At 61.7% G+C, this 55,727-nt stretch carries 57 protein-coding genes and 3 pseudogenes (2 of these 60 cut by a window edge); 35 read left to right on the top strand and 25 right to left on the bottom strand.

All coding sequences use genetic code 11. The annotated features are described in order from the left end of the window. The 5 genes from NL123_RS02075 to NL123_RS02055 all read right to left on the bottom strand — a co-directional run. Window positions 1-466, bottom strand: partial view of a hypothetical protein gene (locus tag NL123_RS02075; RefSeq protein WP_248485052.1) — the 5' portion only. 257 nt of this gene lie to the left of the window's left edge; the window shows 466 of its 723 coding nt (coding positions 1-466); its start codon is at window positions 464-466; its stop codon lies off the left edge, out of view. A 133-nt stretch (window positions 467-599) separates the two neighbouring features. Next, the gene (locus tag NL123_RS02070) at window positions 600-887 is read right to left on the bottom strand and encodes a hypothetical protein (protein WP_248485053.1); all 288 of its coding nucleotides are present in this window, start codon (window positions 885-887) and stop codon (window positions 600-602) included. Further along, on the bottom strand, window positions 850-1,479 hold the full coding sequence (locus tag NL123_RS02065; RefSeq protein ID WP_248485054.1) for a nucleotidyltransferase domain-containing protein: 630 nt from the start codon (window positions 1,477-1,479) through the stop codon (window positions 850-852). The genes NL123_RS02070 and NL123_RS02065 overlap by 38 nt, the downstream gene beginning before the upstream one ends. 61 nt (window positions 1,480-1,540) lie before the next feature. Beyond that, a complete protein-coding gene (locus NL123_RS02060) occupies window positions 1,541-1,780 on the bottom strand; it encodes a DUF6124 family protein (RefSeq protein ID WP_248485055.1) in 240 nt (79 codons plus the stop codon). Between the two features lie 728 nt (window positions 1,781-2,508). Further along, window positions 2,509-2,892: a polymorphic toxin type 44 domain-containing protein gene (locus NL123_RS02055; RefSeq protein ID WP_248485056.1), complete on the bottom strand. Its 384-nt coding sequence runs from the start codon at window positions 2,890-2,892 to the stop codon at window positions 2,509-2,511. A gap of 295 nt (window positions 2,893-3,187) precedes the next feature. Between NL123_RS02055 and NL123_RS02050 the strand changes: the two genes are divergently transcribed. Further along, a complete protein-coding gene (locus tag NL123_RS02050) occupies window positions 3,188-3,466 on the top strand; it encodes a type II toxin-antitoxin system RelE/ParE family toxin (RefSeq protein ID WP_248485057.1) in 279 nt (92 codons plus the stop codon). Between the two features lie 14 nt (window positions 3,467-3,480). Further along, window positions 3,481-3,768, top strand: coding sequence for a HigA family addiction module antitoxin (locus NL123_RS02045; protein WP_025857702.1), 288 nt, complete (start codon window positions 3,481-3,483; stop codon window positions 3,766-3,768). A 40-nt stretch (window positions 3,769-3,808) separates the two neighbouring features. On the opposite strand, the gene NL123_RS02040 is transcribed toward NL123_RS02045, so the two are convergent. The 6 genes from NL123_RS02040 to pilG form a co-directional block, all read right to left on the bottom strand. Beyond that, on the bottom strand, window positions 3,809-4,264 hold the full coding sequence (locus NL123_RS02040; RefSeq protein ID WP_248485058.1) for a chemotaxis protein CheW: 456 nt from the start codon (window positions 4,262-4,264) through the stop codon (window positions 3,809-3,811). Beyond that, on the bottom strand, window positions 4,257-10,061 hold the full coding sequence (locus tag NL123_RS02035) for an Hpt domain-containing protein (RefSeq protein ID WP_248485059.1): 5,805 nt from the start codon (window positions 10,059-10,061) through the stop codon (window positions 4,257-4,259). The genes NL123_RS02040 and NL123_RS02035 overlap by 8 nt, the downstream gene beginning before the upstream one ends. A 167-nt stretch (window positions 10,062-10,228) precedes the next feature. Next, window positions 10,229-12,280, bottom strand: a complete 2,052-nt coding sequence (locus tag NL123_RS02030; RefSeq protein ID WP_494357127.1) for a methyl-accepting chemotaxis protein — start codon at window positions 12,278-12,280, stop codon at window positions 10,229-10,231. Further along, window positions 12,277-12,801 carry a chemotaxis protein CheW gene (locus NL123_RS02025; protein ID WP_494357126.1) on the bottom strand — a complete coding sequence of 175 codons (525 nt, stop codon included), beginning with the start codon at window positions 12,799-12,801 and terminating at the stop codon, window positions 12,277-12,279. The genes NL123_RS02030 and NL123_RS02025 overlap by 4 nt, the downstream gene beginning before the upstream one ends. 12 nt (window positions 12,802-12,813) lie before the next feature. Further along, window positions 12,814-13,179: a twitching motility response regulator PilH gene (gene pilH / locus NL123_RS02020; RefSeq protein WP_014720320.1), complete on the bottom strand. Its 366-nt coding sequence runs from the start codon at window positions 13,177-13,179 to the stop codon at window positions 12,814-12,816. Between the two features lie 46 nt (window positions 13,180-13,225). Beyond that, window positions 13,226-13,633 carry a twitching motility response regulator PilG gene (gene pilG, locus NL123_RS02015; protein WP_071490365.1) on the bottom strand — a complete coding sequence of 136 codons (408 nt, stop codon included), beginning with the start codon at window positions 13,631-13,633 and terminating at the stop codon, window positions 13,226-13,228. 239 nt (window positions 13,634-13,872) lie between these two features. Here pilG and gshB point away from each other — a divergent pair, with 239 nt between their 5' ends. From gshB to NL123_RS01980, 7 genes are all read left to right on the top strand, one after another. Further along, the gene (gshB, locus tag NL123_RS02010; protein WP_248485064.1) at window positions 13,873-14,826 is read left to right on the top strand and encodes a glutathione synthase; all 954 of its coding nucleotides are present in this window, start codon (window positions 13,873-13,875) and stop codon (window positions 14,824-14,826) included. Window positions 14,827-14,903: 77 nt separating this feature from the next. Continuing rightward, window positions 14,904-15,809, top strand: a complete 906-nt coding sequence (locus tag NL123_RS02005) for an energy transducer TonB (RefSeq protein WP_248485066.1) — start codon at window positions 14,904-14,906, stop codon at window positions 15,807-15,809. 67 nt (window positions 15,810-15,876) lie between these two features. Further along, window positions 15,877-16,446 carry a YqgE/AlgH family protein gene (locus tag NL123_RS02000; RefSeq protein ID WP_494357125.1) on the top strand — a complete coding sequence of 190 codons (570 nt, stop codon included), beginning with the start codon at window positions 15,877-15,879 and terminating at the stop codon, window positions 16,444-16,446. Then, window positions 16,446-16,883: a Holliday junction resolvase RuvX gene (gene ruvX / locus NL123_RS01995; protein WP_003195067.1), complete on the top strand. Its 438-nt coding sequence runs from the start codon at window positions 16,446-16,448 to the stop codon at window positions 16,881-16,883. Before NL123_RS02000 ends, ruvX begins: the two co-directional genes overlap by 1 nt. A 72-nt stretch (window positions 16,884-16,955) precedes the next feature. Beyond that, complete coding sequence (gene pyrR / locus NL123_RS01990; protein WP_248485069.1) at window positions 16,956-17,462, top strand: bifunctional pyr operon transcriptional regulator/uracil phosphoribosyltransferase PyrR; 507 nt, start codon at window positions 16,956-16,958, stop codon at window positions 17,460-17,462. Between the two features lie 24 nt (window positions 17,463-17,486). Then, window positions 17,487-18,491 (top strand): aspartate carbamoyltransferase catalytic subunit, encoded by a 1,005-nt coding sequence (locus NL123_RS01985; RefSeq protein WP_248485071.1) that lies wholly within the window; start codon window positions 17,487-17,489, stop codon window positions 18,489-18,491. Continuing rightward, window positions 18,488-19,759, top strand: coding sequence for a dihydroorotase (locus NL123_RS01980; RefSeq protein WP_494357124.1), 1,272 nt, complete (start codon window positions 18,488-18,490; stop codon window positions 19,757-19,759). Before NL123_RS01985 ends, NL123_RS01980 begins: the two co-directional genes overlap by 4 nt. Before the next feature lie 126 nt (window positions 19,760-19,885). On the opposite strand, the gene NL123_RS01975 is transcribed toward NL123_RS01980, so the two are convergent. After that, window positions 19,886-20,296: an NINE protein gene (locus tag NL123_RS01975; RefSeq protein WP_248488270.1), complete on the bottom strand. Its 411-nt coding sequence runs from the start codon at window positions 20,294-20,296 to the stop codon at window positions 19,886-19,888. 268 nt (window positions 20,297-20,564) lie between these two features. Between NL123_RS01975 and NL123_RS01970 the strand changes: the two genes are divergently transcribed. Beyond that, window positions 20,565-21,200: a C40 family peptidase gene (locus NL123_RS01970; RefSeq protein ID WP_058426558.1), complete on the top strand. Its 636-nt coding sequence runs from the start codon at window positions 20,565-20,567 to the stop codon at window positions 21,198-21,200. A gap of 123 nt (window positions 21,201-21,323) precedes the next feature. Here the strand turns inward: NL123_RS01970 and NL123_RS01965 are convergent, their stop codons facing one another. Then, window positions 21,324-22,358, bottom strand: a complete 1,035-nt coding sequence (locus tag NL123_RS01965; protein WP_494357123.1) for a type IV pilus twitching motility protein PilT — start codon at window positions 22,356-22,358, stop codon at window positions 21,324-21,326. 57 nt (window positions 22,359-22,415) lie between these two features. Here NL123_RS01965 and NL123_RS01960 point away from each other — a divergent pair, with 57 nt between their 5' ends. The 9 genes from NL123_RS01960 (at window position 22,416) to NL123_RS01920 (ending at window position 29,031) form a co-directional block, all read left to right on the top strand. Next, window positions 22,416-23,102: a YggS family pyridoxal phosphate-dependent enzyme gene (locus NL123_RS01960; RefSeq protein ID WP_248485087.1), complete on the top strand. Its 687-nt coding sequence runs from the start codon at window positions 22,416-22,418 to the stop codon at window positions 23,100-23,102. Between the two features lie 33 nt (window positions 23,103-23,135). Continuing rightward, window positions 23,136-23,954, top strand: coding sequence for a pyrroline-5-carboxylate reductase (gene proC / locus NL123_RS01955; protein ID WP_494357122.1), 819 nt, complete (start codon window positions 23,136-23,138; stop codon window positions 23,952-23,954). Between the two features lie 9 nt (window positions 23,955-23,963). After that, on the top strand, window positions 23,964-24,554 hold the full coding sequence (locus tag NL123_RS01950) for a YggT family protein (RefSeq protein ID WP_025859579.1): 591 nt from the start codon (window positions 23,964-23,966) through the stop codon (window positions 24,552-24,554). Between the two features lie 119 nt (window positions 24,555-24,673). Next, window positions 24,674-25,813, top strand: a complete 1,140-nt coding sequence (gene metX / locus NL123_RS01945) for a homoserine O-succinyltransferase MetX (protein ID WP_494357121.1) — start codon at window positions 24,674-24,676, stop codon at window positions 25,811-25,813. A gap of 7 nt (window positions 25,814-25,820) precedes the next feature. Further along, window positions 25,821-26,441, top strand: coding sequence for a methionine biosynthesis protein MetW (gene metW / locus NL123_RS01940; protein WP_034109956.1), 621 nt, complete (start codon window positions 25,821-25,823; stop codon window positions 26,439-26,441). A gap of 21 nt (window positions 26,442-26,462) precedes the next feature. After that, window positions 26,463-26,897: a DUF4426 domain-containing protein gene (locus tag NL123_RS01935; RefSeq protein ID WP_058426552.1), complete on the top strand. Its 435-nt coding sequence runs from the start codon at window positions 26,463-26,465 to the stop codon at window positions 26,895-26,897. Beyond that, the gene (gene rdgB, locus NL123_RS01930) at window positions 26,894-27,490 is read left to right on the top strand and encodes an RdgB/HAM1 family non-canonical purine NTP pyrophosphatase (RefSeq protein ID WP_025859581.1); all 597 of its coding nucleotides are present in this window, start codon (window positions 26,894-26,896) and stop codon (window positions 27,488-27,490) included. Before NL123_RS01935 ends, rdgB begins: the two co-directional genes overlap by 4 nt. Further along, window positions 27,487-28,689, top strand: coding sequence for a radical SAM family heme chaperone HemW (gene hemW / locus NL123_RS01925; protein ID WP_494357120.1), 1,203 nt, complete (start codon window positions 27,487-27,489; stop codon window positions 28,687-28,689). The genes rdgB and hemW overlap by 4 nt, the downstream gene beginning before the upstream one ends. 18 nt (window positions 28,690-28,707) lie before the next feature. Then, entirely contained in the window at window positions 28,708-29,031 is a 324-nt protein-coding gene (locus NL123_RS01920) for a DUF3392 domain-containing protein (protein WP_058426549.1), read from the top strand. A 142-nt stretch (window positions 29,032-29,173) separates the two neighbouring features. On the opposite strand, the gene trmB is transcribed toward NL123_RS01920, so the two are convergent. The 4 genes from trmB to NL123_RS01900 all read right to left on the bottom strand — a co-directional run bounded on the left by trmB (window position 29,174) and on the right by NL123_RS01900 (window position 31,405). Then, window positions 29,174-29,899, bottom strand: a complete 726-nt coding sequence (trmB, locus tag NL123_RS01915) for a tRNA (guanosine(46)-N7)-methyltransferase TrmB (protein WP_092241969.1) — start codon at window positions 29,897-29,899, stop codon at window positions 29,174-29,176. Window positions 29,900-29,908: 9 nt separating this feature from the next. Then, window positions 29,909-30,703 (bottom strand): thiazole synthase, encoded by a 795-nt coding sequence (locus NL123_RS01910; RefSeq protein ID WP_248485094.1) that lies wholly within the window; start codon window positions 30,701-30,703, stop codon window positions 29,909-29,911. Window positions 30,704-30,755: 52 nt separating this feature from the next. Further along, window positions 30,756-30,956, bottom strand: coding sequence for a sulfur carrier protein ThiS (thiS, locus tag NL123_RS01905; RefSeq protein WP_058426546.1), 201 nt, complete (start codon window positions 30,954-30,956; stop codon window positions 30,756-30,758). A gap of 71 nt (window positions 30,957-31,027) precedes the next feature. After that, entirely contained in the window at window positions 31,028-31,405 is a 378-nt protein-coding gene (locus NL123_RS01900; protein ID WP_058426545.1) for a DUF423 domain-containing protein, read from the bottom strand. Between the two features lie 74 nt (window positions 31,406-31,479). Between NL123_RS01900 and mtgA the strand changes: the two genes are divergently transcribed. Beyond that, window positions 31,480-32,202, top strand: coding sequence for a monofunctional biosynthetic peptidoglycan transglycosylase (gene mtgA, locus NL123_RS01895; protein WP_248485096.1), 723 nt, complete (start codon window positions 31,480-31,482; stop codon window positions 32,200-32,202). Window positions 32,203-32,309: 107 nt separating this feature from the next. On the opposite strand, the gene rpoH is transcribed toward mtgA, so the two are convergent. The 4 genes from rpoH to ftsY all read right to left on the bottom strand — a co-directional run bounded on the left by rpoH (window position 32,310) and on the right by ftsY (window position 36,324). Then, entirely contained in the window at window positions 32,310-33,164 is an 855-nt protein-coding gene (gene rpoH, locus NL123_RS01890; protein ID WP_016972967.1) for an RNA polymerase sigma factor RpoH, read from the bottom strand. A gap of 129 nt (window positions 33,165-33,293) precedes the next feature. Further along, window positions 33,294-34,319 carry a permease-like cell division protein FtsX gene (gene ftsX / locus NL123_RS01885; RefSeq protein ID WP_248485097.1) on the bottom strand — a complete coding sequence of 342 codons (1,026 nt, stop codon included), beginning with the start codon at window positions 34,317-34,319 and terminating at the stop codon, window positions 33,294-33,296. Next, a complete protein-coding gene (gene ftsE, locus NL123_RS01880; RefSeq protein ID WP_003234627.1) occupies window positions 34,316-34,987 on the bottom strand; it encodes a cell division ATP-binding protein FtsE in 672 nt (223 codons plus the stop codon). The genes ftsX and ftsE overlap by 4 nt, the downstream gene beginning before the upstream one ends. Continuing rightward, window positions 34,984-36,324: a signal recognition particle-docking protein FtsY gene (ftsY, locus tag NL123_RS01875; protein ID WP_494357119.1), complete on the bottom strand. Its 1,341-nt coding sequence runs from the start codon at window positions 36,322-36,324 to the stop codon at window positions 34,984-34,986. The genes ftsE and ftsY overlap by 4 nt, the downstream gene beginning before the upstream one ends. 232 nt (window positions 36,325-36,556) lie before the next feature. On the opposite strand from ftsY, the gene NL123_RS01870 reads away from it, so the two are divergent. From NL123_RS01870 to NL123_RS01855, 4 genes are all read left to right on the top strand, one after another. Continuing rightward, window positions 36,557-37,912 (top strand): M16 family metallopeptidase, encoded by a 1,356-nt coding sequence (locus NL123_RS01870; protein ID WP_494357118.1) that lies wholly within the window; start codon window positions 36,557-36,559, stop codon window positions 37,910-37,912. Next, window positions 37,905-39,395, top strand: a complete 1,491-nt coding sequence (locus NL123_RS01865) for a M16 family metallopeptidase (RefSeq protein ID WP_494357117.1) — start codon at window positions 37,905-37,907, stop codon at window positions 39,393-39,395. The genes NL123_RS01870 and NL123_RS01865 overlap by 8 nt, the downstream gene beginning before the upstream one ends. Next, window positions 39,395-40,003, top strand: coding sequence for a 16S rRNA (guanine(966)-N(2))-methyltransferase RsmD (gene rsmD, locus NL123_RS01860; RefSeq protein WP_248485104.1), 609 nt, complete (start codon window positions 39,395-39,397; stop codon window positions 40,001-40,003). Before NL123_RS01865 ends, rsmD begins: the two co-directional genes overlap by 1 nt. Window positions 40,004-40,173: 170 nt before the next feature. After that, complete coding sequence (locus tag NL123_RS01855; RefSeq protein WP_248485106.1) at window positions 40,174-41,166, top strand: hydrolase; 993 nt, start codon at window positions 40,174-40,176, stop codon at window positions 41,164-41,166. Here the strand turns inward: NL123_RS01855 and NL123_RS01850 are convergent. Both NL123_RS01850 and NL123_RS01845 read right to left on the bottom strand, forming a co-directional pair. Further along, complete coding sequence (locus NL123_RS01850; protein WP_248485107.1) at window positions 41,153-42,007, bottom strand: sulfurtransferase; 855 nt, start codon at window positions 42,005-42,007, stop codon at window positions 41,153-41,155. The two genes, NL123_RS01855 and NL123_RS01850, sit on opposite strands and share 14 nt — an antisense overlap. A 33-nt stretch (window positions 42,008-42,040) precedes the next feature. Next, complete coding sequence (locus NL123_RS01845) at window positions 42,041-42,712, bottom strand: TetR/AcrR family transcriptional regulator (RefSeq protein WP_016976019.1); 672 nt, start codon at window positions 42,710-42,712, stop codon at window positions 42,041-42,043. A 146-nt stretch (window positions 42,713-42,858) separates the two neighbouring features. Between NL123_RS01845 and NL123_RS01840 the strand changes: the two genes are divergently transcribed. The 5 genes from NL123_RS01840 (at window position 42,859) to NL123_RS01820 (ending at window position 47,437) form a co-directional block, all read left to right on the top strand. Then, a complete protein-coding gene (locus NL123_RS01840; protein WP_248485109.1) occupies window positions 42,859-44,286 on the top strand; it encodes a coniferyl aldehyde dehydrogenase in 1,428 nt (475 codons plus the stop codon). 28 nt (window positions 44,287-44,314) lie between these two features. After that, the gene (locus NL123_RS01835; RefSeq protein WP_248485111.1) at window positions 44,315-44,860 is read left to right on the top strand and encodes a twin-arginine translocation pathway signal protein; all 546 of its coding nucleotides are present in this window, start codon (window positions 44,315-44,317) and stop codon (window positions 44,858-44,860) included. Between the two features lie 35 nt (window positions 44,861-44,895). After that, window positions 44,896-46,491, top strand: coding sequence for a GMC family oxidoreductase (locus NL123_RS01830; RefSeq protein WP_494357116.1), 1,596 nt, complete (start codon window positions 44,896-44,898; stop codon window positions 46,489-46,491). A 114-nt stretch (window positions 46,492-46,605) separates the two neighbouring features. After that, window positions 46,606-47,085, top strand: a complete 480-nt coding sequence (gene coaD, locus NL123_RS01825) for a pantetheine-phosphate adenylyltransferase (RefSeq protein ID WP_003176711.1) — start codon at window positions 46,606-46,608, stop codon at window positions 47,083-47,085. Window positions 47,086-47,185: 100 nt separating this feature from the next. Further along, a complete protein-coding gene (locus NL123_RS01820) occupies window positions 47,186-47,437 on the top strand; it encodes a YfhL family 4Fe-4S dicluster ferredoxin (RefSeq protein WP_003176712.1) in 252 nt (83 codons plus the stop codon). Window positions 47,438-47,559: 122 nt separating this feature from the next. Here NL123_RS01820 and mutM read toward each other — a convergent pair whose 3' ends face one another. Together mutM and NL123_RS01810 are read right to left on the bottom strand one after the other, a co-directional pair. Continuing rightward, a complete protein-coding gene (gene mutM / locus NL123_RS01815; RefSeq protein WP_016976014.1) occupies window positions 47,560-48,372 on the bottom strand; it encodes a bifunctional DNA-formamidopyrimidine glycosylase/DNA-(apurinic or apyrimidinic site) lyase in 813 nt (270 codons plus the stop codon). A 21-nt stretch (window positions 48,373-48,393) separates the two neighbouring features. Further along, entirely contained in the window at window positions 48,394-49,206 is an 813-nt protein-coding gene (locus NL123_RS01810; RefSeq protein WP_248488271.1) for an HDOD domain-containing protein, read from the bottom strand. Window positions 49,207-49,483: 277 nt separating this feature from the next. Between NL123_RS01810 and NL123_RS01805 the strand changes: the two genes are divergently transcribed. From NL123_RS01805 to NL123_RS01780, 6 genes and pseudogenes are all read left to right on the top strand, one after another. Then, on the top strand, window positions 49,484-50,680 hold the full coding sequence (locus NL123_RS01805; protein ID WP_003195152.1) for a class I SAM-dependent rRNA methyltransferase: 1,197 nt from the start codon (window positions 49,484-49,486) through the stop codon (window positions 50,678-50,680). A 249-nt stretch (window positions 50,681-50,929) separates the two neighbouring features. After that, window positions 50,930-51,274 (top strand): annotated as a pseudogene (locus NL123_RS01800) (MFS transporter); the annotation flags it as partial. 52 nt (window positions 51,275-51,326) lie between these two features. Continuing rightward, window positions 51,327-52,580, top strand: a pseudogene (locus NL123_RS01795) (IS3 family transposase). A 4-nt stretch (window positions 52,581-52,584) separates the two neighbouring features. After that, window positions 52,585-53,403: pseudogene (locus NL123_RS01790) on the top strand (MFS transporter); the annotation flags it as partial. Between the two features lie 245 nt (window positions 53,404-53,648). After that, window positions 53,649-55,490 (top strand): dihydroxy-acid dehydratase, encoded by a 1,842-nt coding sequence (gene ilvD, locus NL123_RS01785; RefSeq protein WP_071494495.1) that lies wholly within the window; start codon window positions 53,649-53,651, stop codon window positions 55,488-55,490. A 122-nt stretch (window positions 55,491-55,612) separates the two neighbouring features. Beyond that, on the top strand, window positions 55,613-55,727 hold the 5' portion of the coding sequence (locus NL123_RS01780; protein ID WP_248485125.1) for a surface-adhesin E family protein. Its footprint extends 1,295 nt past the window's final position; 115 of the gene's 1,410 nt are visible here — the first part of the coding sequence; it begins with the start codon at window positions 55,613-55,615; its stop codon lies off the right edge, out of view.

The following is a 55,727-nucleotide window of genomic DNA, read 5'->3' as shown; positions in this document are numbered from 1 at the left end:
GCAAGTCATGCTCGTCGACGGGCGGCCAGCCCAGCAGGTTGAGTGGCAAGCACACCGCGAACACGGTGAACGCGCAAATCGCGACGTACACGAAGGCGTATTCAAGCGCATCCAGCAGACGATCACGGATAAACCCTCGGGCCTGTTTGTCTTCTTCCGGGGTAGGTCCTTTGGATATCGCCACCGCCAGCAGACCCGAGCCAAGACCGCCCAGGGTCATGACCACAAAGTTGCTCACGACGCCCCTGATTGCCTTATCGGCACCGATCAGCTTGAGGCTTTCCAGGTACACCAGGATAAACACCGCGCCTGCGGTGGTAATCATGAACCCCCACAGCTTCCCACGATTGGACTGCACGTTCATGGTCACCGCTGCCGTGAGCACCAGCACGCCAAACCACATCAGAAGCGTGCCGGTAAAACGGTTGAGGTCGTACAGCCAGGCAAACCCATCCAAAAGCCACATTGCGTCGATACTTCTGTCGAAAAACTCCCTTGGCTATCGGCAGTGGGGTGGGGATCTTTACGAGGGGAAAGGAACAAGTGATCCGCAACCCGTCACAATTCACCAGGACGCCTCTCCTACATTTTTGATCGAGTCATGCCCACTGATAGCCAGCCAACAGGCCCTCCACGTTTCCCCGCAACGTGGTCGTGCTGTCAATCAACTGGGCTAAGAGCGGCTCGTCCTCATCCATATACCCTTCGTACTCCGCCAGGTTCCGACGCTCATGACACAGCGCCAACAACCTCACCTGCACCTTGCCGGCATCCCTCAGCCGATCCCTGGCTGAACGCATCAGCCCATCACACTCTTTGCGATCCGGCGGCTCAGCCTTCAAACCGCCGCTACGTTGCAGATTCTCCAGGTTTGCCTTGCTGTCCATCCGTGGATTCCAGGGGGTTGCCCCCAATCAGATTGATCTTGTCCTGCTGCACGACCCGCTGCACAAAACTGTTCCCGACATTCCATTTGCCGATCCAGTCTTCAGGGGTGTAAAGCGTCGGGTTGATGGTGCGCCCCAGTTGCTCTTCCAGTGGCATGAGCTGCTCCATGACTTCACTGTAGTTGAGGCTTTCGCCGATCAACATGAGATCTATGTCACTGGATGAGTGCGCCTCGCCCTTGGCGATGGAACCGTAGACAAAGGCCCAGGTTATCTGCTCGGCGAAAGGTGCCAGTGCATCGCGCAAGGGCTCGTCCAGACTCAGGGTCTTGCGCACGATAGCTAACAATTCCGAGTAGATAGGGCATTGGGGATTGGCTTGGTAATGGGTCTGGTTGCCCTGGCGCGTCATGTTCAAGATGCCCGCCAACTGCAACCGTTCAAGCTCACGGGTGAGACTGCCTTTGCCCACTTGGGCCCAGCGTGCAATTTCATTGGTGAAGAAGCTTTGGTCGGGCTTGCCGAAAAGCAGGCCCAGCACTTTTTGCTGGGTGACAGTGAAGAGCGCAGTGCTGAGCGGCAAGGTGTGCATGGCAGCGGCCAAAGAGTCCCAAAAAGGGAACGATAGGTCCCTTTTTGGGAGCGATCAAGTTTTAAGCGACTGGAGAAGGGGAAATCTGTTCCAAGGCACGGTCAACCAGCAACTGCCCCAGCTCCGCCATCTGCTGGATGCCGAGCATGATTGCGCGCTGGGAGGTGTCCAGGTCGAAGGCGAGGTTGCAAGTGAGTGCGTTGAGGGAGGACAGGGTTTCGCTGGCGTTGACCAGCAGGGTTTCGGTGTCTTGGTGAGGGTTTACGGTGAAGAGGGGCGGATTGGGGGTAGGTTTGATCATGATCTACAACTCCGATATGTGATGGAGACTGCCCTCTTCCGCTTGCACGCGAATTAAGGTGGCAGCTGTGCGCAGGTGTGCAAGACCGGGCATATCGGACCCCGGCAGACCCCGAGGGATCTCCCACGCACAGCCGCCATAACGAGTACAGCAGGCATAAAAAACGCCCGTTGAATGGCTATGGGCGTTTGTGCGCCGACATGTAACCGGACTTGCACGTCCGTGTCACCGTTTTTTGCGATGACGGGGCGAAGACTAGGCGCGCTGACGGCATGCGACAAGTTCATGCACAGCCCAAAATCTTGCAGGAAAAATCCGAGAGCCTGCCGACCTATAACCTCATGTCTAGTCTCACAGCCCCTAAACCTTCGAGCGGGTAACTACGGTACTCATAAACCTCACCTCGAACAGTGAGGCGGATAAGGCCCCCCTGCCGGGTAACTTGAACATCCGGCTCTTTGGTTTTCAGAAAAGGGTGTGCCGACACCAATGTCGTGAGTATTTCCCGATCATTCCCCAGATCCTTGTGGACGTAGTACAGGTAGGAAAAGCCCACCGTAGCGCCACCCTGATTGTTTCGCGCACCGTAAATGGAGCTCCCGTTATTCAGAGAATACTTGAGCACAACCTCATCCAATTCCGGTGGACCTGGGCTCATCAACCAACCAACACCCAAGTACCCGAGACACACCACCAGCAGCCCGTTGAACAAGCCCTGGACCGGCCAATTAATACCCTTGAGCTCTGGCATATTCGATACCCTCCTTGATCCAATGCTGGTCGCTGTGATCATCGCCATACGGCGCATCGCCCCACCAGTCTCCGAACTCCGCCCGAGAAGTCCCTGCTGCCTTTTGCGCCGCACCAGCCGCTCTCAACAGCACACTCTCCGGAATACCCAGCACAGTGCCGGTGACGCCGTAGTTGAAGTTACCGAACGCCTCATACTCGCGACTTTTCTGTTTGTAATCCCAAGGGCCACGCCCTCTGACCTGCGAGTAAAACCACGAATAGGCGAAGGCCGAACCAGGCTTCAAATGCATCCTGCGGTTGTTGGCCAAGGCGATATTGTCTTGCAGCGAAACGCCCGAAGGTATGGGAGGGACGGCCATTTGCGAATCCTTGCTGATGGGGTTGAGCGATAAAAACTAGCACTCAAACATCAGTAAAAATACGAAGGTGAGACTTACAGAAATTTCAGACACGCTATCAGTCCGAGCCCTACCTACGATTGTCGTCCCGACAAGCAACAAAGAATGTTCTGACAGCGCTTTCAGGTTGTTGCTCGGAACCTGTGTCTCTAGCCTTTCCGCTCCGAATCGTTCCGCGGACAGACATCATGAAGCCGACCGTTAAAACCGATGCAAGGCCATTGCAGAGCGTGATGTATCACATCACAATCGTGCCATGATCGTCAGCTGGAAACACAAAGGTCTCAGGGTCTTCTATGAGACAGGCTCGACCAGTGGAATCAACGCAAATCATGCAAAGCGCTTACGCCGCGTTCTGTTCATTCTGGACAAAGCCGAACGTCCAGATGCACTGAACTTGCCTGGTTGGCGTTTCCATCGGTTGAATGGCGACCTGATCGACTATTGGTCTGTCAGCATTAGTGGTAACTGGCGCATCATTTTTCGGATGTTCGACGACCAAGTCGAACTGGTTGATTATCTTGATTACCACTGAGTAGAGGTATCGATATGGGCATGCACAACCCCCCTCACCCAGGTGAAATCCTGCTTGAAGATGTAATCCCTGCCCTGAACATCACCATCACCGAAATGGCCCGGCGCCTGGGATTCGCCCGTGAGACATTTTCGAGGATTTTGCATGGGCGTGCGCCTGTCAGTCCTGACTTGGCGGTGCGGCTTGAGCGGGCAGGTGTGAGCACTGGGCAGTTATGGCTGTCGATGCAAAGCGCCTACGACTTGTGGCAGGCCGAGCATCGGGAGCAGCCGGTGATTGAGCGGTTTGCGCGGATTGATTGACGTCTACGGATTGTGGGAGGGGTCTTCATAAGGCGCTGGATCAGGCCAGGCCGGACTCTACCAGCAGTGCCTCCAGGCCGAGCAAATCCGGCACCTTCGCCACATGCTCGCCCACCTGCACCGCCGCCAGTTCCAGCGTGCACAGCGGCACGTCCACATAACTCAACTCACTGTCGAGCTTGTAAGACCGGGGAATGCCCTGGATCACCAGCGCAATAAACTTCAACGTCGGCCGCCCGCCCAATGCATTCAACACCACGATGCGCGAGCGTTCGCCGGTCACGCTCGCTTCGCCGCACACCGCTTCAAAGCTGATCAGCGGGATTTGCCGGTCGCGCCAGGTCACTTGCCGCAGGTACCACGGCGGAGCATCGCTGGCCGGTTCGCCGCGCTGGAAGTCGATCAACTCGGCGATGGCGACATTGGGCAGCACCAGGTGGCGGTCGGCCAGGGGCAGCAGCAGGCCGGTGAGTTGGCTGGTGCGGTGGTCAAGCATGGGACTTGCTCCAGTAGGCGATGCTTTCGAGCAGCACCGATTCCTGGTACGGCTTGCCCAGGTAGTCGTTGACGCCAATGGCCATGGCGCGGTCGCGGTGTTTCTGGCCGGTGCGCGAGGTGATCATGATGATCGGCAGACGCATCAGCCGGGGGTCGTTGCGCACCTGGGTCGCCACTTCGAAGCCGTCCATGCGCGGCATTTCGATGTCGAGCAGCATCAGGTCCGGGGTGTGTTCTTCAAGCACCGCCAGCGCGTCGATGCCGTCTTTGGCGGTGAGCACGTTCATGCCGTTGCGCTCCAGCAGGCGGCTGGTGACTTTGCGCACGGTGACCGAGTCGTCCACCACCAGCACCAGCAACGGGCGTTTTTTCAGCGGGTCGTTGAGGATCAGTGGCGAATCCACCGACTGAGCCGGCAATGCCGGCTGCCGCGCACGGATATGCGCCAGCAAGTCGATGATCAACACCACACGACCATCGCCCAGGATCGTCGCGCCGGACAGCCCCTGCACACCGGCAAACTGCGGCCCCAGGCCCTTGACCACAATCTCCCGCGTACCGGCCATGGCGTCCACATGGATGGCCACATGCCGCTCATTGCACTGCACCAGCAGTACCGGCACCGGTTGATACTGCCCCAGCAGTTTCGGGCGGCTGACGCTGTGCAGCAGGTCGCCCAGGTAGAACAGCTCGTAACGCTGGCCGGCGTATTCATAACACGGCGGATCTTGCTGGTAATGCCCGGCCAGCTCATGGGGCAGTACCCGCACCAGGCCTTCGATGGTATTGAGCGGGATCGCGTATTGGTCGTCCGCGCACTGCACCATCAGCGCCCGGTTGACCGACACGGTGAACGGCAAGCGAATGCGGAAATGCACACCCTCGCCCGGGGTCGAATCAATGACCATCGAGCCACCGAGCTGGCGCACTTCTTCATGCACCACGTCCATGCCCACGCCGCGCCCGGAAATCTGCGTGATCTTTTCAGCAGTGGAGAAGCCCGGCTGCAGGATGAACTGCAACACGTCACGGTCGCTGATCTCCTGATTCGGGGCCAGCAGGCCACGCTTGATCGCCTTACGCCGCACGGCTTCCAACGGCACGCCGGCGCCGTCGTCGCGCATGTCGAAGACGATATCGCCGCCTTCGTGGGTCAGGTCCAGGGTGATGCGGCCTTTCTCCGGTTTGCCAGCCAGCAGCCGTGCATCGCGGGACTCCAGGCCGTGGTCAACGGCATTGCGCAGCATGTGTTCCAACGGCGCCGCCATGCGCTCCAGCACGTTGCGGTCCATCTCGCCTTCGGCATTGCCGACGATGAATTCCACGTCCTTGCCCAGCTCGCCCGCCACCTGGCGCACGATACGCTTGAGGCGTGGCAGCATGCGTTCGAACGGCACCATGCGCGTACGCATCAGGCCTTCCTGCAACTCGGTATTGATGCGCGCCTGTTGCTGCAGCAGGCCGTGGGCGTCCTCGTTGCGGCGCTCCAGGGTGTCCTTGAGGTCGAGCAGGTCGGAAGCGGATTCGGACAATGCGCGGGACAGTTGCTGCAACTGCGAATGGCGGTCCATCTCCAGCGGGTCGAACTCTTCGTAGCCCAGGCGCTCGGCCTCGGCCTGCTGGCGGCTGAGGATACGGCCCTGGGTTTCGGTGTCGAGACGCCGCAGTTGGTCACGCATGCGTTCGAGGGTGGTTTCCACTTCCGTAAGAGCGATGCGTGCGTCGTTGACCTGCTGCTCGATGCGGCCACGGAAGATCGAGGTTTCTCCGGCCAGGTTGACCAGATCATCCAGCAGCTCGGCGGAGATCTTCACCATGTCGGCAGTCGGGTCCACGACGGCCTCCGCCTTGCCCGCAGGCAACGCCACCGGCGTCACCGGCTCCTGGCTGGGGTGTACCAGGCTTTTGATGCGCTCGATGAGCTTGTCCACCGAGCCGACCGGCAAGCCGTCCGCCACGGCGTCGATCATCTGTGCCAGACGGTCGTGGCAACCTTGCAGCAACGCAAACAGCTCAGGCGACGGCGCGAGCAGGCCGGCAGACAGGCCTTCGTAGAGAAATTCCAGTTCGTGGGCCAGGTCGCCAATGGGCGCAATCTCGACCATGCGCGCGCCGCCCTTGAGCGTATGCAGGTCACGCAGCAGGGTCTCCACCTCCTGGCGATTGCCGGGCTCGGCCTGCCAGCGCGACAGCGCCGCACTGGAACTGTCGAGAATGTCGGCCGCCTCTTCGAGGAAGATATCCAGCAGTTCAGGGTCGGCGCCCGACGCCGCTGGCGCAGCGGCCGGTGCGGCAGGCGCGTTGCCTTGGCGCAGCGCCCGCACCTTGGCGATCAGCTCTGCGTTGTCGCTCAAGGGTTGGTGATGCTGCAGCTCTTCAAGCTGCAAGGCGAGGCGCTCATGGCTGGCCATCAACACCTGGGACAATTCGGCGGAGTAACTGTAGCGACGGTCCACCAACCCTTCGTACAGGCATTCCAACTCATGGGCCAGGTCGCCAATCGGGCCGATTTCGGCCATGCGCGCCCCCCCTTTAAGGGTGTGCAGATCGCGCTGCAATGACGACAACGGCGCAGCACTGTCGGGCTCTAGCAGCCAGCGCTTGAGCGACTGGCCAGCGCTGTCGAGGATGTCCACGGCTTCTTCGAGAAAGATCTCGACGATCTCGTCGTCCATCGTGATTTCGTGATCCAACTGCTGGGTAGCGGCGCCCAGTTCGGCAATGCTCAGCACTCGGCTGCCGTCACTTTTGATCAAGCCGGTGGCGGACGGGTCGAGGGCTTCATCCAGCAGTTCGCGCAAGGCCTCGACCCGCGCCGGCGCCGGGCTGATTTCCTGGCCGGCGGCCAGTTGGTCGAGCATGCTGATCAGCGCTTCATGGGCCTGTTCAGCCTCGTGGAAAAACCGCTCGCTCACCGCCAGGCTGCTTTCTTCTACCGCCCCGTACAAATCCAGCAAGGCTTCGCAGAGTTCGTCGATGGCGTGCAGATCCGCGACGTGCGCGCCTTCGCCCAGGGTGGTCAGCTCATCCAGCAGTGCCGTCAGCTCCTGGCGCTCGCCGGGGTGCTGCTGCCAGCGGCGCAGCAGGCTCTCGGCGTCGAGCAGGATGTCCATGCCTTGGGCCAGGAAGTTGGCGATCAGCTGCGGGTCGCGCTTGATACGCACGTCGAGCAGCGCTTCAAGCTGCTGGTCCAGCAGGCTTTGCGTGCGCTTGATCAGGTCCTCTGCACCGTTGATCGGCGCCAAGGGATCACTGTCCAGGTCGCGCAGCCCACGCTGGAACAGGCCTTCGGCTTCCAGCAGCAATTCCACTTCATCCAGGTCCAGCGGCAGGCGGTGGGCCTTGTATTCGCGGGTCAGGTGGTCCAGCGGGCGTGCCAGTTCGGCGATGGGCAGCACGCCGGCCATGTAGGCGCTGCCCTTGAGGGTGTGCAGGGCACGTTGCAGTTCATCGCTGACTTGCAGCGGCACATGCTCGGCGGCCTGTTGCAGGAAGTGGTTGAGGCTGTCCAGGTGGCTCTGGGCTTCGTTGCGGAAGATCTCCAGCAACATCGGGTCATGGGGCTCGGCGGCCGGCACAGATGTGCCACTGGCCAAGGCGTGTGCGCGGGCGGCCAGGGTGTCGACTTCATCGCGTTGGCGCTGGTCGTCGATGGCAAAGTCAGCAATCAATTCCGGCAGCAGGGCCACCGCTTCATCCAGCACCTGCTGCACCTCGGGGCCGAGCACCACGCTGCGCTCCAGCACACGGTTGAGCAGGTTTTCCATGGCCCAGGCCAGCTCGGCCAAGACCAGGGCGCGCACCATCCGGCCGCTGCCCTTGAGGGTGTGGAAAGCACGGCGCATTTCACCCTGGGCGGTTTTGTCCGCGCAGTTGGGCAGGTAACGGTGCAGCACCTCGAGGACTTCGTCGGTCTCTTCGAGGAAGACTTCGCGCAGTTCGTCGTCGATGGGCTCCTCGTCGTCGGGCGGCGGCAGCAGGCTGCCGGGACGTTGCAGGGCCGGCGGGTTGAGGCGCGACGTCGGACTGGCCAGGGCGTCGAATTGGGATTGGCTCGGCGCGAGTTCGGCCGGCAGTGCGCCATCCGGTGCAACCAACGCCTGGCGCCAGGGTTTCTCGGCAGGCAGGTAACCCAGCGCCGCCAAGCTTTGGGTGGCCAGCTCCAGCACGCGCTCACCTGCAGCATCGGGGTCCTGGAGCATGCGTTCGAGGTAGTACTCCAGGCTGCTGATCACGTCGGCGAAATGCGCCAATTGCATCTCGGACGGTGGCGCGTCGCTGCCCATCAACTGTTCGTCGACGTAATCCGTGCACCCGCGCATCAGGCTCGCTGCGCGAGGCAACGGGATCATCGCCAGGGCACCGCGCACCTGGCTCAGCAGCTCGGGCAGGGACTCCAGGCGCTGACGGTCCCAATCGGCTTCGATGCAGTCGATCACCAGTTCCTTGGCTTGCTTGAGGCACTGGCAGGACTCGCGAATCACCAATTGGTGAATCTGGGTCAGGTCGGTGGTGGGCAGGCGGCTTTCTTCGCGGCTCTCCGGCTCGACGGTGCCAACCATGCCGGCCAGCGTGGCTTCGACGTAGAGCAAGGCGCCGGCGACGTCCATCAGCACCGCGTCGTTGGGCTCGCGTTGGCCCTGAGCCAGGCTCAGCACCACGGCGAGTTGGTCGATGATGACTTTGCGCGGCTGGCCGAAGCCCAGCACCGCCAGGGTGTCGGCGATCTGCCGCAGCGGTGCGAGCAGTGCATCCAGGTCGCTGGTGTGTTGACGGTCGCTGCGCACGAACAAGTCGAGGCGCTCCTTGACCCGTACCAGTTCTTCGCACAAGGCACCGAGTACCGACCCCATCGCATTGCGGTCCGGCCCGGCCAGGCGTGCGCGCTCGGCGTCGACCACCGCGCTGTCGGGCAGGGCTTCATCCAGGCCGTAGCGTTCCTTCAAGCTTTGCATGCGCGGCGTCGGCCGAGTGACCTTGGCGACGTAAAACAACAGGCTCTTGAGCAGTTCATCCGGCGCCGGCTGGTTGATCCCGCCGATGCCTTGGGCCAGCAGGCGCTTGAGCTGTTTATCACTGGCCTTGAGCAGGCTGCGTAGCGCCGGGCTGTTGGCGATCACACCGGTGAGCATACCTTCGACCAGCGCCGAGGTGACTTGCCACAGCGGCAACAACGGCGCGCCCTGGCACAAGGCTTCGAGGCGCGCGAACACCCGCGCCATGTCTTCCAGGTTGCTGGGGCCGTGGTCTTCGCGCAGCAACCCGGCCAAGGCCTGTTGCAGCAGTTGGTGCCACTGGCGCAGTTGCTCTTTCAGGTCGGGTACGGCGCGTTGGGCCAGGGCTTCGTCGGGCAACGGGGCGATCGTCAACAGTTGCGGACTGAACAGGCTGGTCTCCGACAGCAGGCTTTCACCGCGCGCGCTGCGTAGGTCGTTGAGCAATGGCAACACCACCAGCGGCAGGTCACGCCGGGCGCTGTGCACACGGTCCAGATACAACGGCAATTGGTTGAGGGCCTGTTGCAGCAGGCGGATGCTTTCGTCGCGCTGGCTCACATGGCCCGCTTGCAGAGCCAGGGCCAGTGCTTCGATTTCTTCGGCGAGCAGGGCCGCGCCATAGAACTCGACCATTTGCAGGGCGCCATGCACTTGATGGACACACGCCAGGCACTCGCCGATCGCATCGCCGTCGGAGGTTTCGACGTACGCATCGAGCGCCGAACGGGCCTGTTTCAGGGTTTCGGCAATGTCGCCCTTGACCCATTCGAGGGCCACGTAGTCGTGCCGATCAACCATAACTGCTCCGCTTGGAATTCATGGGTTGCTGGTGGTGCGAGATATCAAGACAGATAGAGATCAAATGTGGGAGGGGGCTTGCCCCCGATGGCGGTGCATCAGTCAAAGATTGGGTGACTGACCCACTGCTATCGGGGGCAAGCCCCCTCCCACATTGACACTGCATTTCAATCATCAACCTGCTTTGCGGGCGGGAGGGTGAACCCCGACACCGACCGTCGCAACTGGCTGGCCATCTTCGCCAAATTGCCGATGCTTTCGGCGGTCGCCGTGGAGCCCGACGAGGTCTGGGTGGTGATCTGCTGGATCACGTTCATGGTCAGGGAGATCTGCCCCGCCGAACTCGTCTGCTGCTGCGCCGCGTTGGAGATGCTCTGGATCAACGCTGCGAGGGTTTTCGACACGCCTTCGATCTCTTCCAGCGCCACCCCGGCATCCTGGGCCAACCGTGCGCCGCGCACCACTTCGGTGGTGGTCTGCTCCATGGAAATCACCGCTTCGTTGGTGTCGGCCTGGATCGCCCGCACCAGGGTTTCAATCTGCCGGGTCGCCGCCGACGAGCGCTCGGCCAGGCGCTGCACTTCATCGGCCACCACCGCAAAGCCGCGCCCGGCATCCCCGGCCATGCTCGCCTGGATCGCCGCGTTGAGGGCGAGGATGTTGGTCTGGTCGGCAATGTCGTCGATCAGGCTGACGATGTCGCCAATCTCCTGGGACGACTCGCCCAGGCGTTTGATGCGCTTAGCGGTGTCCTGGATCTGTTCGCGAATGTTGTCCATGCCGTGGATGGTGTTGTGCACCACCTCGTTGCCCTTGTTGGCAATTTCCACCGAGCGCTCCGCCACCGCCGAGGATTCGGCGGCGTTGGCCGATACCTGGTCGATGGACTGGGCCATCTGGTTGATCGCCGTTGAGGCCTCGGCAATCTGCTGGGCCTGGTGCTCAGACGCCTGGGCCAAGTGCATGGCAGTGGCCTGGGTGTCCTGCACTGCACCAGCGACTTGCCCGGCGGTGAGGTTGATGGTGGCGACCAGGTCGCGCAACTGGTCGACGGAATAGTTGATGGAGTCGGCGATGGTGCCGGTGAAGTCTTCGGTCACCGAGGCGGTCACGGTGAGGTCGCCGTCGGCCAGGTCTTCGATTTCATCCAGCAGGCGCATGATCGCGTTCTGATTGCGCTCGTTCTTCTCGGCGGTTTCATGCAGTTGGCGGTTGGTCTCGCGCACCATCACCAGGCCGATCAGGATGATCGAGGTCAGCGCCAGCAGGCCCAGCACATAGCCGCCGATGGTGTCGAAGCTGCGCCCGCCGGCCAGGTTTTCGAAACCGGTGGCCAGGTGCGAAGCTTCATCGAGCAGGGTTTGCGACAGGTTGAAGATATTGCTCGCCGAGGCACGTACCTGGAACAGTTGCGGCGAGGTTTCGAGGATTTCATCCACGGAGCCTGAGACAAACTCGAACAGCTCGGCGATTTCCGCCAGCCGCGCGCGGGCATCGCGGTCTTCGACCTGGGTAATGCGCAGGCCGGGGTTGCCCTGGAGCATGCCGTTGAGCACCTGGCCGAAGCGGTTGGCATCGCGGCCGAAGGCGTCGGCGGCCTGCACGGCGGTTTCGTCGCCGGCCAGTACGGTGTTCACCGCCCCCAGGATACGCTCGGCCAGCAACGACTGGCGCTGGGCCAGGGCGACCTGGCTGGCTGGGGCGCCGCGCTGCAGGAGGATGTCGACGACCTTTTCCGACTCCACCTGCAACTGCGGAACGGTTTCCGCCAGCGTCGCCGCGACCTGGTGCAAGGACAGCACGGTCTGTTCGCTGGCGAGGATCGCGTCGGTGTTTTTCAGCAGCGCTTCCCAGTCGGTCTGCACCGCACGCATTTCAGCACGTACCGCACTGGGCGCGGCCGGCAGGCCGGTTTCCGGGTCACCTTTTTTCAGGTAGCCCCAGCGCTGGGCGAAGTCGTTGCGCGCATCCCCCAGCAGATTGAACGCGGCGGCCTTGCCGGCAGCGGCTTCGGTGGCGTTCTTGGCGATGCGCTGGGACAGCACGCGCAGCTCACCGGCGTGGCCGATGTACTGCTTGTCATAGGTGGACTGGGTGTTGAGGTACGCGAAGTTGGCGAACAGCAACATGATGAACACGATCAGTGCAATGAACAGCACGATGATCTGGGAGCGGCTGCGTGACGCGGCCTGGGGTTTTGGCGGGGTAACGGTGGTCATGCGGCAACATCCATGAAGCCAGGGGCCTGGGCCAGGGCGAAGGGGCTGAAGACCTGCCACTGCGGGTTGCCCTCGAAACGCCCCTGGATATACGGCGCACCGGGAGCGGCACTCGCCAGCAGTGCGTCTTGTGCGAAATGCTGCATCCCCACCACCTCGTCCACCAGCAGCCCGACAAACAAATCGTTGAATTCCACCACCAATACGCGCCGCTGTTTGCGCGCCTTGGACAACTCAAGGCCGAGGAACCCGCCCAGGTCCATCACCGGCAACAAGCGCCCACGCAGGTTAGCCACACCCTTGACCCAGGCCTTGACCCCGGGCATCAGCGTGCAGCGCGGTTCATGCAGGACTTCGGCGACTTCACCCATGGGCGCCACATACCAGTGCTGCCCCAGGCGAAAGCCGATCCCGCTCCAGCGTTGCAGGCGGGTTTCCTGGGACGGCAGGTCGGCGGCCAACAGGCGACAGCGGCGGTCGATGTCCAGCAGCAGCTCAAAGGCGGTTTGCGACTCGGTCATGATGGCGAACCGTCAGCCGGCCAGCACCTTGTTCAGGGTGGCGATCAGGGTTTCTTCATCCACCGGTTTGGTCAGGTAGTCCTTGGCGCCCTGGCGAGCGCCCCAGATCTTGTCGGTTTCCTGGTCCTTGGTGGTGATGATGATGATCGGGATGCCGTTGGTTTCCGGCTCCTTGGACAGCTGTCGGGTGGCCTGGAAGCCATTGAGGCCCGGCATCACGATATCCATCAGCACGGCGTCAGGCTTTTCCTGGCGGGCCAGGGCCACGCCATCCGCACCGTTTTCGGCCTTGAGGACCTGGTGGCCATGCTTTTCCAGCATGCCGGTCAGTTTGTACATTTCGGTCGGCGAATCGTCGACGATCAGAACACGTGCCATGGTTTTCCCCACTACATAGGTGGACGCCGGCCCTTGTGAGGCGGCGTCAGTGTGCTTGTTCTACTACGGCGAACCCCGGCACGTAGGCCTTGATCGCGCCCAGCAGTTCTTCCTTGCTGAAAGGCTTGGTCAAAAACTGATCGACACCCACGATGCGCCCCTTGGCCTTGTCGAACAAGCCGTCCTTGGACGACAGCATGATCACCGGGATCGACTTGAACGCCGGGTTGTTCTTCACCAGCGCGCAGGTCTGATAGCCATCCAGGCGCGGCATCATGATGTCGACAAAAATAATGTGCGGGTGATGATCCACGATCCGGGCCAGGGCGTCGAAACCGTCGATGGCCGTGATGACATCGCACCCCGTGTTCTTCAACAAGGTCTCGGCGGTGCGGCGGATCGTCTTCGAATCGTCGATCACCATCACTCTCAAGGCGTTGGAATGCTGTTCCATATCTGCTCTGCCATCGCCACAGCGAATCGGTTTTCGGTGTGTACTGCCTGATGTTGCACAGGATGAGCGCCACAAGCCTCGGAATTCAAGGGCTGCTGCGCCGTGGCAGTCTTTTTAGCACAGTCTCCGGGCGCAATCTATCGAGCAACCGGCCAGGTGGTTTTTCCTTGACCCACAACAGCCGCAGCGCCACTCTGACGCCACTTTTATGCGCCCTTATTTGCTAGAGGAAATCCCCCATGAGCGTTCGCGTCGGCATTGTCATGGACCCTATCGCCAGCATTTCCTATAAAAAGGACAGCTCGCTGGCCATGCTCCTGGCCGCCCAGGCCCGCGGCTGGACCCTGTTCTATATGGAGCAGCGCGATCTTTACCAGGGCGACGGCGAGGCCCGTGCACGCATGCGCCCGCTGCAGGTGTTTGCCAACCCGGAAAAGTGGTTCGAACTGCAAGACGAAATCGACAGCCCGCTGCGCGATCTGGACGTGATCCTGATGCGCAAGGACCCGCCGTTCGACATGGAATTCGTCTACTCCACCTACCTGCTGGAGCAGGCCGAGCGCGCCGGCGTGCTGATCGTCAACAAGCCGCAGAGCCTGCGCGACTGCAACGAAAAGCTGTTTGCCACCCTGTTCCCACAGTGCACGCCGCCGACCGTGGTCAGCCGCCGCGCCGACGTGCTGCGTGAATTCGCCGCCAAACATGGCGATGTGATCCTCAAGCCGCTGGACGGCATGGGCGGCACCTCGATCTTCCGTCACCGCGCAGGCGACCCGAACCTGTCGGTGATCCTGGAAACCCTGACCGCCCTGGGCACCCAACAGATCATGGGCCAGGCCTACCTGCCTGCGATCAAGGACGGCGACAAGCGCATCCTGATGATTGACGGCGAGCCGGTGGATTACTGCCTGGCGCGCATCCCGGCCGCCGGCGAGACCCGTGGCAACCTGGCAGCCGGTGGTCGGGGTGAAGCCCGCCCTCTGTCGGACAAGGACCGTTGGATTGCCGCCCAGGTTGGCCCGACCCTGCGCGAAAAAGGCCTGCTGTTCGTGGGACTGGATGTGATCGGCGAGAACCTCACCGAAATCAACGTCACCAGCCCCACCTGCATTCGCGAGATCGACAACGCATTTGGCACGAACATCGGCGAAATGTTGATGGCCGCCATTGAGCGCAAGCTGCAAGCCAAGTGATATAGAACAGCCGGACACGCACCAACATTGCGCTATCATGCCCCACCTGTGAAACGCGCGATGTTGGTTTTTTTGTCATGACACTCCCGTCCGAGCTACCCCCCGAACTCTCCCACAGCGGCGTGCGCCCGGCTGATCGGCTCGGATTTACCCTGTTCCTGGCCGCGTTGATTCACTTGGCCCTGATCCTCGGCGTGGGCTTCACCATGGTCGAGCCCAAGCAAATCACCCAGACCCTGGAAATCACCCTCGCCACGTTCAAGAGCGAAAAGAAGCCCGAGAAGGCCGACTTCCTCGCCCAGGACAACCAGCAGGGCAGCGGCACCCTCGACAAGAAAGCCGTGCCCAAGACCACCGAAGTGGCGCCGTTCCAGGACAACAAGGTCAACAAAGTCACCCCGCCACCGGCGCCCAAACCGGAGATCAAGCAGGCAGCGCCCAAGCCAGCCGTGACCACCATCGCCCCCAAACCGCAGAAAGCCCCGGCCCAACGCGAAAAAACCAAGACCGAACCCACGCCCGAGCCCGTAAAACCGGCGCCGACTTTCGACAGCTCGACCCTGTCCGACGAAATCTCCAGCCTCGAAGCCGAACTGGCCAATGAACAGCAGCTGTACGCCAAGCGCCCGCGCATCTACCGGCTGAATGCCGCCTCGACCATGCGCGACAAAGGCGCCTGGTATAAGGACGAATGGCGCAAGAAGGTCGAGCGTATCGGCAACCTCAATTACCCGGAGGAAGCCCGACGCCAGCAGATTTACGGGAATTTGCGTCTATTGGTGTCAATCAACCGCGACGGCACGTTATATGAAGTGCAAGTGCTGGAGTCCTCCGGCCAGCCACTGCTGGACCAGGCCGCCCAGCGCATCGTTCGCCTGGCTGCGCCCTTTGCGCCGTTCAGCGGCGACTTGAACGACGTCGACCGCCTGGAAATCATTCGCACCTGGAAGTTTGCCAAGGGCGATCGGCTGTCGAGCAATTGATGACAATTGCCGCCTGTGGCACATCACCAGCTTGTCAGTTCGCCCCTCCACCGCCACACTAGCGGACATGAAAAATGTCAGCCCGACCTACCTCAAGCACCACTTCCTGATCGCCATGCCCCATATGGCCGACCCGAACTTTGCGCAAACCTTGACCTACATCGTCGAGCACACCGCCAAGGGTGCGATGGGGTTGGTAGTTAACCGCCCGCAGGCGCTGAATTTGGCGGATATCCTTGAGCAACTGCGCCCCGAGATCGACCCGCCGGCCCGTTGCCAGGGCGTGCCGATCTATATTGGTGGGCCGGTGCAGACCGATCGCGGCTTTGTGCTGCACCCCACCGGGCCGAAGTTCCAGGCCACGGTCGATCTTGACGGCGTATCGCTGTCCACTTCCCAGGACGTGTTGTTCGCCATCGCCGATGGCGTGGGCCCTGATCAAAGCGTGATCACCCTCGGCTACGCGGGCTGGGAAGCCGGCCAACTGGAGGCAGAACTGGCCAGCAATGCCTGGCTGACCTGCCCGTTCGACGCCGACATCCTGTTCAACACCGTCAGCGAACTGCGCCTGGACGCAGCGGCGGCGACGCTAGGAATCAACCTCAACCTGCTGACCAGCCAGGCGGGGCACGCCTGATGGCTTTGCGTCTGATCCTTGGCTTTGACTACGGCACCAAACAGATCGGCGTAGCGGTCGGCCAGGTGATCACCGGCCAGGCCCGCGAGTTGTGTACCTTGAAAGCCCAGAATGGCGTGCCGGACTGGAACCAGGTCGAGGCCCTCATAAAAGAGTGGAAGCCCGACGCGGTCGTGGTCGGGCTACCCCTGAACATGGACGGCACCCCCAGCGACATGTGCCTGCGCGCCGAAAAATTCGCCCGCCGACTCAATGGCCGCTACAACCTGCCCTTCTATACCCACGACGAACGCCTCACCACCTTTGAAGCCAAGGGCGAGCGCCGTGACCGTGGCGGACAAAAGGGCAGCTACCGCGACAACCCGGTAGACGCCATCGCCGCCGCCCTGCTGTTGCAGGGCTGGCTGGATGAAAACACCGCTTTATTTGAATCCTGACTGACGCGGCTTGCCGCGTCTTTTTACGTTTGAGCCCGGTCCTTGCCTGCGCGAGGCCTAGAAGGAGCCCCCATGAGCCTGCCGAACCCCGCCGAACTGATCAGCCAGATGGCCACCAGCCTCACGGCCCATCTGCAACACCGCAACATCAGCGAGCCACGCTTCATCGGCATTCGCACCGGCGGTGTGTGGGTGGCCCAGGCGCTGCTGGAAGCACTGGGCAGCGAGTCGCCCCTGGGCACCTTGGACGTGTCCTTCTACCGCGACGACTTCAGCCAGAACGGCCTGCACCCGCAAGTGCGCCCGTCGGCCCTGCCGTTCGAGATCGAAGGCCAGCACCTGGTGCTGATCGACGACGTATTGATGAGCGGCCGCACCATCCGCGCCGCCATGAACGAACTGTTCGACTACGGCCGCCCGGCCAGCGTGACCCTGGTGTGCCTGCTGGACCTGGACGCCGGCGAATTGCCGATCAGCCCGGACGTAGTCGGCGCCACCCTGTCGCTTGAAGCCCATCAACGGGTAAAATTGCTCGGTCCCACGCCGCTCGCACTCGAACTGCAAGACCTTGCCCTTTAAACCGCCTTGTAAAGAGTCCCCGCGATGACGCCTCTAGATGCCAAGCGCCCGCTGCAGCTCAATGCTCAGGGCCAGTTGCAACACTTCTTGTCCCTCGACGGTTTGCCCCGCGAACTGCTCACCGAAATCCTCGACACCGCCGACTCGTTTCTCGAAGTCGGTGGCCGGGCGGTGAAGAAGGTCCCGCTGTTGCGCGGCAAGACCATCTGCAACGTGTTCTTCGAGAACTCCACCCGCACCCGCACCACCTTCGAACTGGCGGCCCAGCGGCTGTCGGCCGACGTGATCACGCTGAACGTGTCCACCTCGTCGGCGAGCAAGGGCGAAACCCTGCTCGACACCCTGCGCAACCTGGAAGCCATGGCCGCCGACATGTTCGTGGTACGCCACGGCGACTCCGGCGCTGCACACTTCATCGCCGAGCATGTGTGCCCGCAGGTGGCGATCATCAACGGCGGTGACGGCCGCCACGCCCACCCGACCCAAGGCATGCTCGACATGCTCACCATCCGTCGGCACAAGGGCAGCTTTGTAAACCTCTCGGTGGCGATCGTCGGCGACATCCTGCACTCGCGGGTCGCGCGCTCGAACATGCTGGCCCTCAAAGCCCTGGGTTGCCCGGATATCCGCGTGATCGCGCCGAAAACTTTGCTGCCCATCGGTATCGAACAGTACGGCGTGAAGGTCTACACCGACATGGCTGCAGGCCTGAAGGACGTGGACGTGGTGATCATGCTGCGCCTGCAACGCGAGCGCATGACCGGTGGCCTGCTGCCGAGCGAAGGCGAGTTCTTCCGCCTGTTCGGCCTGACCACCGCACGCCTGGCCGGCGCCAAGCCGGATGCCATCGTGATGCACCCTGGCCCGATCAACCGTGGCGTGGAGATTGAGTCGGCGGTGGCCGACGGTCCGCAGTCGGTGATCCTCAACCAGGTGACCTACGGCATCGCCGTACGCATGGCCGTGCTGTCCATGGCCATGAGCGGGCAAACCGCGCAACGTCAATTCGAGCAGGAGAACGCCCAGTGAAGCTCAGCATCCTCGGCGCCCGCGTCATCGATCCGGCCAGTGGCCTGGATCAAGTTACCGATCTGCATCTGGAAGCCGGCAAGATCATTGCCATTGGCGCCGCGCCCGCAGGCTTCAACGCCAGCGAGACCATCGACGCCAAAGGCCTGGTGGCCGCGCCTGGCCTGGTCGACCTGAACGTCGCACTGCGCGAGCCGGGTTACAGCCGCAAGGGCAACATCACCAGCGAAACCCGCGCCGCCGCCGCCGGTGGCGTGACTAGCCTGTGCTGCCCACCGCACACCAAGCCGGTGCTGGACACCTCGGCGGTGACTGAGCTGATCCTCGACCGCGCCCGTGAAGCCGGCAACTGCAAAGTGTTCCCAATCGGCGCACTGAGCAAGGGCCTGGAAGGCGAACAACTCGCCGAGCTGATCGCCCTGCGCGACGCCGGTTGCGTGGCCTTCGGCAACGGTCTGGAAAGCTTTCGCAGCACCCGCACGCTGTTACGTGCCCTGGAGTACGCGGCCACTTTCGACCTGACGGTGATCTTCCATTCCCAGGACGGTGACCTTGCCGAAGGCGGCCTGGCCCATGAAGGCGCCGTGGCCAGCTTCCTCGGCCTGCCGGGCATCCCGGAAACCGCCGAGACCGTGGCCCTGGCCCGTGACCTGCTGCTGGTGGAACAAAGCGGCGTGCGCGCGCACTTCAGCCAGTTGACCAGTGCGCGGGGCGTGGCCTTGATCGCCCAGGCGCAGGCCCGTGGCTTGCCGGTGACGGCGGATGTGGCGTTGTACCAACTGATTCTGACGGACGAAGCGCTGATCGACTTCTCCAGCCTGTACCACGTGCAGCCGCCCCTGCGCACCCTGGCCGACCGCGACGGTTTGCGCGCAGCGGTGAAATCCGGTGTGGTCTCGGCGATTTCCAGCCATCACCAGCCCCATGAACGGGATGCCAAGCTGGCACCGTTTGGCGCGACAGAGCCGGGTATCAGCAGTGTTGAACTGTTGCTGCCGCTGGCGATGACGCTGGTAGAGGATGGGTTGCTGGACTTGCCGACATTGTTGGCACGCTTGAGCAGCGGCCCAGCCGAGGCCCTGCGTCTGCCGGCGGGCAAGTTGGCGGTGGGTTCGGCGGCGGATCTGGTGCTGTTTGATCCGGCCAGCTCCACGGTTGCCGGGGAACACTGGCTGTCCAGGGGTGAAAACTGCCCGTTCATCGGCCATAGCCTGCCGGCGACGGTGCGTTACACCCTGGTGGATGGACGTATCACCTACCAGGCCTGATAGACATCCAATGTGGGAGGGGGCTTGCCCCCGATAGCGGTAGATCAGTCAGCTTATCTGTAGCTGACCCACTGCAATCGGGGGCAAGCCCCCTCCCACATGTTGATCTCCACCAGAAGTTAAAGATCAGCGACCGCTGTTGCGCTCGGCATTGCGGATCGATATCTGCGTATTCAACGTCCAGAAGTCATACAGCACCCCCACCAGGAACAAACCGCCGGTCAGCAGGTAGATCAGGCCGGAGATCCATTTGCCCTGGTACATGCGGTGCACGCCAAACACCCCGAGAAACGCCAGCAGAATCCAGGCCACGTTGTATTCGATAGGCCCGGCGGTAAATCGCAGGTCCGCTTCACGGTCCATGGCCGGGATCAGGAACAGGTCGATCAGCCAGCCGATACCCAGCAAGCCAAAGGTGAAAAACCAGATCGTACCGGTCACCGGCTTGCCGTAATAGAAGCGGTGCGCTCCGGTAAAACCGAAAATCCACAGCAGGTAACCGATCACCTTGCTGTGAGTGTCTTGCTGCTCGCCAATCTGCTGATAGGTGTTCATCGCGTACCTCTTTTGCCTCGATAGATAAATTTTTTCATTTTCTTTGTGACTTTTTTACGGGCGCCCGACGTACGGCAAATGGTATCTTCCCTGCCCTGAAAGCCTTATGCCACCTGACTTGTGTAGGACAATTGCGGCGAATCGTCGCGTTTTTCCTGATTTTGACGTCAAGGTTCAGTCGACAAACGGCCTGAGAACGACACAAAAAGCTGTTATAAAGTTGCGCGCAAACCCATAAGAGCCACGCCTAATGCGACCATTTTTCAAGACATGGCTAACCATTTGCCTATTAATGCCACTGGCCGCCCACGCCACCAATCGTGAGCAACGACTTCCCAACGTTAACGGTTTCACCCCTAAAGTCCACAGCACGCCAAGCACCGCCAAGTCGGTCAAGCTGACCGTCAACCGCCCGACTCAACTGAGCAAGGCCCACGGTAAAGCCACGGCCGGCCTGGTAGGCGTCAACACCAAGCAGAGCAGCACCGTGCTTAGCCGCGCCGTCAACGTGCTCGGTACTCCTTATCGTTGGGGCGGCAGCAGCCCAAGTAAAGGGTTCGACTGCAGCGGTTTGGTGAAATATGCGTTCAACGACGTCGCCGCTGTGGATTTGCCGCGCACTTCCAACGCCATGGCCGCTGGCCACGGGCAGAAGGTTGATCGCAAGGACCTGAAACCGGGTGACCTGCTGTTCTTCAAACTGAAGAGTCGCCAGGTTAACCACGTTGCCATCTACCTGGGCAACGACCGCTTCATCCACGCACCGCGCCGTGGCAAAGCGGTCAGCATCGACACGCTGAAAAAGCCGTTCTGGGACAAGAACTACGTGATTGCCAAGCGGGTGCTGCCTAAAGAGCAGAACAACCTGCGGGTCGTGCAGCGCTGATTCCAGGCTGGAATGCGATAAACAATGTGGGAGGGGGCTTGCCCCCGATTACAGTGGGTCAGCTACAAATAAGCTAACTGATCCACTGCTATCGGAGGCAAGCCCTCTCCCTCATTTCGAGCTTCATATATCCCCAGGCACCCTCGCCTTCTGCTGCGCCTCTTCCCGACTGATCACCCCCTCCCCGACCAACGCCCTCAAGCTCATATCCAGCGTCTTCATCCCCAACGCCCCACCGGTCTGTATGGCCGAGACCATCTGCGCCACCTTGTCCTCACGGATCAGATTGCGGATAGCCGGCGTGCCCAGCATGATTTCATGGGCCGCCACGCGCCCGCCGCCGATCTTCCTCACCAGCACCTGGGACACCACCGCCTGCAACGACTCCGACAGCATCGAGCGGACCATGGCCTTTTCCCCCGCCGGAAACACGTCCACCAGCCGGTCCACGGTCTTTGCCGCCGACGAGGTGTGCAAGGTGCCGAACACCAGGTGCCCGGTCTCAGCCGCCGTCAGGGCCAGGCGGATGGTTTCCAGGTCGCGCAGTTCGCCCACCAGGATCACGTCCGGGTCTTCCCGGAGCGCCGAGCGCAGGGCAACGGAAAAGCTGTGGGTATCGCGATGCACCTGGCGTTGGTTGATCAACGCCATTTTCGGCGTGTGGATAAATTCGATGGGGTCTTCAAGGGTCAGGATGTGCTGGCGCCGATGCCGATTGAGAAAATCGATCATCGCCGCCAGGGTGGTGGACTTGCCCGAGCCGGTGGGGCCGGTCACCAGTACCAGGCCGCGCGGCAGTTGGGCAATACGCTGGAATACTTCCCCCAGGCCGAGGCGCTCCAGGCTTTGGACCTCGGACGGGATGGCACGAAACACCGCGCCCATGCCACGGTCCTGCCGGAACACATTGGCGCGGAACCGCGCGACACCGGGCAGCTCGAAGGCAAAATCCGTTTCAAGAGATGTTTCGAAATCCTTTTGTTGGTGCTGATTGAGCAATGGGCTCAACAAGTCCGCCACTTGCGGGGGTGAAAGCACCGGCCCATCCAGCGGCCAGACCTCGCCATCCACCCGCAGCATCGGCGCCAGGCCGGCGGACAAATGCAGGTCGGAGGCGCCACGGCACACGCTGGCCGTGAGTAATTCAGTGATATCCATAGGACTTTCCATTTCCAGTAGAATGCCGCGGACTCCATATCCACGGGCGCATCTTGAATGTCGACGATAGCAGACAACATCGGCCAGGTTAGCCAGCGCATCCGCGCCGCTGCCGACGCCGTGCAACGTGACGCAAGCAGCATCCACCTGCTGGCCGTGAGCAAGACCAAACCCGCGCAGGCAGTGCGCGAAGCCTATGCCGCCGGCATGCGCGACTTTGGCGAGAACTATCTGCAGGAAGCCCTGGGCAAACAGGCCGAATTAACCGACCTGCCCTTGAGTTGGCACTTCATCGGCCCCATTCAATCGAACAAGACGCGCGCTATCGCCGAGAACTTCGCCTGGGTGCATTCCGTGGATCGCCTCAAAATTGCACAACGCCTGTCCGAACAACGCCCGGCCGACCTGCCACCGCTGAACATCTGCATCCAGGTCAACGTCAGCGGCGAAGCCAGCAAGTCCGGCTGTACACCCGCCGACCTGCCAGCCCTGGCCAATGCTATCAGCGCCCTGCCGCGCCTGAAGCTGCGTGGCCTGATGGCAATCCCCGAGCCGACCGAAGAGCGCGCCGCGCAAGATGCAGCCTTCGCTACCGTGCGCGAGCTACAAGCCAGTTTGAACCTGGCGCTGGACACACTTTCCATGGGCATGAGCCACGACCTTGAGTCGGCCATCGCCCAAGGCGCCACCTGGGTGCGGATCGGTACCGCCCTGTTCGGCGCCCGCGACTACGGCCAGCCATGAAATGGCTGGCTTCCACCTGAGTAAGGACCTGTCATGAGCAACACGCGTATAGCCTTTATCGGCGCCGGTAACATGGCGGCCAGCCTGATCGGTGGCCTGCGGGCCAAGGGCCTGGACGCCGCGCAGATCCGCGCCAGCGACCCGGGCGCCGACACCCGTGCCCGCGTCAGCGCCGAGCACGGTATTGAAACCTTTGCCGACAACGCCGAGGCCATCCAGGGCGTCGATGTAATTGTGCTGGCGGTGAAGCCGCAGGCCATGAAGGCCGTGTGCGAAAGCCTGCGTCCAAGCCTGCAGCCGCAGCAACTGGTGGTGTCCATCGCCGCCGGCATCACCTGCGCCAGCATGAACACCTGGCTCGGCGCCCAGCCGATCGTGCGCTGCATGCCCAACACCCCTGCCCTGGTCAGCCAAGGCGTGAGCGGCTTGTACGCCACCGCCGAAGTGAGCGCCGAACAACGCGACCAGGCGCAAGAGCTGCTGTCCGCCGTGGGCCTCGCCCTGTGGCTGGAGCAGGAACAGCAACTGGACGCGGTCACCGCCGTATCCGGCAGCGGCCCGGCGTATTTCTTCCTCCTGATCGAAGCCATGACCGCCGCCGGCGTGAAGCTGGGCCTATCCAAGGACGTTGCCGAACAACTGGCCGAGCAGACCGCCCTGGGTGCTGCGCGCATGGCGGTGTCCAGCGATGTGGATGCCGCCGAGCTGCGCCGCCGCGTGACCTCGCCGGGCGGCACCACACAGGCGGCCATCGAGTCGTTCCAGGCCGGGGGCTTTGAAGCCCTGGTGGAAAAAGCATTGGGTGCCGCTGCGCACCGCTCGGCGGAACTCGCCGAACAACTGGGCAAATAAGGAGCCAACATGATTGGTTTGAATACCGCAGCCGTCTACGTGCTGCAAACCCTCGGCAGCCTCTACCTGCTGATCGTCCTGATGCGCTTCGTACTGCAACTGGTGCGTGCGAACTTCTACAACCCGCTGTGCCAGTTCATCGTCAAGGCCACCCAACCGCTGCTCAAGCCGTTGCGCCGGATCATCCCGAGCCTGTTCGGCCTGGACATGTCGTCGCTGGTACTGGCGATCCTGGTGCAGTTGGCCTTGATGGCGCTGACCCTGCTGCTGACCTACGGCACCACCGGCAACTTCGTACAGTTGCTGATCTGGGCCATCATCGGCGTGACCGCGCTGTTCTTGAAGATCTTCTTCTTCGCCCTGATCATCAGTGTGATCCTGTCCTGGGTCGCCCCCGGTAGCCACAACCCTGGCGCCGAGCTGGTGAACCAGATCTGCGAGCCGGCCCTGGCGCCGTTCCGCCGCCTGCTGCCAAACCTGGGCGGCCTGGATATCTCGCCGATCCTGGCGTTCATGGTGCTCAAGTTGCTGGACATGCTGGTGATCAACAACCTGGCGGCCATGACCGGGATGCCGGAGATTTTGCGTCTGCTGATCTGACGCAAAGCAAATGTGAGAGGGGCAAGCCCCCTCCCACATTTCAAACCGCTCAGGCCATTGCTTGCCGCTAGGTGCAGCGGTCTTTAGACTTACGCCTCATTTAAACGAGAGCAGGGTCGATGCCAGCTGCCTTTCCCCCCGATTCTGTTGGACTGGTCGTGCCCCAAGTGGCGCACTTCAGCGAACCGCTGGCCCTGGCCTGCGGCCGTTCGCTGCCCGCCTACGACCTGATCTATGAAACCTATGGCCAACTGAACGCCACGGCGAGCAACGCCGTGCTGATCTGCCACGCCTTGTCCGGCCATCATCACGCGGCCGGTTTTCACTCTGCCGAGGATCGCAAGCCCGGCTGGTGGGACAGTTGCATCGGCCCCGGCAAACCCATCGACACCAACAAGTTCTTTGTGGTCAGCCTGAACAACCTGGGCGGCTGCAACGGTTCCACCGGCCCCAGCAGCCTCAATCCGGAAACCGGCAAGCCGTTCGGCGCCGACTTCCCGGTGCTCACCGTGGAAGACTGGGTACACAGCCAGGCGCGACTGGCCGACCTGCTGGGCATCAGCCAGTGGGCTGCGGTGATCGGCGGCAGCCTGGGCGGCATGCAGGCACTGCAATGGACCATCACCTACCCGGACCGCGTGCGCCATTGCCTGGCAATCGCCTCGGCCCCCAAGCTGTCGGCGCAGAACATCGCCTTCAACGAAGTGGCGCGCCAGGCCATCCTCACCGACCCGGAGTTCCACGGTGGTTCGTTCCAGGAAGCCGGCGTGATTCCCAAGCGCGGCCTGATGCTGGCGCGGATGGTCGGGCATATCACCTACCTGTCCGATGACTCCATGGGCGAGAAATTCGGCCGTGGCCTCAAGAGCGAGAAGCTCAACTACGACTTCCACAGCGTCGAGTTCCAGGTGGAAAGCTACCTGCGCTACCAGGGCGAGGAGTTCTCGGGGCGTTTCGACGCCAACACCTACCTGCTGATGACCAAGGCGCTGGACTACTTCGACCCGGCCGCCAACCACGACGACGACCTGGCGAAAACCTTCGAAGGCGCCACGGCCAAGTTCTGCGTGATGTCCTTCACCACCGACTGGCGCTTCTCGCCGGCCCGCTCCCGTGAGCTGGTGGACGCGCTGATGGCGGCACGCAAAGACGTCTGCTACCTGGAGATCGATGCACCGCAAGGCCACGACGCCTTCCTGATCCCGATCCCGCGTTACTTGCAGGCGTTCGGCAATTACATGAACCGGATTACTGTGTGAGAACGCCATGAGAGCCGACCTGGAAATCATCCAAGACTGGATCCCCGCCGGCAGCCGCGTGCTCGACCTGGGCTGTGGCGATGGCGAACTGCTGAGCTGGCTGCGCGACAACAAGCAAGTCACCGGCTACGGCCTGGAAAACGACCCGGACAACATCGCCCAGTGCGTGGCCAAGGGCATCAACGTGATCGAGCAGGACCTGGACAAGGGCCTGGGCAACTTTGCCAGCAACAGCTTCGACATCGTGGTGATGACCCAGGCCCTCCAGGCGGTGCACTACCCGGACCGCATCCTCGACGAAATGCTGCGCGTAGGCCGCCAGTGCATCATCACCTTCCCCAACTTCGGGCACTGGCGCTGCCGCTGGTACCTGGCCACCAAGGGCCGCATGCCGGTGTCGGACTTCCTGCCGTACACCTGGTACAACACGCCGAACATCCATTTCTGCACCTTCGAAGACTTCGAAGCCCTGTGCAGTGAGCGTGAAGCCAAGGTGATCAACCGCCTTGCCGTCGATCAACAGCATCGTCACGGCTGGGCAAGTAAACTATGGCCCAATCTGTTGGGCGAAATCGGTATTTACCGGGTCAGCAGTCCTGGCCTGACGGACCACAAGATTGCCGTCTAATCATCTTCAAGAGGGACGCTCATGAAACGCCTGGCTGTATTTCTATTGACCGCGTGCCTGGGCGCCAGCGCCATGGCCGCCGACGCTATCGACGCCAATCGCAAGAAAGACTTCGGTGACATCACCGTGCATTACAACACCTTCACCTCCAGCTTCCTGCAACCGGAAACCGCCCAGGCCGTCGGCGTGGTGCGCAGCAAGGAAAAGGGCTTGATCAACGTGACGGTGATCAAGGGCGTGACCCCAGTGGCCGCGCAAGTGACCGGCACCATCAAGGACTTGGGCGGCAAGAGCGAAGTCCTGACGTTCAAGCAGATCAACGAGAAAGGCGGCATCAATTACCTGGCGCCCTACTCCGTGACGCAGCGCGAATACAAGACGTTTACCATCAACGTTGAAACCGGCGGCAAAGCCCATAGCTTCCAGTTCAACCAGGAACTGTTTCCGGCGGAATAATGAACCTCACCCAACTCGTACTGGCCAGCCATAACGCCGGCAAACTCAAAGAACTGCAAGCCATGCTCGGTGACTCCGTGCAACTGCGCTCCATCGGCGAGTTCAGCCAGGTGGAGCCGGAAGAGACCGGCCTGTCGTTCGTCGAGAACGCTATCCTCAAGGCGCGCAACGCCGCACGTATCTCCGGTTTGCCGGCGCTGGCGGATGACTCGGGGCTGGCGGTGGACTTCCTCGGCGGCGCGCCTGGCATCTATTCGGCACGCTACGCCGACGGCAAAGGCGATGCAGCCAACAACGCCAAGCTGCTGGACGCGCTCAAGGACGTACCGGACGCCGAACGCGGCGCTCAGTTCGTCTGCGTGCTGGCCCTGGTGCGGCACGCCGATGACCCGCTGCCGATCCTCTGCGAAGGCCTGTGGCACGGGCGCATCCTGCATGCCGCCAGCGGCGAGCATGGGTTTGGCTATGACCCGCTGTTCTGGGTGCCGGAGCGTAACGTTTCCAGTGCCGAACTGAGCCCGGCCGACAAGAACCAGATCAGCCACCGTGCTCGCGCAATGGATTTGCTGCGCCAACGCCTGAGCCTGAAATGACCCAGAACACCTCTGCGCAGCCGCTGATCCACGGCGGCGCGCAAACACCTCGGGCGGCCTTGCCTGTGCTGCCGCCCCTGGCGCTGTACATCCACATCCCGTGGTGCGTGCGCAAATGCCCTTATTGCGACTTCAACTCCCACACCGCCAGTAAAGTGCTGCCGGAAGAGGAGTATGTGGACGCCCTGTTGGCCGACCTCGATCAGGACCTGCACGCAGTGCATGGCCGCGAACTCAGTTCGATCTTCTTCGGCGGCGGCACGCCCAGCCTGTTCAGCGCCGCAGCGTTGGGGCGGTTGCTCAAGGGCGTGGAAGCCCGCATCCCGTTTGCCGGCGATATCGAGATCACCCTGGAAGCCAACCCCGGGACGTTCGAGCAAGAAAAGTTCGTGGCCTATCGCAAGCTGGGGATCAATCGCCTGTCCATCGGTATCCAGAGCTTCCAGCAGGAAAAGCTTGAGGCCCTGGGCCGTATCCACAATGGCGACGAAGCCGTACGTGCCGCTGGCATGGCGCGCCAGGCCGGGTTCGATAACTTCAATCTGGACTTGATGCACGGGCTGCCCGATCAGTCCCTGGACGATGCCTTGAGCGACTTGCGCCAGGCCATCGCGCTGAAGCCGACGCACTTGTCCTGGTACCAGCTGACCCTGGAACCCAACACCGTGTTCTGGAACCAGCCGCCTGCACTGCCGGAAGACGACACCCTGTGGGACATCCAGGAAGCCGGCCAGGCGTTGCTTGCCGAACACGGCTACGCGCAATATGAAGTATCGGCCTATGCCCAACCAGGTCGCCCGGCGCGGCATAACCTCAATTACTGGAGCTTCGGTGACTTTATCGGCATCGGCGCCGGCGCCCACGGCAAGCTCAGCCACCCGGACGGGCGCATCGTGCGCACTTGGAAGACGCGGGCACCGAAGGACTACCTCAACCCGGCCAAAAGCTTCCAGGCCGGCGCGAAGGAGCTGACCAACGAAGAGTTGCCATTCGAGTTCCTGATGAACGCCCTGCGCCTCACCGAAGGGGTCGATGCCAGGCTCTACGCCGAGCGTACCGGTCTGGATCTGGCGAGCCTCGATGAAGGCCGCCGCGAGGCAGAACAAAGTGGCTTAATGCAGGTCGAACCGTCACGCCTGGCGGCGACCGACCGCGGGCAACTCTTTCTCAATGATCTGTTGCAGAAGTTTTTGAGCTGACGCTCTTAAGGAAATCGAATGGATTTGGTACTCGACCTGCTCGCCACCGTATCCCGCTGGAGCCGCAGCAACCTGTCGGAAATCTCCCTGGCCCTGGTGGGCTGCCTGCTGGTGCTGTTTGGCGCCGACATCAAAGGCTGGATCGAAGCACGCCTGGGCAGCATCGCGGGTGCGTTGCGCGTGCCGTTGATGGCGCTGGTGTGCATGATCGGCAGCGGCGCGGCGTTGATTTATGCCACGCCGTGGATTGTGCGAGGGTTGAGCCAGTTCAATAACTACAGCCTGGCGCCGGTGTTGATTGTGGTACTGGTGTTGATCGGCGTAGTCGCAGACCGCCGCTGATCCTGAGCAAAACGTCGATACAAATGTGGGAGGGGGCTTGCCCCCGATGGCGGTGGACCAGTCACTCTATGGGGTGACTGACACTCTGCTATCGGGGGCAAGCGCCCTCCCACATTTGATTGCATTGCAACTCAGAGACGAGTTACGCCAGCTTCTCGAACTTCAAATCCCACACCCCATGCCCCAGCCGCTCACCACGACGCTCGAACTTGGTGATCGGACGCTCAGCCGGGCGTGGCACGCATTTGCCGTCTTCAGCCAGGTTGCGGTAGCCGGGGGCCACGTTCATCACTTCCAGCATGTATTCCGCATACGGCTCCCAATCGGTGGCCATGTGCAGGATGCCGCCCACTTTCAGCTTGGTGCGCACCAGTTCCGCAAAGGAGGCCTGGACGATGCGGCGCTTGTGGTGACGGGCTTTGTGCCATGGATCCGGGAAGAACAGCATCAGACGGTCGAGGCTGTTGTCGGCGATGCAGCGGTTGAGCACTTCGATCGCGTCGCAATCGTAGACCCGCAGGTTGGTCAGGCCTTGGGTCAACACGCCGTTGAGCAGCGCGCCGACACCTGGGCGGTGCACTTCCACACCGATGAAGTCCTGGTCCGGCGCAGCGGCGGCCATTTCCAGCAGGGAGTGGCCCATGCCGAAGCCGATTTCCAGGGAGCGCGGGGCCGAACGGCCAAACACCTGGTCGTAGTCCACCGGCGCGTCGGCCAATGGCAACACGAACAACGGCGTACCTTGCTCCAGGCCCTTTTGCTGGCCTTCGGTCATACGACCGGCGCGCATCACAAAACTCTTGATGCGGCGGTGCTTGGACTCGTCGCCTGCTTCCAGGGTGTTCGGCGTTTCGTTTGATTCAGTCATCAATGGCTCTTACTTGATCAGACCATCCAGCGGCGAGGAGGCGCTGGCGTAGAGTTTTTTCGGCATGCGGCCGGCGAGGTAGGCCAGGCGACCCGCGACGATGGCGTGGTTCATGGCTTCGGCCATCAGGATCGGTTGCTGGGCGTGAGCGATGGCCGAGTTCATCAGCACCGCGTCACAGCCCAGTTCCATGGCGATGGTTGCGTCGGAGGCCGTGCCCACGCCTGCATCCACCAACACCGGGATCTTGGCTTCTTCGAGGATGATCTGCAGGTTGTAGGGATTGCAGATACCCAGGCCGGAACCGATCAGGCCGGCCAGTGGCATCACCGCGATGCAGCCGATTTCCGCCAGTTGGCGCGCAATGATCGGGTCATCGCTGGTGTAGACCATCACGTCGAAACCTTCCTTGACCAGGGTTTCGGCGGCCTTGAGGGTTTCGATCACGTTGGGGAACAGGGTTTTCTGGTCGGCCAGCACTTCCAGCTTCACAAGGTTGTGGCCATCGAGCAGCTCACGGGCCAGGCGGCAGGTGCGCACGGCTTCAATGGCGTCGTAGCAACCGGCGGTGTTCGGCAGGAAGGTGTAGCGGTCCGGCGACAGCACTTCGAGCAGGTTTGGCTCGCCTTCGATCTGGCCGAGGTTGGTGCGGCGCACGGCGAAAGTGACGATCTCGGCGCCCGAGGCTTCGATGGCCAGGCGGGTTTCTTCCATGTCGCGGTACTTGCCGGTGCCGACCAGCAGGCGGGACTGGTAGGTACAGCCGGCCAGGACGAAAGGCTTGTCGCTACGAACGATGCTCATGGGAAATCCTCGAAATGGGGTGAGGTTCTGCAGAATTCAGGAAGCTGCGCGATCAGCCGCCGCCGATGGCGTGGACCACTTCGACCTGGTCGCCTTCGGCGAGCGCGGTCTCGGCGTGCAGGCTACGCGGGACGATATCCAGGTTGAGTTCCACTGCGACGCGACGCCCGGTCAGGTCCAGGCGGGTCAGCAGGGCCGCAACGGTTTCACCGTCGGGCAGTTCAAAGGATTCGCCGTTCAACTGAATGCGCATGCCACGGGCCGCCATCGTTTTTAGGGGTCGGCATTCTAGCCCGATTGAGGTTGCCGGCCCAAGTCCCTTGGTCAGGCTGCCTGCAAACGCCAAGCCGCCAGGCCCAGGAAGAACCAGCCGAGCAGGAAGGCCAGGCCGCCAAACGGCGTGATGATCCCGAGTTTGCTGATGCCGGTCAGGGTCAGCACATACAGGCTGCCGGAGAACAGCAGGATGCCGACGGTAAACGAGATGCCCGCCCAGCTGACCAATCGGCCAGGAATATGCGCCGCCAGCAGCGCCACGCCGAACAGTGCCAGGGCGTGCACCAACTGGTAGGTCACGCCGGTGTGGAAGATCGCCAGGTACTCAGCGCTCAGGCGGTTTTTCAGGCCGTGGGCGGCGAAGGCGCCAAGGGCGACACCGGTGAAGCCGAAAAAGGCAGCCAACATCAGAAAGCCACGCAGCATGAGGAACTCCAGTCAGACTCATAGGGCAGGGTCTGTATAATGGCCCGCTCAACGGGTTCGGCCAAGCCATCTCTATGCTGCGTCTCCTCTTCAAACGCTTTCTCAACGTCGTCAAATGGTTTGCCATCGGCAGTGTGCTGCTGGTGCTGCTGTTTCGTGTCGTCCCGCCGCCCTTCACCGCGCTGATGGTGGAGCGCAAGGTCGAATCCTGGTTCGACGGCGAACCCATTGACCTGCAGCGCACCTGGGTGCCGTGGGACGAGATCTCCGATGACCTCAAAGTGGCGGTGATGGCTGGCGAAGACCAACGCTTCCCGCAGCATTGGGGCTTTGATTTCGGCGCGATCCAGGCGGCGATCCTGCACAACGAGCGCGGCGGCTCGATTCGCGGTGCCAGCACGTTGAGCCAGCAAGTGTCGAAGAACCTGTTTCTGTGGGCCGGCCGCAGTTATCTGCGCAAAGGCCTGGAAGCCTGGTTTACCGGGTTGATCGAGGTGTTGTGGCCCAAGCAGCGGATTCTTGAGGTGTACCTCAATAGCGTGGAGTGGGACGAAGGGGTATTTGGGGCGGAAGCGGCGGCACGACATCACTTTGGGGTGAGTGCCAAGGGGTTATCGCGGCAGCAGGCCAGCTATCTGGCGGCTGTTTTGCCCAACCCACGGGTGTGGAGTGCCAGTCATCCGACGGCGTATGTGGCGCGGCGCGCTGCTTGGATTCGGCAGCAGATGGGTCAGTTGGGTGGAGACGGTTACCTGGTTGAACTGAACAACTCCCGCAAGGCCCCCTGGTCCGACTGACACAACAAAAACAAATGTGGGAGGGGGCTTGCCCCCGATAGCGATGGAACAGTCACCTTGATGTTGACTGACACTCTGCTATCGGGGGCAAGCCCCCTCCCATATTTTTAGGCTGCGATGGACAGTTTCAGCTTGTTCATCGCGCTTTTCTCAAGCTGACGAATCCGCTCGGCCGACACGTTGTACTTCTGCGCCAGGTCATGCAGCGTGGCCTTGTCTTCCGCCAGCCAGCGCTGGTAGAGGATGTCACGGCTGCGGTCGTCCAGCACTTCCAGCGCTTCATGTAGGTTGTGGTTGGAGTTGTCGCTCCAGTCCGCATCCTCCAGTTGACGCGCCGGGTCGTAGCGATGGTCTTCCAGGTAGTTGGCCGGCGATTGGAAGGCGCTGTCGTCGTCCGCTTCAGCAGCGGGGTCGAAGGCCATGTCATGGCCGGTCAGGCGGCTTTCCATCTCGCGCACTTCACGCGGCTCCACGCCGAGGCTTTCGGCCACGCGGTGCACTTCCTCGTTGTTCAGCCACGCCAGGCGTTTCTTCTGGCTGCGCAGGTTGAAGAACAGTTTGCGCTGGGCCTTGGTGGTCGCCACTTTCACGATGCGCCAGTTGCGCAGGATGAATTCGTGGATTTCCGCCTTGATCCAGTGCACGGCAAACGACACCAGGCGCACACCCATCTCGGGGTTGAAGCGCTTTACCGCCTTCATCAGGCCGACGTTGCCTTCCTGGATCAGGTCAGCCTGGGCCAGGCCGTAGCCGCTATAGCTACGGGCGATATGTACGACAAAACGCAGGTGGGCGAGCACCATCTGCCGAGCCGCCCCCAAATCCTGCTCATAGTAGAGACTCTCGGCCAGTTCACGCTCCTGCTCGGGCGTCAGCAATGGAATGCTGTTGACCGTGTGCACATAGGCTTCCAGGTTCGCACCCGGGACCAAGGCATAAGCAGGTTGCAAAGAAGTGGTCATACGAAAAAACCTCCGACTCACATAACTCGTGCAGTGAAGCACTGCGAAAATTGACCGGGAACCGTAGGACAAGTTCCCTAAACCACTCATACGGTCAATACAAACGAAACCACATTAATCTGACATTAACTACTTCGGTGCCAGCTCGCGTAAATGACGAGCGACCGCAATCCAAGCACCGATATACCCCAACAATACCGCGCCAAGCAAGAGACTCAGACCATCGGCTACCGGCACGCCGGCCAGGGCGAAATCACTGCCGTAGAGTCCGGCAAGCCCGACAACCGCGTCGTTCAGCCAGTCCAGGCCAAAAGCCAGCACGCCCCAGGACAAAATCCCGGCACCAAAGCCATAAAGCGCGCCCATGTACAGAAAAGGCCGACGCACATAGCTGTCCGTGCCGCCGACCAGTTTAATCACTTCTATCTCGGTGCGACGGTTTTCAATATGAAGACGAATGGTATTACCTATCACCAAAAGTAATGCAGACACCAACAGCACCGTCAGGCCGAACACAAACCGGTCGCCCAGCTTGAGGATCGCCGCCAGGCGCTCTACCCAGACTAGATCAAGCTGCGCCTGCTGTACCTTGGGCATCTCTGCGAGTTTTTGTCGCAGGGCCTCCAGCGCCGGCTTATCGACTTCGTTCGGCGTCACCAGCACCACGCCCGGCAGCGGGTTCTGTGGCAGCTCCTTGAGCGCCTCGCCCAGGCCGGACTGTTGCTGGAACTCTTCCAGCGCCTGATCGCGGCTGATGTACTCGGCATCCGCCACGCCGGGGATGTTCTTGATGTCGTCGCGTAACGCTTCGCCATCTTTGGCACTGGCGTCGATATTCAGGTACAGCGAAATCTGCGCTGCGCGCTGCCAGGAACCGCCCAGGCGCTCCACATTATTAAGCAGCAGCGACAAACCCATCGGCAGGCTCAGGGCCACCGCCATCACCAGGCAGGTGAAAAAGCTGCCGATCGGCTGTTTGCCCAGGCGGCGCAGACTGTCGACCAGGCTGGCGCGATGGCTTTCGATCCAGGCGCGCAGCAAAGTGCTGAAATCCGGACCGTCGTCATCATGCTCGTGTTTTTTCTTCGGCGGTTGCGGGTCGGCCGGTTTCGGCGCCACGCGTTCGGAGACTTTAGGGCTGCGTGTTGCACTCATACGCCGGCCTCCCCGTCACCGATCAGGCGGCCGCGTTGCAGGGTCAGCATGCGATGGCGCATGCGTGCGATCAGTGCCAGGTCGTGACTGGCGATCAGCACGCTGGTGCCCAGGCGGTTGATGTCTTCGAATACGCCCATGATTTCGGCCGCCAGGCGCGGGTCAAGGTTACCGGTGGGTTCGTCCGCCAGCAGCAGCGCCGGGCGGTGGACGATGGCGCGGGCGATACCGACGCGCTGTTGCTGGCCGGTGGATAGGTCGCCAGGGTAAAGGTCGGTCTTGTCCGACAGCGCCACGCGCTCCAGGGCCGAATCCACGCGCTTGACGATCTCGGCCTTGGACAGCCCGAGGATCTGCAACGGCAGCGCCACGTTATTGAACACGGTGCGATCAAACAACAGCTGGTGATTCTGGAACACCACGCCGATCTGGCGGCGCAGGAACGGAATCTGCGCATTGCTGATGGTGGCCAGGTCCTGACCCGCCAGCAGCAACTTGCCAGTGGTCGGGCGTTCCATGGCCAGCAGCAGCCGCAACAAGGTACTTTTGCCGGCGCCGGAGTGCCCGGTTACAAACAGAAACTCGCCGCGCCGCACTCGAAAGCTCAGCTCATGCAAGCCGACATGCCCGTTGGCATAGCGTTTACCGACCTGTTCGAATCGAATCATGAACGCTCCCGCTCGGCAAACAGTGCCTGTACAAAGGGTTCGGCTTCAAAGGTGCGCAGGTCGTCGATGCCTTCACCAACGCCGATATAACGAATCGGCAACCCGAACTGTTTGGCCAGGGCGAAGATCACACCGCCCTTGGCCGTGCCGTCGAGCTTAGTCAATGCCAGGCCGGTCAGTTGTACCGTCTGGTTGAATTGTTTGGCCTGGCTGATGGCGTTCTGGCCGGTGCCGGCATCCAGCACCAGCAGGACCTCGTGCGGGGCGTCTGCGTCGAGCTTGCCGATCACGCGGCGAACCTTTTTCAGCTCTTCCATCAAATTGTCTTTGGTGTGCAGGCGACCGGCGGTATCGGCGATCAGCACATCGATGTTACGGGCCTTGGCGGCTTGCACGGCATCGAAGATCACCGAGGCGGAGTCGGCGCCGGTGTGCTGGGCGATGACCGGGATCTTGTTGCGCTCGCCCCACACCTGCAGCTGTTCCACCGCAGCGGCACGGAAGGTATCGCCGGCTGCCAGCATGACTTTCTTGCCTTCGGACTGCAGCTTCTTGGCCAGCTTGCCGATAGTGGTGGTCTTGCCGGCACCGTTGACGCCCACCACCAGGATCACGAAAGGCTTCTTCGGGGTGATCACCAGCGGCGCTTCCACCGGCTTGAGCATCGAGGCCAGCTCGGCCTGCAGGGATTTGTACAACGCGTCGGCGTCGGTCAGCTGCTTGCGCGCGACCTTCTGGGTGAGGCTCTGGATGATCACGGCAGTGGCTTCAACGCCCACGTCGGCGGTGAGCAGGCGGGTTTCGATGTCTTCCAGCAGTTCGTCATCGATGACCTTCTTGCCGAGGAACAGGCTGGCCATGCCTTCGCCGATGCTGGCGCTGGTTTTGCTCAGGCCTTGCTTGAGGCGGGCGAAGAAGCCGGTCTTGCTGGTTTCGGCAGGGGCGACGACGGGCTCCGGCTCGATCACCGCAGGCACAGCCACCTCGGCCACAACCGGAATCGGCGGGGTGACGTGCTCAGCCTGCACATCTTCAACCAGCGCCACGGGTTCTTCGGCCACCGGCAGTTCCGGCCACGGTTTGTGCTCTGGTTCCGGCTCGGGTTCCGGCGCAGCCTCGACGACCGGCTGCAACACCGGCTCGGCCATCGGCAACACCACCGGCGCCGGTGTTTCGGCAACCGGTTCGGCTTCTACTATGGGTTCTGGGATAGGTTCAGGCAGAACCTGCGGCTGTTCGTCGACGGTTTCCTGCGGTTTTTTGCGCAGCCATCCGAACAGGCCTTTCTTCTCGCCAGCCGCAGCTGGGGTCTTCTTGTCGTCGTTGGAACCAAACATGGAGACGGCTATCTCAAGGTAGCGACGCGCCAAGGGGCGCGTCGGTAAATAAAATTCGATGCGTAACAGACTGTTTTTTAGCCAGCTCGTTCATGCGCAACATTTTGTAAGGCCTAAATAGGGCCTAAACAAGACTGCCGCAGTGGCCGTCCGTAAATCCGACCAGTATCCTAGCACCTCCTCGCCCGCCGACGCTAAGACCAAGCGGGCAGCCCAACAGGTTTAAAAACGAATGAATGCTCTAGCCCGCCGCGCCGCAGGCCTGCTGTTCAGCACAGTTTGTCTGCCTCTTTCAGCCATGGCTGCCGACCCACAACCCACCCATGAATTCACCCTGGACAACGGCCTCAAGGTGGTCGTACGCGAAGACCATCGCGCGCCGGTGGTGGTTTCCCAGGTCTGGTACAAGGTCGGTTCGAGCTACGAAACCCCGGGCCAGACCGGTTTGTCACACGCCCTGGAACACATGATGTTCAAGGGCAGCGCCAAGGTCGGCCCCGGCGAAGCCTCGCTGATCCTTCGCGACCTGGGCGCCGAAGAGAACGCCTTCACCAGCGATGACTACACCGCTTATTACCAGGTGCTGGCCCGTGATCGGCTGGGCGTTGCCTTCGAGCTGGAAGCCGACCGCATGGCCAGCCTGCGCCTGCCGGCCGACGAATTCAGCCGCGAAATCGAGGTAATCAAGGAAGAGCGCCGCCTGCGCACCGACGACAACCCGATGTCCAAGGCCTACGAGCGCTTCAAGGCCATGGCCTTCCCGGCCAGCGGCTACCACACGCCGACCATCGGTTGGATGGCCGATCTGGACCGCATGAAAGTCGAAGAGCTGCGCCACTGGTACCAATCCTGGTACGTCCCGAACAACGCCACCCTGGTGGTAGTCGGCGATGTCACCCCGGACGAGGTGAAGAACCTGGCCAAGCGCTACTTCGGCCCGATCCCCAAGCGTGATGTGCCACCGGCCAAGATTCCGATGGAACTGGCCGAGCCCGGCGAGCGCCTGCTGACGATGCATGTGAAAACCCAATTGCCGAGCGTGATGCTGGGCTTTAACGTGCCGGGCCTGGCCACCGCCGAAGACAAACGTTCGGTGCAGGCCCTGCGCCTGATCTCGGCCTTGCTGGACGGCGGCTACAGCGCCCGCATCTCAGAACAATTGGAGCGTGGTGAAGAGCTGGTTTCCGCTGCCTCCACCAACTACGACGCCTACACCCGTGGCGATACCCTGTTCATGCTGAGCGCCACGCCGAATCAGCAGAAGAAGAAAACCGTCGCCCAGGCAGAAGCCGGCCTGTGGCGCCTGCTGGAAGAGTTGAAGGCCAAGCCGCCGACCGCCGAAGAACTGGAACGCATCCGCGCCCAGGTCATTGCCGGCCTGGTCTACCAGCGTGACTCCATCACCAGCCAGGCCACGGCCATCGGCTCCCTGGAGACCGTGGGCTTGTCCTGGAAACTGATGGACACGGAGCTCGCCGACCTGCAAAGCGTGACCCCGGAAGATATCCAGAAAGCCGCGCGCACCTATTTCACCCGCGAACGTCTGAGCGTCGCCCATGTTTTGCCTGAGGAGACCGCTCATGAGTGATCGCAAAAGCAGCCGCCTGATCTTCCCCGGCCTGGTCGTCGTTACCCTGATCGCCGCCAGCGCCGTGTACTTCCTGCGCCCCAGCGACTCCGTCGCCAGCCCGGCATTGGAAAAAGCCCAATCGAGCAACCAGCTGCAATCCCTGGCGGAACTGGACGGCAAGGCGCCGACCAACCGCAAGCTCGACGTTCAGACCTGGACCACCGCCGAAGGCGCCAAGGTGCTGTTCGTCGAAGCCCATGAACTGCCGATGTTCGACATGCGCATCCTGTTTGCCGCCGGCAGCAGCCAGGACGGCAACGTACCGGGCCTGGCGCTGATGACCAACGCCATGCTCAACGAAGGTGTACCGGGCAAGGACGTGAGCCAGATCGCCCGTGATTTCGAAGGCCTGGGCGCTGACTTCGGCAATGGCGCTTACCGCGACATGGCGCTGGTGTCCCTGCGCAGCCTCAGTGACAGTAGCAAACGCGACGCCGCCCTGAGCCTGTTTGACCAGGTGATCGGCAAACCGACCTTCCCGGCCGACTCCCTGGCCCGGATCAAGAACCAGATCCTCGCCGGCTTCGAGTACCAGAAGCAGAACCCCGGCAAGCTGGCCAGCCTTGAACTGTTCAAGCGCCTGTACGGCGATCACCCCTACGCGCACCCGAGCGAAGGCACGCCCGAAAGCGTGCCGAAGATTACCCTCGCGCAGTTGCAGGCGTTCCACGCCAAGGCTTACGCAGCGGGCAACGCGGTGATTGCGGTGGTGGGTGACCTGACCCGCGCCGAAGCCGAAGCCATGACGGCCAAGGTTTCTGCATCGCTGCCCAAGGGCCCGGCGCTGGCGAAGATCGCCCAGCCGACCGAACCCAAACCGGGCCTGAGCCGAATCGAGTTCCCATCCAAGCAAACCCACCTGCTGTTCGCGCAACTGGGCATCGATCGTGCCGACCCGGACTACGCAGCCTTGTCCCTGGGTAACCAGATCCTCGGCGGCGGCGGTTTCGGCACCCGCCTGATGAGCGAAGTGCGTGAAAAGCGCGGCCTGACCTATGGCGTGTACTCCGGCTTCTCGCCGATGCAGGTGCGCGGCCCGTTCATGATCAACCTGCAGACCCGCGCGGAAATGAGCGGCGGCACCCTGCGCCTGGTCGAGGACGTGGTGGCCGATTACCTCAAGACCGGCCCGACGCAAAAGGAACTGGATGACGCCAAACGCGAGCTGGCCGGCAGCTTCCCGCTGTCGACCGCGAGCAATGCCGATATCGTCGGGCAGTTGGGCGCGATGGGTTTCTACAACCTGCCGCTGACCTATCTGGAAGATTTCGTGAAACAATCCCAGGCCCTGACCGTAGAGCAGGTCAAGGCTGCAATGAACAAACACTTGAGCGCCGACAAGATGGTCATCGTGACCGCCGGCCCGACGATTGCGCAAAAGCCACTACCGCCCCCCACTGATAAACCCGCCGAGCAGCCGCTCGGGGTTCCGGAGCATTAATGGCCAGTTCATCTCGCCCGAAAAAACCTGTCCACAACGTGCATAACGGGGTGGGCCAGCTGCGCATCATTGGCGGCGAATGGCGCAGCCGCAAGCTGAGCTTCCCCGACGTCGTAGGCCTGCGCCCGACGCCGGACCGCGTGCGTGAAACCCTGTTCAACTGGCTCGCGCCGTACATCGCCGGCGCCAAGGTACTCGACCCGTTCGCCGGCAGTGGCGCGCTGTTCCTGGAGGCGCTGTCCCGTGGCGCCGCCCTGGGCCAGGCGCTGGACGCCAGCAATGTGGCGGTGTCCAGCCTCAAGGAACACCTGGGCACCCTGCGCTGCACCACCGGCCAGGTGCAAACCGCCGACGCGCTGCGCTATCTCGAAACCCAGCCGGCCAGCGAATTCGACGTGGTGTTCCTCGACCCGCCGTTCAACCAGAACCTGCTGCCGAGCGTGTGCGCGTTGCTGGAAGAACGCCAATGGCTGGCAGCGGATTCGTGGATCTACACTGAAAGCGAGACCGCGCCTTCTACCCTGGGCTTGCCGGCCACCTGGCGGCTACACCGGGAACAAAAGTCCGGACGGGTGTATTACGCGTTGTGGCAACGCAGCGCCGCCTGACCTCTGTTTGTGGCGAGCGGGCTTGCCCCGCGTTGGGCTGCGCAGCAGCCCCAAAACCAGCAATGATGTTCTAACTGATTATTCGCGGTGTTATTGATGGGGCTACTTCGCAGCCCAACGCGGGGCAAGCCCGCTCGCCACAGTTAAATGCATCCGCAGCAGAGCGTGTCATGACCCCTTCTTCCGACCTGTTCACCCCCGCCTTCGGCCTCGGCAACCCCCACCTGCAGACACTGTGGGGGCCGCTGTGGCGCCCCACCACCCACATCGAACGCCAACGCGAACGCCTGTGGCTGGACGACGGCGACTTCCTCGACCTCGACTGGCATGGCCCCCATGACGCGCAAGCACCGTTGGTGCTGGTGCTGCACGGGTTGACCGGTTCCTCCAACTCGCCCTACGTGGCCGGCCTGCAAAAAGCCCTGGCCGCGCAAGGCTGGGCCAGCGCGGCGTTGAACTGGCGCGGCTGCTCGGGCGAACCGAACCTGTTGGCGCGCAGCTATCACTCCGGCGCCAGCGAAGACCTGGCGGCGGCGATTGCCCATCTGCGGGCCAAGCGACCGCTGGCGCCGCTGTATGCGGTGGGTTACTCACTGGGTGGCAATGTGCTGCTCAAGCATTTGGGCGAAACCGGCGAGGCATCCGGGCTGCAAGGCGCGGCGGCGGTGTCGGTGCCGTTCCGTCTGGACCAATGCGCAGACCGTATCGGCCTGGGCTTTTCGCGGGTCTATCAGAAGCATTTCATGCGGGAAATGCTGGCGTATATCCGCGTCAAGCAACGCCGTTTTCTACAGGACGGCCGGGCGGAAGGGTTGAAGACGCTTGAAGCCCTGGGCTCGTTGGAGAAGATGCGCACGTTTTGGGACTTCGACGGCCGGGTCACCGCGCCGTTGCATGGTTTCCTGAGTGCCGAGGACTATTACCGCCGCGCGTCGAGCCGCTATTACCTGGGTGATATCCGCACGCCCACCCTGATCATCCAGGCCGCCGATGACCCGTTTGTGTTTGCCCACAGCCTGCCCGAGGCCAGTGAGCTGTCGGACTGCACCGAGTTCGAATTGCTGGCCAAGGGCGGGCATGTCGGTTTTGTCGATGGAACGTTGAAGCGCCCCGGTTACTATCTGGAGCGCCGTATTCCGGCCTGGTTACTCAGTCGCCGGTAGCGATGGCCCGCGCCGGATCGGTGATCCACTCGCTCCACGACCCTGCATACAACTTGCCCAATGGGTAACCCGCCAGGCTCAGGGCGAACAGGTTATGGCACGCTGTCACTCCTGAACCGCAATACGCCACCAGCTCATCCGGCGAGCGCCCCTGTAATTTTTCGGCGAAGCGTTGCTTGAGCTGCTCGGCGGGCAAGAAGCGGCCGTCCGGACCCAGGTTTTCGTTGAATGCCGCACACTGCGCCCCAGGGATGTGCCCGGCAATCGGGTCGATGGGTTCCACTTCACCACGAAAGCGCGGCTGGGCGCGGGCATCGATCAGGGTCAGCCCGGGTTGGCCCAGGCGTTTTTGCAGGTGCTCGGCATCCAGCACCAGGCGATTGTCCGGCGTACCGACAAAGGTGCCCGGCTCAACCACCGGTGCGTCCAGGCTCAGCGGAACCCCGGCCGCATGCCAGGCCTTGAGGCCACCATCCAGAATAAAGACGCCATCACGCTTGCCCAGCCAGGCCAGCAACCACCAGGCCCGTGCGGCATAGGCTCCAGGGCCGTCGTCATACAACACGATATCGGTGTCGGCGTTGATCCCCCAGGCACGCAATTGCTCGGCGAAGGCATCTGCCTCCGGCAACGGATGGCGACCGGTCACACCCTTGGTCACCGGCCCGCTGAGGTGGCGCTCCAGGTCAGCATACTGCGCGCCCTCGATATGCCCTTCGGCATAGCTGCAGAGCCCGTAGTCCGGGTCTTCCAAGGCAAAACGGCAATCGAGGATCACCAGCCCGGCCGACTTCTGGCGCTCGGCCAGTTGCTGGGGGCTGATCAATTGGGCGAGCGGCATGACGGACTCCTATGAACAGATTCGGGAAAGGTCCTACTTCACTTCTTCCAATGCCTGATTCAACGGCACGTAAAATTCTTTGAACAAGGCATCGACGGCCTCCTTCGCCTGGGGCGTGACAAACCCCGCCTCCAGCACCAGCACCTGATACACCCCGCGCTTGATCGCCTCGGCGCTCAAATGTGCAGAGTTTTCATTGGTGGTGCACAGAAAGCGCACCCAGGAGGTGAGGATGATCCAGGCATTGAGGGTCAGGGCTTCGGTTTGCACCGGGTCCATATTGAGGATGCCAGCGTCGACAAACCCTTGGTAAATGGCGCCGCCCTGGGTCAGGCAGCGCTGGGAAAAACGCCGGTAGCCGGTGGCCAGTTCCGGGTCGCTTTCCAGCAGGTGTTCGAGGTCGCGGTGCAGGAAACGGTAACGCCACATGCCGGCCAGAACGGCCTGCAGGTAGAAGCGTTTGTCTTCGACGGTGACGGCGCGGCCTTGGGGCGGGCGCAGGAAACTGTCCACCAAGGCTTCGTATTCGCGAAACAGCACGGCGATGATCGCCTGCTTGTTGGGGAAGTGGTAGTACAGGTTGCCCGGCGAAATTTCCATGTGGGCGGCAATGTGGTTGGTGCTCACACTGCGCTCGCCCTGCTGGTTAAAAAGCTCCAGGCTGGTTTGCACAATGCGCTCGCTGGTCTTTACTCGTGGTGCCATAGGGGATCAGCTTCTTTACACGTGATAAGGCATCTTACGGCCTATCCTTGCACGGATAAAACCGGATGTTGCTGCAATGTTATTTGACAATTTAGAGTAATGACTCTAAAAATCCAGGCAGACCTATAACAATCGGGAACGCCGCCATGTCTGCCAACGTTGCCTATCTGCAAGATTCCCAGGCACTGGACCAGCTCCAGCACCTGTTCGATACCCAGCGCCGCGCCTACGCCGCCAACCCGATGCCGCCAGCCACGCAGCGCCAGCAATGGCTCAAGGCCCTGCGCGATCTGCTCAGCGACGAGCGCCAGGCGCTGATCGACGCGATCAGCCAGGACTTCAGCCACCGCAGTGCCGACGAAACCCTGTTCGCCGAACTGATGCCCAGCCTGCATGGCATTCACTATGCCAGCAAACACCTCAAGGGTTGGATGAAACCTTCCCGGCGGGCTGTAGGCATAGCCTTCCAACCAGCCTCGGCCAAAGTCATTTATCAACCGTTGGGCGTAGTTGGCGTGATCGTGCCCTGGAACTACCCGTTGTACCTGGCCATTGGTCCGCTGGTCGGCGCGTTGGCGGCGGGCAACCGGGTGATGCTCAAGCTCAGTGAGTCCACCCCCGCCACTGGCGAGTTGCTCAAGGCGCTGCTGGCGAAAGTCTTCCCCGAAGACCTGGTGTGCGTGGTGCTGGGTGAAGCCGAGGTAGGCATGGCGTTTTCCAAGCTACCCTTCGACCACCTGCTGTTTACTGGCGCCACCAGCATTGGCAAGCATGTGATGCGTGCGGCGGCCGAACACCTCACGCCGGTCACCCTGGAGTTGGGCGGCAAGTCGCCGGCCATCGTGTCTGCGGATGTACCGCTCAAGGACGCCGCCGAACGTATCGCCTTCGGTAAAGCCTTGAACGCCGGGCAAACCTGCGTGGCGCCGGACTATGTGCTGGTACCTGAAGACCGAGTTGATGCGTTCGTCGAGGCCTACACCCAGGCTGTTCGCGGGTTTTATCCGACCCTGGCCGACAACCCGGACTACACCGCCATCATCAACGAACGGCAACTGGCCCGGCTGAATGCCTACGTCAAGGACGCCACCGACAAAGGCGCCACCCTGATCCCGCTGTACGACCAGGGCCAGGCGCGGCGCATGGCCCACAGCCTGTTGCTGAATGTCAGCGATGACATGACCGTGATGCAGGACGAGATCTTCGGCCCGGTACTGCCGATCGTGCCGTATCGCGGTATCGACCAGGCCTTTGCCTATATCAACCAACGCCCTCGCCCACTGGCCCTGTACTACTTCGGCTACAACAAGCGCGAGCAGGACCGCGTGCTCCACGAAACCCACTCCGGCGGCGTATGCCTGAACGACACGCTGCTGCATGTGGCTCAGGACGATATGCCCTTTGGCGGCATCGGCCCGTCGGGCATGGGCCACTACCACGGCCACGAAGGCTTCCTGACGTTCAGCAAAGCCAAGAGTGTACTGGTGAAGCAGCGCCTGAACGCGGCGAAACTGATCTACCCGCCCTACGGCAAAGCCATCCAGAAGTTGATCCAGAAGCTGTTCGTCCGCTGAAACCGCCACCCACGGGATAACAATAACAATGAACCCTAGCCTGACTGATTCACCCGCGCTGTCGCGGCGCGGCGTCTTGAAGATTGGCCTGTGCGCCAGCGCCTTCCTGGCGACCGCCGGGTTGGGCGCCAGCCTCAGCGGTTGCTCCAGCAGCACGCCGGCCAGCGGTTTCGCCATGCTGCGCAGCAGTGACCTGCCGTTCCTGCGCGCGGTGATCCCGGTGCTGCTCGAAGGCGTGGCCAGCGCCCAGGAAGTTGCCAGCGGGATTGAAGACACCCTTAAGAAGCTCGACTACAGCCTGCAACACCTGTCGCCGGAGATGTTCAAGCTCACCCAGCAACTGTTCGACGTATTGGGCATGGGCGTTACCCGTGGGCCGTTGACCGGGATCTGGGGCAGTTGGGAAAACGCCAGCGGCGAGCAGATACGCAACTTCCTGCACCGCTGGGAAAACAGCTACCTGAACCTGCTGCGCATGGGCCAGGGCTCGCTGCTCAAGCTGGTGATCATGGCCTGGTATTTCCAGCCGGCGTCCTGGGCGCATTGCGGTTACCCCGGCCCACCGAAGATTTGATTCGCCCCCCCCCATAAAAACAAGAGACGACCCTGATGCCCGTACCCGACCTGTTCCGCGACGGCATGGCCCGTGGCTGGAAAACCCACAATGGCGCCGCGCTCGATAACGACCTGACCCTGGAAGCCGATGTGGCGATCATCGGCAGCGGCGCCGGTGGCGGCACCACTGCCGAGATTCTCAGCGCCGCCGGCTACAAGGTGCTGCTGATCGAAGAAGGCCCGCTCAAGACCAGCAGTGACTTCAAACTGCTGGAAGACGAGGCCTACGCCAGCCTGTACCAGGAAGGTATCGGCCGCATGAGCAAGGACGGCGCCATCACCATCCTGCAAGGCCGGGCGGTGGGCGGCACCACGCTGATCAACTGGACGTCGAGCTTTCGCACCCCGGACGCCACCCTCGCCCACTGGGCCAGCGAATACGCGGTGAAAGGCCACAGCAGCGCCGAGATGGCACCGTGGTTCGAAAAGATGGAGCAGCGCCTGGGCATCGCACCGTGGGCCATCCCCCCGAATGCCAACAACGATGTCATCCGCAAAGGCTGCGAAAAGCTCGGCTACAGCTGGCATGTGATCCCACGTAACGTGCGCGGCTGTTTCAACCTGGGTTATTGCGGCATGGGCTGCCCAGTCAATGCCAAGCAGTCGATGCTGGTGACGACCATCCCGTCCACCCTGGAAAAAGGCGGAGAGCTGTTGTACCTGGCCCGCGCCGAGCGCCTCCTCTATAAAGGCGACGCTATCAGTAGCCTGGAATGCGTGGCGATGGACGAGCGTTGCGTGGCGCCTACCGGACGCAAGATCACCGTGAAGGCCAGGCATTACGTGCTCTCCGGCGGCGGCATCAACAGCCCGGCGCTGCTGATGCGCTCGGATGCACCCGACCCGCACTCGCGGCTAGGCAAGCGTACCTTTCTGCATCTGGTGAACTTCTCCGCCGGGCTGTTCGACGAGGTGATCAACCCGTTCTACGGCGCGCCGCAGTCGATCTATTCCGATCACTTTCAATGGCAGGACGGCACTACCGGCAAAATGTCCTACAAGCTGGAAGCACCGCCCCTGCATCCAGGCTTAGCCAGCACCTTGTTCGGCGGCTATGGCACGCAGAACGCCTTGGACATGAGCCAATTGCCGCATACCCACGCCATGCTTGCGCTGTTGCGTGACGGTTTTCACCCCGACAGCCAGGGCGGCAGCGTGGATTTACGCGGTGACGGTACGCCGGTGCTCGATTATCAGGTCTCCCCCTATGCCTGGGACGGCCTGCGCCGGGCGTTTCACAGCATGGCCGAGATCCAGTTCGCGGCGGGCGCCAAGTCGGTCAAGCCGCTACACCACGACGCGCGGTTCGTGAACACCTTGGCCGAGGCACGCCGTGTGATTGACGGGTTGAACCTGGAACTGCACCGAACCACGCTAGGCAGCGCCCATGTGATGGGCGGCTGCGCCATGGGTGAAGACCCGAAAAACGCAGTGGCCGACAGCCTGGGTCGCCATCACCAGTTGCGCAATCTGTCGATCCACGATGGTTCTCTATTCCCCACCAGCATTGGGGCCAATCCACAATTATCGGTGTACGGTTTGACCGCCCAACTGGCGACAGCGTTGGCCGAACGTCTGAAAACAGCGTGAAAAAACACAGTATTCGCCGTGTCTATAGTGCTTTCTTCTGCATAAGTTGACTTTCCCGACCGGGACGGCTGCGATACCATCCGGTTCCCCAACGGACTCCGCCAGGACGACGCGATGAACCGAGTGTTGTACCCAGGTACCTTCGACCCGATTACCAAAGGCCATGGCGATCTGGTCGAACGTGCCTCACGCTTGTTCGACCATGTGATCATCGCGGTCGCAGCCAGCCCCAAGAAAAACCCGCTGTTTCCCCTGGAACAGCGCGTGGAGCTGGCGCGTGAGGTCACCAAACACCTGCCCAATGTGGAAGTGGTGGGCTTTTCCACACTGCTGGCGCATTTCGCCAAGGAGCAGAATGCCAATGTGTTCCTGCGCGGCCTGCGTGCGGTGTCGGACTTCGAATACGAATTCCAGCTGGCCAACATGAACCGCCAATTGGCGCCGGACGTGGAAAGCTTGTTCCTCACGCCGTCGGAGCGTTATTCGTTCATTTCCTCGACGTTGGTCCGTGAAATTGCCGCTTTGGGCGGAGATATCACCAAGTTCGTGCACCCGGCCGTGGCGGATGCACTGACCCTGCGCTTCAAGAAATAAGCCCCCAATCGGCGCCTGCTCGCACTGCGGGCGCCAATGCGGCACAATTGCGCGCATTAGTTTTCAGATGCCTTGGCTGACAGCCCTGGCAGGAGTTTCCATGTCCCTGATCATCACCGACGATTGCATCAACTGCGACGTCTGCGAACCCGAGTGCCCGAACGCCGCAATTTCCCAGGGCGAAGAGATCTACGTGATCGACCCGAACCTGTGCACCCAGTGCGTCGGCCACTACGACGAGCCGCAGTGCCAGCAGGTTTGTCCGGTGGATTGCATCCCGCTGGATGAAGCCCATCCAGAGACGCAAGAGCAACTGATGGAGAAGTACCGCAAGATTACCGGTAAGGCCTGACCCACCTTTAGCGCCTGTCATGACCTCATCGGGGGCAAGCCCCCTCCCACATTTGGATTGCGAACACTTTCACTGTGGGAGGGGGCTTGCCCCCGATGGCAATATCAGCAATCACCCATCAATCAGCTCTGGCACTTAGGGCAAAACACACTCGCGCGCTGTCCCAGCACCACATTGCGCAATTCGCTGCCGCAGACCTTGCACGCCTCGCCGCCCCGGCCATAGACGAACAGTTCCTGCTGGAAATACCCCGGCTGCCCGTCGCCGCCGATAAAGTCGCGCAACGTGGTGCCGCCACGCTCGATGGCCGCCGCCAGCACGCGCTTGATCTCGATCGCCAGCTTCAAATAACGCGCTCGCGAAATACCACCCGCCTCACGACGCGGATCGATCCCCGCCGCAAACAGCGCTTCCGTCGCGTAGATATTGCCCACACCCACCACCACCGCGTTGTCCATGATGAACGGCTTCACCGCCATCGACCGCCCACGGGACAGCTGGAACAGACGCTCACCGTCAAACAGGTCGGTCAGCGGCTCCGGCCCCAGGCGGATCAGCAGTTCATGGTTGTGCGGGTCCTGGCTCCAGAGCATCGCGCCAAACCGCCGAGGGTCGGTGTAGCGCAAGGCCAGGCCGGACTCCAGTTCGATATCCACATGCTCATGCTTGGCCGCTGGCATGCCAACCTCTACCAGGCGCAAGTTGCCCGACATGCCGAGGTGGCTGATCAAGGTGCCCACTTCGGCATTGATCAACAGGTACTTGGCCCGCCGCTCCACCAGCACGATGCGCTGGCCGGACAGGCGCACATCGAGGTCTTCCGGGATCGGCCAGCGCAAGCGTCGCTCGCGCACCACCACGCGGCTGACCCGCTGGCCTTCCAGGTGCGGCGCGATCCCGCGCCGGGTGGTTTCGACTTCTGGTAACTCGGGCATGTGTACCTCTTGAAGGAAGGATCAGTGGGCGCCCAGTTCGCGGATCGACAACTTCATGCTCTCGAAGTCGTAGTCCGACAGCCCCACGTAATCCAGCACCAGGTGGCCGATGGCGTTCCACTCATGGTCCACCGCCTGGTTACCCAGCACGCGGTAGGACGAGCAGATGTGCTCGGCCATTTTCAGGATCGCCAGCAGGTTCTTCAATTGCGAATTGCGCGCTGACTCATCGCTGAAAATCGCCAGGGCGTTGTGGTGGTTGGCGATGGCGTCAGTCACATGCTGCGGCAGGCGCCAGGATTTCGCGGTGTAGTAGCCAACCACCGCATGGTTGGTGTTGAACGCGTTGTTCTCGGTATCGACCACGCGGCAATCGGGGCCGGCATTTGCATACGCCTGCTCCAACACCGACATGTAGTTGGGGAAGCGCTTGAGCATCAACGGCACGCCACAGTCGTGGAACAGGCCCAGGGCATAGGCCTCGTCCACCGCCTGGGCGCCGGTGCGCTTGGCCAGGGTGAGGCAGGTCATGGCCACATCCTGGGCGGTGTCCCAGAAGCGGTTGAGGGTGACGATGGTGTCGTCGCTCATCTCGCCTTTGATCGACAGCGCATTGATCAGGTTGATGATCGAGCGGCTGCCCAGCAGGTTCACCGCGCGCTGGATCGAAGCGATCTTGTTACTCAGGCCGTAATACGACGAGTTGACGATCTTCAGCAACGCGCCGGACAGGCCCGGGTCCTGGGAGATCAGCCGTGCGATCACTTCCAGGTCCGGATCGGGCATGTATTGCTCCATCTGCAAATCCACCATGATTTGCGGCTGGGGCGGCACGCTGATGCCTTGCAGGGCCTGTTGGATCTGTTCGGCGGAAAGCTCTTGGGACATAAGTACACACTCTGGGCTAGGCGGGGATTCTAACCCCTAAGCAAACCTGACCGACACCCAAATGCCCGATTGAAACCGGACTAAATGTGGGAGGGCGCTTGCTCCCGATGGCATCACCGCCGTACGTCAGATACACCGCGCCGCCTGCATCGCGGGCAAGCCCACTCCCACATGAACCGCGCCGCAACAGGTATACTCCCGCTCTTTTTTCCGGAGCGACGTCATGTCCCTGCCAAGCCTGCGTCTCAAAGCCAACGCCGATCGTCGTTTGCGCAACGGCCACCTGTGGGTCTACAGCAACGAAATCGACGTGGCCGCCACCCCACTCCACGGCTTCCAGGCGGGCGACCAGGCCATCCTCGAAGCGGCCGGCGGCAAGACCCTGGGCATCGTGGCCATGAGCCCGAACAACCTGATCTGCGCCCGCCTGCTGTCGCGCGATATCAAGTTGCCGCTGGACAAGTCGCTGCTGGTGCACCGCCTGAACGTCGCCCTGTCGCTGCGCGATCGCCTGTTCGACAAGCCGTTCTACCGCCTGGTCTACGGCGATTCCGACCTGTTGCCGGGCCTGGTGGTCGACCGTTTCGGCGACATCCTGGTGGTGCAGATCGCCTCGGCGACCATGGAAGCGCATAAAGAAGACGTGATCGCCGCCCTGACCCAAGTGCTCAAGCCGAGCGGCATCCTCTTCAAGAACGACTCCGCCGCACGCGACGCCGAAGGCCTCAATCGCTACGTGGAGACCGTGTTCGGCCTGGTGCCGGAGTGGGTGGCGCTGGAAGAAAACGGCGTGAAATTCGAAGCCCCGGTGATCCAGGGCCAGAAAACCGGCTGGTTCTACGACCACCGCATGAACCGCGCCCGCCTGGCCCCGTATGCCAAGGGCAAGCGCGTGCTGGACCTGTACAGCTACATCGGCGGTTGGGGCGTGCAGGCTGCTGCCTTCGGCGCCAGTGAAGTGTTCTGCGTCGACGCTTCCGCCTTCGCCCTCGACGGTGTGGAGCGCAACGCCGCGCTGAACGGCTTTGCCGAGAAAATGACCTGCATCGAAGGCGACGTGTTCGAAGCCTTGAAAGAACTGAAAGCCAGCGAAGAACGCTTCGACGTGATCGTCGCCGACCCTCCGGCCTTCATCAAACGCAAGAAAGACATGAAGAACGGCGAAGGCGCCTACCGTCGCCTCAACGAGCAAGCCATGCGCCTGCTCAGCAAGGACGGCATCCTGGTCAGCGCGTCGTGCTCCATGCACCTGCCGGAAGACGACCTGCAAAACATCCTGCTGACCAGCGCCCGTCACCTGGACCGCAATATCCAGATGCTGGAACGTGGTGGCCAGGGTCCGGATCATCCGGTGCATCCAGCGATTGCCGAGACGCGGTACATCAAGAGCATTACGTGCCGGTTGTTGCCAAACAGCTAAAGCCAAGCACAGATAAAAATGTGGGAGGGGGCTTGCCCCCGATAGCCGTGTGTCAGCCAGCTAATATGGGGCTGACACTACGCAATCGGGGGCAAGCCCCCTCCCACATTTGTTTTGTGGTTGCCGTAAACGCTTTTCCTACCCAAGCAAGCCACCTCAATTCAGGAAGTTTCTCTCAACGCTTTTGATTGAATTCCACTTTTCGCAGACTAGTATCCGTTTCTGGTTTTACTCCGGAAAACAAAAACAATGTCTCGGCCCTACCTCTCCCGCTTCATCCTCATCACCTGCATTTCATTGATCAGCTTCTTTCCGATCAATATTCTCTTGCCCTCATTCCCTGCTCTGGCGGCCCGATTCGACACGCCAAGCGCAGACGTCGCGCTCTCGATCAGCCTGTTCACCCTGGTCTTTTCCATCTCCCAACTGATCGCCGGCCCGCTGTCGGACAAGTGGGGCCGCAAGGAAGTCCTGCTCGGCTGCATCACGTTGTCGATCCTGGGTGCGATCGGTTGCGCGATGGCAACGGACTACCTGACCTTCCTGCTGTTTCGCTCTGTCCAGGCCCTGGGCTGCGGCTTTTTTGTATTAGGTGTCTCGTCCTAAATAAGGTTTACACCTTCTGACGTCTTATCGGGAAGGTGCAATGAATACGGGCGCAAAACGCAGTCAACGAGATTACACGCTGACTTTTAAATTGTCGGTTGTCGACCAAGTCGAAAAAGGCGAGTTGAGTTATAAAGAAGCTCAACGGCGTTATGGGATTCAGGGTCGTTCGACGGTGTTGGTGTGGTTACGCAAGCATGGTCGGCAGGACTGGAGCCAAGGCGCCTCCATTCGGACCCAGAGGAGCCGACCGATGGACAAACCTACCTTGCCGTTGACTCCCGAGCAAAGAATCAAAGAGCTCGAGGAACAACTGGCACTGGCCAACCAGAAGGCCAAATTCTTTGAAGACGTGGTCGATGTTCTGAAGAACGATTACGGTGTATCCGTTGTAAAAAAGCGGTCCGGCAAGTCGTTGCGCAAACCCAGACCCTGAGTGTCAGCAGGGCTTGCCAGTTTATGAGGATCAGTCGCCAAGCCTATTACAAGCGTGACCGGGTCCATCGTGCCCGAGCCGATCAAGATCAGAAACTTCTCCAGTTTGTGCAGGAAGTTCGTGTGCGCCAACCGTGCATTGGCACCCGCAAATTGCACTCGATGATGCAAGCGAAGCATGACAAGCCAGAATTGCATGTCGGACGAGATCGTTTGTTTGGGGTTTTACGAGAGCACCGGCAGTTGGTGCGCAGGAGACGGGCCTATCACAAGACGACCGATAGCCATCATCGCTTTCGCTGCCATCCCAATTTGCTAAAGCCTGGCCCGCAACAAGTCGTAGCTACTGGCCCGGAACAGGTCTGGGTGGCGGATATCACCTACCTATCTACAGGGCGCGATGAACCGGCCTACCTAAGTTTGGTGACGGATGCCTTCTCGAGGAAAATAGTTGGTTATCACGTGCATGGCAGTCTACATGCCGATTCGGTAGCCCAAGCCTTACGCATGGCGTTGAAGGCACGTCGAACGGGCCAGAAACTGGTTCATCACTCGGATCGCGGCGTGCAGTACTGCTCAGTGCTCTATCAAAAAATCCATGCCAAGCATGGCATCACATGCTCGATGACTGATGGCTACGATTGCTACCAAAACGCCTTGGCAGAACGGGTCAACGGAATCTTGAAGGCGGAACTCTTGCTTCACCGGCCGACAGACTTGGTTCAAGCGGAGCAAATGGTGCGGGAGGCGATCTTGATCTACAACCAGGAGCGCCCGCACTTGTCCTTAAAATACAAAACGCCCGATGCAGTGCATCGGGCGTTGGGGTGAAACAGGTGTAAACCTATTTCAGGACTAGACAAGGCCACGCCCTGGTGGAAGACCTGTTCGAGGAACAAGACCGCGCCCGCGTGCGCCTCTATTACATGACTCTGAGCGGTTCATTCGTCGCGCTGTCGCCGTTGATCGGCTCCTGGCTGCAAACCACCTTCGACTGGCAAGCCAGCTTTTACGGGTTCGCCGTGATGGCACTGGGCATGTTGGTCCATGCCCTCTGCATCCTGCCGTCCAAGTCCGCCAGCCCGCAACGCACGCCGGTGTCGATCATCGGCACGCTGAAAGCCGTCGCCCGCAATCGCGACTTCCTGCGCTACTGGTGGATCGCCGCATTGGTATTCGCGTGCTATTTCGCCTTGATCAGCGTGACACCGCTGATTTTCATGGATGCGCTGAAGCTCTCCGAATACCAGTACGCGATGGTGCTGATGGTGTACGGCGTGGCCTATCTGCTGGGCGGCGTGGCAGCCTCGTACCTGCAAAAGCGCATCACGCTGTCCCGGCAGATCAATATCGGCCTGGGGCTGCTGCTGGTCGCCGGCGTGCTGTTGACGCTGATCGTCAGCCTGGACGCCATCACCACTGTGACGTTGCTCATCCCGATGTTGATCAGCGCCCTGGCCGTGACCCTGGTTCGCCCGGCGGCGATTTCTGCAGCGATGCTGCTGTTCTCAAGCAGCGCGGGCACTGCTGCCTCGGCGGGGAACAGCATCATGTTCCTGACAGCCGCCATCAGCAGTGCCGCCCTGGCGCAGACAGGATCCAACCTATTGATGAGCATCGCCCTGAGCTTCATCGTCTTCAGCCTGTGGGGCTGGCTGACCAATGCCAGAACCGGACGCTGACCCACCCGCACGTCCCGTAGCCGCTATCTTCACGGTTTCGGCCATTCCCTCCAGGCGCCAGCGGTGTAGAATCGGCCCTATTCATCGCCAGTCATCCCCCGGCGGGTTTATGAGCTCGAGGCCCAAGCACGCGGCGATCCCGCGACGCGAGAGGCAACTTCCGGACACACGGCCATTTCTGAGTGTTCCAGACGTCAATAGAAGCTCACTCCCCTTTGATACCGATTAGCCGCCCGGAGTGCTCCATGCCAGATTACCGCTCGAAAACATCCACCCACGGCCGCAACATGGCCGGCGCGCGCGCACTGTGGCGTGCCACGGGGATGAAAGATGACGACTTCAAGAAGCCGATCATCGCGATTGCCAACTCGTTCACCCAATTCGTACCCGGCCACGTCCACCTCAAGGACCTGGGCCAGCTGGTCGCCCGCGAGATCGAACGCGCCGGCGGTGTCGCCAAAGAGTTCAACACCATCGCCGTGGATGACGGCATCGCCATGGGCCATGACGGCATGCTGTATTCCCTGCCGAGCCGCGAGATCATCGCCGACTCCGTGGAGTACATGGTCAACGCCCACTGCGCCGACGCCATCGTGTGCATTTCCAACTGCGACAAGATCACCCCCGGCATGCTGATGGCCGCCCTGCGCCTGAACATCCCGGTGATCTTCGTGTCCGGCGGCCCGATGGAAGCCGGCAAGACCAAGCTCGCTTCCCACGGCCTCGACCTGGTCGACGCCATGGTCATCGCCGCCGATTCCAGCGCTTCTGACGAGAAGGTCGCGGAATACGAGCGCAGCGCTTGCCCAACGTGCGGCTCGTGCTCCGGCATGTTCACCGCCAACTCGATGAACTGCCTGGTGGAAGCCCTGGGCCTGGCCTTGCCGGGCAACGGCTCGACACTGGCCACCCACAGCGACCGCGAACAACTGTTCCTGCAGGCCGGCCGCACCATCGTCGAGCTGTGCAAGCGCTACTACGGCGAGAACGATGAGTCGGTGTTGCCGCGCAACATCGCCAACTTCAAGGCGTTCGAGAACGCCATGACCCTGGACATCGCCATGGGCGGTTCCACCAACACCATCCTGCATTTGCTGGCCGCCGCCCAGGAAGCCGAGATCGCGTTTGACCTGCGCGACATCGACCGCCTGTCCCGCCACGTGCCACAACTGTGCAAAGTTGCGCCGAACATCCAGAAGTACCACATGGAAGACGTGCACCGCGCCGGCGGGATCTTCTCGATCCTTGGCTCGCTGGCCCGTGGCGGCCTGCTGCACACCGACCTGCCGACCGTGCACAGCAAGTCCATCGCCGAAGGCATCGCCAAGTGGGACATCACCCAGACCGACGACGAAGCCGTGCACACCTTCTTCAAGGCCGGCCCGGCCGGCATTCCGACGCAAACCGCATTCAGCCAGTCGACCCGTTGGGACACCCTCGACGACGACCGTGAAAACGGCTGCATCCGCAGTGTCGAGCACGCCTACTCCCAAGAAGGCGGCCTGGCCGTGCTGTACGGCAACATCGCCCTGGACGGCTGCGTGGTGAAAACCGCCGGTGTGGATGAGTCCATCCACGTGTTCGAAGGCCGCGCCAAGATCTACGAAAGCCAGGACAGCTCGGTTCGTGGCATCCTCGCTGACGAAGTGAAGGAAGGCGACATCGTGATCATCCGCTACGAAGGCCCGAAAGGCGGCCCGGGTATGCAGGAGATGCTGTACCCGACGTCCTACCTGAAATCCAAGGGCCTGGGCAAAGCCTGCGCCTTGCTCACCGACGGCCGCTTCTCCGGTGGTACCTCGGGCCTGTCCATCGGCCATGCTTCGCCGGAAGCCGCAGCCGGTGGCGCGATTGGCTTGGTGCAGGACGGCGACAAGGTACTGATCGACATTCCAAACCGCTCGATCAACCTGTTGATCAGCGACGAAGAACTGGCGGCACGCCGGGTCGAGCAGGACAAGAAAGGCTGGAAGCCGGTGGAGAAGCGTCCGCGCAAAGTCACCACCGCATTGAAAGCCTATGCCCTGCTGGCCACCAGTGCCGACAAGGGTGCGGTGCGTAACAAAGCGATGCTCGACGGCCTGTAAGCCTCGCCCATGAAAATGCCCCGCCAAGTGCGGGGCATTTTTTTGCCTGGCGTTCTGACGCTGTAGTTTTTCATACGCCGGCCGATAACAGGCGCATCTGTATTCTCAAGGACCTTACCCGCATGGATGCTCGCTCTTCCGCTCTACGCCCAGCTGCATGGGCGCTTTCCCTATTGGCGTTGGCCGGTTGCAGCTCGCTGCAAAAGCCTCAGGTGGACCCAGGCCTGGCACTCTTCA

Source organism: Pseudomonas sp. FBCC-B1565 (genome assembly GCF_059133265.1).
The sequence above is the reverse complement of the archived record's forward strand: the minus strand, read 5'-3'. Positions and strand labels throughout refer to the sequence as shown.

Bases quoted from the DNA above. Each gene is read 5' to 3' on its own strand.
- NL123_RS02070 (WP_248485053.1), bottom strand. From the start codon at position 887: ATGGACAGCAAGGCAAACCTGGAGAATCTGCAACGTAGCGGCGGTTTG.
- NL123_RS02065 (WP_248485054.1), bottom strand. From the start codon at position 1,479: ATGCACACCTTGCCGCTCAGCACTGCGCTCTTCACTGTCACCCAGCAA.
- NL123_RS02060 (WP_248485055.1), bottom strand. From the start codon at position 1,780: ATGATCAAACCTACCCCCAATCCGCCCCTCTTCACCGTAAACCCTCAC.
- NL123_RS02055 (WP_248485056.1), bottom strand. From the start codon at position 2,892: ATGGCCGTCCCTCCCATACCTTCGGGCGTTTCGCTGCAAGACAATATC.
- NL123_RS02050 (WP_248485057.1), top strand. From the start codon at position 3,188: ATGATCGTCAGCTGGAAACACAAAGGTCTCAGGGTCTTCTATGAGACA.
- NL123_RS02045 (WP_025857702.1), top strand. From the start codon at position 3,481: ATGGGCATGCACAACCCCCCTCACCCAGGTGAAATCCTGCTTGAAGAT.
- NL123_RS02040 (WP_248485058.1), bottom strand. From the start codon at position 4,264: ATGCTTGACCACCGCACCAGCCAACTCACCGGCCTGCTGCTGCCCCTG.
- NL123_RS02035 (WP_248485059.1), bottom strand. From the start codon at position 10,061: ATGGTTGATCGGCACGACTACGTGGCCCTCGAATGGGTCAAGGGCGAC.
- NL123_RS02030 (WP_494357127.1), bottom strand. From the start codon at position 12,280: ATGACCACCGTTACCCCGCCAAAACCCCAGGCCGCGTCACGCAGCCGC.
- NL123_RS02025 (WP_494357126.1), bottom strand. From the start codon at position 12,801: ATGACCGAGTCGCAAACCGCCTTTGAGCTGCTGCTGGACATCGACCGC.
- pilH (WP_014720320.1), bottom strand. From the start codon at position 13,179: ATGGCACGTGTTCTGATCGTCGACGATTCGCCGACCGAAATGTACAAA.
- pilG (WP_071490365.1), bottom strand. From the start codon at position 13,633: ATGGAACAGCATTCCAACGCCTTGAGAGTGATGGTGATCGACGATTCG.
- gshB (WP_248485064.1), top strand. From the start codon at position 13,873: ATGAGCGTTCGCGTCGGCATTGTCATGGACCCTATCGCCAGCATTTCC.
- NL123_RS02005 (WP_248485066.1), top strand. From the start codon at position 14,904: ATGACACTCCCGTCCGAGCTACCCCCCGAACTCTCCCACAGCGGCGTG.
- NL123_RS02000 (WP_494357125.1), top strand. From the start codon at position 15,877: ATGAAAAATGTCAGCCCGACCTACCTCAAGCACCACTTCCTGATCGCC.
- ruvX (WP_003195067.1), top strand. From the start codon at position 16,446: ATGGCTTTGCGTCTGATCCTTGGCTTTGACTACGGCACCAAACAGATC.
- pyrR (WP_248485069.1), top strand. From the start codon at position 16,956: ATGAGCCTGCCGAACCCCGCCGAACTGATCAGCCAGATGGCCACCAGC.
- NL123_RS01985 (WP_248485071.1), top strand. From the start codon at position 17,487: ATGACGCCTCTAGATGCCAAGCGCCCGCTGCAGCTCAATGCTCAGGGC.
- NL123_RS01970 (WP_058426558.1), top strand. From the start codon at position 20,565: ATGCGACCATTTTTCAAGACATGGCTAACCATTTGCCTATTAATGCCA.
- NL123_RS01965 (WP_494357123.1), bottom strand. From the start codon at position 22,358: ATGGATATCACTGAATTACTCACGGCCAGCGTGTGCCGTGGCGCCTCC.
- NL123_RS01960 (WP_248485087.1), top strand. From the start codon at position 22,416: ATGTCGACGATAGCAGACAACATCGGCCAGGTTAGCCAGCGCATCCGC.
- proC (WP_494357122.1), top strand. From the start codon at position 23,136: ATGAGCAACACGCGTATAGCCTTTATCGGCGCCGGTAACATGGCGGCC.
- NL123_RS01950 (WP_025859579.1), top strand. From the start codon at position 23,964: ATGATTGGTTTGAATACCGCAGCCGTCTACGTGCTGCAAACCCTCGGC.
- metX (WP_494357121.1), top strand. From the start codon at position 24,674: ATGCCAGCTGCCTTTCCCCCCGATTCTGTTGGACTGGTCGTGCCCCAA.
- metW (WP_034109956.1), top strand. From the start codon at position 25,821: ATGAGAGCCGACCTGGAAATCATCCAAGACTGGATCCCCGCCGGCAGC.
- NL123_RS01935 (WP_058426552.1), top strand. From the start codon at position 26,463: ATGAAACGCCTGGCTGTATTTCTATTGACCGCGTGCCTGGGCGCCAGC.
- hemW (WP_494357120.1), top strand. From the start codon at position 27,487: ATGACCCAGAACACCTCTGCGCAGCCGCTGATCCACGGCGGCGCGCAA.
- NL123_RS01920 (WP_058426549.1), top strand. From the start codon at position 28,708: ATGGATTTGGTACTCGACCTGCTCGCCACCGTATCCCGCTGGAGCCGC.
- trmB (WP_092241969.1), bottom strand. From the start codon at position 29,899: ATGACTGAATCAAACGAAACGCCGAACACCCTGGAAGCAGGCGACGAG.
- NL123_RS01910 (WP_248485094.1), bottom strand. From the start codon at position 30,703: ATGAGCATCGTTCGTAGCGACAAGCCTTTCGTCCTGGCCGGCTGTACC.
- thiS (WP_058426546.1), bottom strand. From the start codon at position 30,956: ATGCGCATTCAGTTGAACGGCGAATCCTTTGAACTGCCCGACGGTGAA.
- NL123_RS01900 (WP_058426545.1), bottom strand. From the start codon at position 31,405: ATGCTGCGTGGCTTTCTGATGTTGGCTGCCTTTTTCGGCTTCACCGGT.
- mtgA (WP_248485096.1), top strand. From the start codon at position 31,480: ATGCTGCGTCTCCTCTTCAAACGCTTTCTCAACGTCGTCAAATGGTTT.
- rpoH (WP_016972967.1), bottom strand. From the start codon at position 33,164: ATGACCACTTCTTTGCAACCTGCTTATGCCTTGGTCCCGGGTGCGAAC.
- ftsX (WP_248485097.1), bottom strand. From the start codon at position 34,319: ATGAGTGCAACACGCAGCCCTAAAGTCTCCGAACGCGTGGCGCCGAAA.
- ftsE (WP_003234627.1), bottom strand. From the start codon at position 34,987: ATGATTCGATTCGAACAGGTCGGTAAACGCTATGCCAACGGGCATGTC.
- ftsY (WP_494357119.1), bottom strand. From the start codon at position 36,324: ATGTTTGGTTCCAACGACGACAAGAAGACCCCAGCTGCGGCTGGCGAG.
- NL123_RS01870 (WP_494357118.1), top strand. From the start codon at position 36,557: ATGAATGCTCTAGCCCGCCGCGCCGCAGGCCTGCTGTTCAGCACAGTT.
- NL123_RS01865 (WP_494357117.1), top strand. From the start codon at position 37,905: ATGAGTGATCGCAAAAGCAGCCGCCTGATCTTCCCCGGCCTGGTCGTC.
- rsmD (WP_248485104.1), top strand. From the start codon at position 39,395: ATGGCCAGTTCATCTCGCCCGAAAAAACCTGTCCACAACGTGCATAAC.
- NL123_RS01855 (WP_248485106.1), top strand. From the start codon at position 40,174: ATGACCCCTTCTTCCGACCTGTTCACCCCCGCCTTCGGCCTCGGCAAC.
- NL123_RS01850 (WP_248485107.1), bottom strand. From the start codon at position 42,007: ATGCCGCTCGCCCAATTGATCAGCCCCCAGCAACTGGCCGAGCGCCAG.
- NL123_RS01845 (WP_016976019.1), bottom strand. From the start codon at position 42,712: ATGGCACCACGAGTAAAGACCAGCGAGCGCATTGTGCAAACCAGCCTG.
- NL123_RS01840 (WP_248485109.1), top strand. From the start codon at position 42,859: ATGTCTGCCAACGTTGCCTATCTGCAAGATTCCCAGGCACTGGACCAG.
- NL123_RS01835 (WP_248485111.1), top strand. From the start codon at position 44,315: ATGAACCCTAGCCTGACTGATTCACCCGCGCTGTCGCGGCGCGGCGTC.
- NL123_RS01830 (WP_494357116.1), top strand. From the start codon at position 44,896: ATGCCCGTACCCGACCTGTTCCGCGACGGCATGGCCCGTGGCTGGAAA.
- coaD (WP_003176711.1), top strand. From the start codon at position 46,606: ATGAACCGAGTGTTGTACCCAGGTACCTTCGACCCGATTACCAAAGGC.
- NL123_RS01820 (WP_003176712.1), top strand. From the start codon at position 47,186: ATGTCCCTGATCATCACCGACGATTGCATCAACTGCGACGTCTGCGAA.
- mutM (WP_016976014.1), bottom strand. From the start codon at position 48,372: ATGCCCGAGTTACCAGAAGTCGAAACCACCCGGCGCGGGATCGCGCCG.
- NL123_RS01805 (WP_003195152.1), top strand. From the start codon at position 49,484: ATGTCCCTGCCAAGCCTGCGTCTCAAAGCCAACGCCGATCGTCGTTTG.
- ilvD (WP_071494495.1), top strand. From the start codon at position 53,649: ATGCCAGATTACCGCTCGAAAACATCCACCCACGGCCGCAACATGGCC.